The sequence below is a fragment of the Streptomyces sp. NPDC047022 genome (assembly GCF_040644155.1).
Taxonomy (GTDB): Bacteria; Actinomycetota; Actinomycetes; order Streptomycetales; family Streptomycetaceae; genus Streptomyces.
In genome coordinates, this window is record NZ_JBEYVV010000029.1 from 1 (window position 1) to 56,889 (window position 56,889).

The window sequence follows — 56,889 nt, forward strand, 5'->3', positions numbered from 1 at the left end:
GCAGCGTCGCCCCGATGTCCGACGTACGCGTCGTCGTCATCGACTGCACCGACACCGGCGCGTCCCCGCCGACCGCCACCGACCCGACCTGGATCCGCCGCGACACGCGTCGTGGCGCTATCGGCCGGGCCGGCACCCCGGGAACGCCCAAGGGAACGGCGGTCATGCCGTCACGCCTGCTTTCCGCTGGTCATGGTCTCGCGGGCGGCCCGCAGCGACTCCTTCAGGGAGCCCATGGTGGCGAGGACGGCGGTGGGCTCGTAGCCGCAGTGGGCCATGCAGTTGGCGCAGCGCGGATCCTTGCCCCGGCCGTACTGGTCCCAGTCGGTGTCCTCCACCAGCTCCCGGTACGTGGACACGTATCCGTCGCTCATGAGGTAGCACGGTCGCTGCCAGCCGAAGAGCGAGTAGCTGGGGATCGCCCACGCGGTGCACGGGAAGTCGACCTTGCCCTCGAGGAAGTCCAGGAAGAGGGGGCTCTGGTTGAGCCGCCACCGCCTGCGGTTGCCGCCCGAGAACGCCTTCTTGAACAGCTCCCGGGTCTGCTGCACGCCGAGGAAGTGCTCCTGGTCGGGGGCCTTCTCGTAGGCGTAGGCGGGCGAGAGCATCATCTCGTCCACCTGGAGGTCGTCGTTGAGGTAGTTCAGCACCTCCACGACGGTCTGCGGGGTGTCGGTGTTGAAGAAGGTCGAGTTGGTGGTGACCCGGAATCCGCGCCGCTTGGCCTCCTTGATGGCCTCCACCGCCTCGTCGAACGTGCCCTCCTTCGCCACGGAGGCGTCGTGCCGCTCGCGCAGCCCGTCGATGTGCACGGCCCATGCGAAGTACGGCGAGGGCGTGAACTTGTCCATCTTCTTCCGCATCAGCAGCGCGTTGGTGCACAGGAAGACGAACTTCTTCCTGGCGACCAGCTGCCGCACGATCTCGTCGATCTGCGGGTGCATCAGCGGCTCTCCGCCCGCGATGGACACCATCGGCGCCCCGGACTCGAGCACCGCTCCCACGGCCTGCGCGACGGGCATGCGCTGCTTGAGGACGCCTGCCGGATGCTGGATCTTGCCGCATCCCTCGCACTTGAGGTTGCAGGCGAAGAGGGGCTCCAGCTCGACCAGCAGCGCGAACTTGTCCCGCTTCCTGAGCTTCTGTTCAAACAGGTACGTAGCGACCTTGATGGACTGACGCAGCGGCATGGCCATCTGGCTCACCTCCGAGGGAGCAGCAAAGAACGGTGCCATTCGAAGAAAGCTGGGAGGACGGCACGTAGGACGCGGAAAGCCGATATTCCACCGCGCAAGGTGCCGATCCGGACGAGTTCATGTTCTGGAGCGTCCACGACCACCCGTACGGCCGCAACCGGGCGCGTACCCGCGCGCACGGCGCTGTGCAGTGTGGCGGCGGACTCCATGTCGACGGCGATGGCGCCCGTGGCGAACAGCCGCGAGCGCTCCTGGCCCCGGACGATGTGGTCCGAGCCGGTGACGGGGCCGGTGTGGACGGTATGCCCGGGAAGGGCGCGCGCCAGCTCCCTGACCAGCAGGTCGGTGCCCACGCAGGGGGTGCTGCCGTGCGGGTCCCTGGCCTCCTCGGCGACGACCAGGTCTCCGGGGTGCATGCCGGGGGCGAGCCCCGCGCAGAAGCCGGTGGCCAGGACGGCGGCCCCGGCCAGGGCGGGGTCTGCGAGCAACCGGGTGACCGACCGTTCGGCCGCACGGGGGCCCATACCCGTTCGGAGCAGCGTGACGGGCCCGTCGGCGCCGCTGCGGTCACCGCTGCGCAGGGCGAGGTGCTCGATGCCGAGCGCGCAGGCGATCAGCAGCGGTGCCGCTTCGGGCTTCTCGCTCATCGGCTCCCCTTGGCCTCGGCGAACGGCTCGCCGTTGACGTAGCGCCCGAGCGCGGTGAGGGGGAAGACCTGGCGGTAGAGGTGATAGTTGATGGAGAAGTCCCAGGGGAAGCCGGTCCCGGTGAAGTACGGCTCGTCCCAGGAGCCGTCCTCGTTCTGGGTGCGGGCGAGGAAGTCGATGCCGCGCTCCACGGCCTTGCTCTCGTGCTGCGAGGCGGCCAGCAGCGCGAGCAGCGCCCATGCCGTCTGGGAGGCGGTGGAGGCGCCCCGGCCGCTCCATTCCTGGGCGTACTTGTAGGAGCGCAGGTCCTCTCCCCAGCCGCCGTCGTCGTTCTGCACGCTCTCCAGCCAGGTGACGGCACGGCGGATCGCCGGGTGCGTGGCGGGGAGGCCGGCGGCGGTCAGGGCGGGGACCACCGAGCCGGTGCCGTATACGTAGTTGACGCCCCAGCGCCCGAACCATGAGCCGTCCGGCTCCTGTTCGGCCAGCAGCCATTCGATGCCCCGCCGGGTGCGCGGGTCGTGGGAGAGGCCCTCGATCGCGAGCATCTCCACGACATGGGCGGTGACATCGGCGGACGGGGGGTCGATCACCTCGCCGAAGTCGCAGAACGGCAGCCGGTTGGGGAACGGGCTGGTGTTGTCGACGTCGAAGGCGCCCCAGGCACCGTTCCTCGACTGCATGCCCAGGTTCCAGCGCACCCCGCGCCCGATCGCCTGCTCCATCCGCTCCGGGTCGTGGTGCTTGACCCGGCGCAGCGCGAGGACGACCTCGGCGGTGTCGTCGATGTCGGGGTAGTTGTCGTTGTGGAACTCGAACGCCCAGCCTCCCGGCGGGAGTTGAGGGCGCCTGATGGACCAGTCTCCCGGCCGGACGATCTGCTCGCCGAGCATCCAGTCGGCGGCCTTCACCAGCTGGGGGTGGTCGGCGGGCACGCCCGCGTCGGCGAGCGCGATGACGGCGAGACAGGTGTCCCACACCGGGGACTGGCATGCCTCGATCATCCGGGCGCCATCCTCGCGCCATACGGCGAAACGGTCCAGCGAGGCGATGCCCTCGCGCATCACGGGGTGCTGAAGGTCGTAGCCGAGGAGGTGCAGGGCGATGACCGAGTACACCGCGGGCGGCTGGATCCCGCCCCAGCAGCCGTCGTTCTCCTGCCGCTCGATGATCCAGCGGGCGGCGGTGTTCATGGCGGCCTTGCGCAGTCCGCGCGGGGCGACCTTGCGGAACCGGTGCAGGGCCTTGTCCAGCCGCTGGAAGACGCCGTCCCAGCTGGCCACCGGGGCGAGGTCCCGGGCCGGGTTCGGGTCGTGGGCGTCGGTGTGGAGCTCGTCGAGCGGGAAGGGGGCGGGACGCACCGGGCGCTCGGCCGAGACGATGGTGAGCGGCACGATGGTCTGGCGTGCCCAGCATCCGAAGTCGTAGATGTTCAGCGGCATCCACTGGGGGAACCAGATGAGTTCCGGCGGCAGCTCGGGCAGGTCCTCCCACTTCCACCAGCCGAACAGGGCCAGCCAGATCCGGGTGAAGACCCGGGCGGAGGCGATGCCGCCCTGCTCGCGGATCCACGCGGATGCCTTCGCCATGTAGGGCGCGTCCGGGGCGTCGCCGGCCAGGCGCAACGCGACGTACGCCTCGATGGTGGCGGAGAGTTCGCCGGGTCCGCCGTAGAAGGTGGCCCAGGTGCCGTCCTCGCGCTGCTCACCGCGGATGAACAGGGCGGCGGCCTGGGTGGTCCGTTCGTCGCGGATGCCCAGGAACTGGCGGAGCATCAGGTCCTCGGCGTCCATGGTGACGTTCGTCTCCAGGTCGCCCTTCCACCAGCCCTGGGCGTCCTGCCGTGTGAGCAGGAAGTCCCTGGCACGGCTCATGGCGCGCGCGGCGGCATCGTGAGCGCCGACCGTCCCGGCCGCCTCCGGGAGCGGTGCGTCTGTTTCGCTGGCCGAGGCGATCCGGGGCGGCAGGGCCCCGGTACTTCCGTCGGTCGTCGCTGTCATGGCTTCCCCTTCGTGCAGTCGTGCGAGTCGTGCTGCTGTGGGTCCGCCGTCGGCCGGTGCTCCCGCGCGCTGGGTGCTCCCGGCCCTTCGATCGGGGCGAGTGTGGGAGGGCACCGGCCGGCGACTACGCGAGGTGTATGCGACCGATAGTGATCATCTCTTTCGTACGACGACGAAGTCGGCGAGCGCGGTGAACTGCGCCCGTACTTCCTGGGGCATCCGGACCGACTCCAGGGCCTCGATGGCGATGGCGTGCTGGCGCCGGGCCTCCTGGGCGGTCCACTCGCGTCCGCCCGCCTCCTCGATGAGCGCCGCGCGCGCGGCGAACTCCTCCTCGGAGAAGTTCTCGAAGTCGCTGCTCTTGGCGTCCTCGGCAAGGAGCTGCCCGAGACGCTCGGAGGCCGCTCCGTCGGCCGCCAGCGCGGCCACCACCGGCAGGGACTTCTTGCGCTGGCGCAGATCGCTCCAGGTCTGCTTTCCGGTGGCCTCCGGGTCGCCCCAGATGCCGAGGAGGTCGTCGACGGCCTGGAAGGCCAGGCCGAGGTGGTAGCCGTACTTCTCCAGGGTGTCGGCCGTCGCGTCGTCGGCGCCGCCGAGGACGGCGCCGATGGACGAGGCGCAGGCGAGCAGGGCGCCGGTCTTGTTGCCCTCCATCTCCAGGCATTCGGCGACGCTGACGCGGTCGCGGTGCTCGTAGGAGATGTCCTGCGCCTGGCCGTCGATGAGGGCGCGGGTGGCGGTGGTCAGCCGCCGGGTCGCACGTCCGGCCTCGACGGTGCCGAGTTCCAGCAGGACCTCGCCGGCCAGTGCGAACAGGGCGTCGCCGACCAGGATGGCCTGGGCGGGGCCGTGCACCTTCCAGACGGTGTCACGGTGGCGGCGCTGCTCGTCGCCGTCCATCAGGTCGTCGTGCAGCAGAGAGAAGTTGTGCACCAGTTCCACCGCGACCGCGCCGGGCACGCCCACCTCGGGGTCCCTGCCCGCGGCCTGCGCGGAGAGCAGCGCGAGCGCGGGGCGCACCGCCTTGCCTCCGTCGCCGTCCGCGGGGTTGCCCTCGGCGTCGATCCAGCCGAAGTGGTAGGCGGCGACGGTGTCCATGGGCGGTGCCAGACGGTCCACTGCCGCCCGCAGCACCGGGGTCGCCAGCGTCCGGCCGCGCTCCAGGAGCGCGGACACGTCCACCGCGGTCTCTCGAGCGGCCGTCTCGGCCGGGGGCACAGTGGGCACAGTCTCTCCTCTTGTTGCGATGTCTGCGATCCCCGTGATGCCAGGGGTGCGGGGGTCTGCCCCGTGTGCGCCGGCGCTCATGCAGCCTCCTCGAAGAGGCCGGACAGATGCGCGCCGGAGCGGCCCAGGCCGCTCAGTGCGGCGCCCGCCGCACCGACCCCGCTGCGGACCGCGCTCTCCATGGTCGCGGGCCACCCGGTGGCGGTCCACGCTCCGGCCAGGTAGAGGCCGGGGGCCTTGGTGCGGGCCCCGGGCCGCAGCCGCCCGACACCGGGGGCGGGGGCGAAGGTCGCCGTGCGCTCCCGGGTCACGAAGAAGTCCTCCACCCCGGCGCCGCGGGCCGCGGGCAGGAGCCGCTCAAGTTCGGGCAGATAGCGCTCGCGCAGCGCCGACACGGGCTCGTCGATCTCGTCCTGTGCGGCGGACTGGGACAGCGCGAGGTACTGGCCCGCGCGCAGCCCCGAGGCCTCGGTGCGGTCGAACACCCACTGCACCGGGGAGCCGAGCGCGGCGAAGAACGGCCGGGTGAGCACCGTGCGGTCGTAGACGACATGGACGTTGAGGATCGGGGCGGTGCCGATGTCGAGCAGCCGCTCGGGGGCGTCGAGCGCTCCGGCGGGCAGCAGATCGTGGGCCTCGCGCTGCGGTACGGCGAGGACGACCGCGTCGGTCTCCAGGCTCTCGCCGGGAACCTGAACACTCCAGCGCCCGTTCCCGTCAAGGGAGATGGAGGTGACGCGTGTACGGACTTCGGTACGGACGCCCGCGGAGTCGAGCGCCTTGCGGGCCATCCGGTCGTGCAGTTCGCCCAGCGGGACGCGGGCCCATCCGATGTCGGCCGCGCCCGGGTCGGACAGCAGACCTGTCTTGAACACCATCGCGGCGAGTCCGAGCGAGGCATCGCCGGCCACCGCGTTGAGGGTGGCGACCCCGACCAGGTCCCACAGTGCCTCGATGGCGCGCGCCGACTGACCGTGGGCGCTCAGCCAGCTGCCGAAGTCCTGCGTGTCGAGCGCGGGATCCGAGAGGTCCAGTGCACGGAGCGCGAGTGCGGCGCGGCCGACTCTGGCGCGCTCGGAGAGGGAGAGATGGGGGTAGGTGGCAAGGCTGCGCCCGAGATGCAGCGGGACCGGCAGCGCGTCGCGCCGCAGTCTGCCGAGCCGACGTCCCCGGGGGCCCTCCGCGTCGAGAACGGGCACGTCGAGACGATCCTGCACGGGTGCGAGCGAGGCGGCGTCGATGCGGTCGAGGAACCAGCGGTACGCGGTGCAGCAGCGCAGATACACATGCTGGCCGTTGTCGACGGTCAGGTCTCCGCGCCGGAAGGAGAAGGCGAGACCTCCAAGGCGCGGGCGTCCCTCCAGCAGGGTGACCCTCACACCGGCGTCGGCGAGCGTCAGCGCGGCGGTGATCCCCGCCAGCCCTCCGCCGACCACCACGGCGGACGTGCCCGGGGCGGACGGCGCTCCGGGATGCCGTGCCGAGTCCGCGGCGGGCCCCTCGCGCCCTGTGCCGTCGCTCATCGTTCTGCCTCCCCTGCCGGTCCGCCGTCGTGGTGCTTGAACGATGCACGGCGGACAGTCGCAGTCAGGGACGCCGCGCCGCACCGGAGGGTTGCCTGCCGCTTTTCGGCGGTCGGGTCACCTTCGACGGGATTGTCCATCAGGCACGCCTCCTGAGGGTCCTGCGGGAGACGTTCCGCGCGTCCAGACCCGACAGGCCGCGTACGGCGACATACGCCTTCTCGCGCCCCGGAAGCGAGACCCGGCCGCGCAGTACGGCCTCGGGCTCCCGCTCGATGCGGTCCAGGAGGCGGCGATAGATCCCGGCCATGGCCGCGACGCAGGCGCCGCTGCGCCGGTCGAGCATGGGCAGGAGCTGATAGCCCTCGGCGAAGAGGGCGCGGGCCCGGCGCACCTCGAAGTGCACGAGGCCCTGGAAGTCGGAGCCCTCGGGCGGGGTCGGCCCGCGGAACCCGGCCGAGCAGCCGAACTTGGCGAGGTCGTCGGCGGGCAGGTACACGCGCCCGCCCTCGGCGTCCTCGCGGATGTCGCGCAGGATGTTGGTGAGCTGCAGCGCGAGCCCGAGGGTGTCCGCGTACTCCGGGGCTCGCTCGGCGCCGCGCGCCCCGGGCTCGGTGCCGAACACGCCGAGCGACAGCCTTCCGATGGCACCCGCGACGCAACGGCAGTACGCCTTGAGGTCGTCCCAGGTCTCGTAGGTCTCGCCGCGCACGTCCATGAGGACGCCGTCGATCAGCTCGTCCAGGCCGCCCAGCGGGATCGGGAAGTGCTCGGCTGCATGGGTGAGGGCGACCGCGACGGGGTCGGTGTCGTCCTCGGCCACCTCTTCGGCGCGGATCCTCTCCAGCAGCGCCCGGGTGTCCTCCAGCCGCTCGGCCTTGACGTCGTCCGGCAGCGCGCCGTCGCCGATGTCGTCGACCCGCCGCGAGAACGCGTAGAGCGCCGACATCGCTCGGCGTTTGGGCGCCGGCAGAAGTCTGATGCCGTACGCGAAGTTACGGGCCTGCTGCCCTGTGACGGCCTCGCAGTAGCTGTACGCGGCGAGTACCGGTGGGGACACGTGCTGTTCCGACTCCACGGTCCGGATCACCCCTCTCCTCGCAGAGTCACGCCCACCTCGCGCAGCAACCGGAGCTTGCCGGGCTTGGGGGGACCGGGAAGTACGTCGTATTCGGCGGCGGCGAGCGCGTGGATCGCCGCCCTCCCTCCCGCCACGAAGCCCGCGAGCAGCAGCCTGAGCCTGCCGTGGACGCTACCCACCAAAGGGGCGCCTTCATTCAGGAGATCGCGGGCGCGTTCCGCTTCGTACGCGACCAGTGCGCGCACCGGTGCGCCCGTTGTCTTCGTGGCGAGGTCCGTCTCCTGGACATGGAAGCGCTTCATGTCCTCGGCGGGGAGGTAGATGCGGTCGCGGCCGAGGTCCTCGGCGACGTCCTGGAGGTGCTCCACGATCTGCAGGGCCGTGCAGATCTCGTCGGAGCGGCGGATCCGCTCGGGGGTGGCGGTGCCGGTGACGGCCAGGACCAGCCGGCCGACCGGGTTCGCGGACAGTTCGCAGTACGCGACGAGGTCGGCATAGGTCTCGTAGCGGCGGACGAACTGGTCCTGGCGGTTGGCGGCGATCAGACCGAGGAACGGCTCAGGGGTGAGACCGGCGCGCCGGACCGTCGGCTGGAGTCGGCGCAGCAGGGGGTGACGGGGCGTCGCGTCGAAGACCCGGTGCAGGTCGGCTTCGAAGGCGTCCAGGAGAGCCAGGCGGTCCTCGGCCTCCTCGGGCGACACGCCGAGGAGGCGGGCGTCTGCGCCGCCGGGAGCGAGGTCGCCGTCACCGATGTCGTCCACGAGGCGGGCGTAGCCGTAGACGGCCATCAGGTCGGCGCGCCAGGCCCTGGGCAGGAAGAAGGGGGCCACGGGGAAGTTCTCGGCCGCGGCCTTGTCGAGGGTGCCGCGCTCCGGATCGCCGGTGCGGGCCGTCCCGGCTTGGGTCACCGCTCGCCGCCCCGCGCGGAGACGGCACATGCCTCGCGGAGCTGGAGATTTACCGTAACCATTGCCGTCACATCTCCCGTTCTACACTGCCGACCCAAAGCATCCTATTTCGGACACGCCGCCCGGCCGTTCGCGCAGCGCGGCAGGTGTGAGGGTGTAGGGCATTATCGCCCCAGTTGCCGCTAATCAGTACCGGTACAGCTTACGTTGTACAACGCAGCGAGGTTCCTCCGGGTGTCCCGCACATCACAACAACACACCTATTGACGTCAAGATTCCCAGGGGCAAAAAGAGTTGAGGATTCCCGCCCGGGCTCGAAGCCCTGACGGAACGTTCCGGCGGAGCTTGGGGCAAATGGGTTCATTTGCCGGTGAACTTCTCGTACTCCTTGAGGACCTCTTCGGGCGGGCCCTCCATGCGCACCTCACCGCGCTCCAGCCACAGCGCCCGCTCGCCGGTGTGCAGCCACTCGGCGATGACGGTGGGGACCCGTCCCGGCGCTCCGCTCAGCCGCGGCCGTACCGCTCCTCGGCCTTCCAGAAGTACACGAACCCGCCGGCGAAGACGGCGACGGCCCAGAACAGCGCGAAGGCCCAGATGTGCGGCGGAAGGTTGGCCGCCCCGTAGTTCTTGATGAGCGCGAAGCGCATGAGGTCCATGTAGACGGCGGCCGGGTTCACCTGGAGCACGCGCACCACCCACTCGGGCCGCCCGGCGAGCACGGTGTGGATGGAGAACATCACCCCGGACATGTACATCCAGGTACGCAGGATGAACGGCATCAGCTGGGCAAGGTCCGGTGTCCTGGCACCCATGCGCGCCAGGATCAGTGCGAGACCGGTGTTGAAGAGGAACTGCAGCACCAGTGCCGGGACGATCAGCAGCCAGGAGAGACCTGGATAGCTGCCGGAGCCCACCGCCACGGCGAACAGCACGATCATCGAGAAGAGCAGCTGCTGGAGCTGCTGGAGCGAGAAGGAGATGGGCAGGGAGGCACGCGGGAAGTGCAGGGCCCGTACCAGCCCCAGATTGCCGGAGATCGCGCGGACACCCGCCATGACCGAGTTCTGGGTGAAGGTGAACACGAACACACCGGTCACGAGGAAAGGGATGTACGTGCCGGGCGGCAGGCCGCGGCTGGCCTTCAGAAGCAGCCCGAAGATGAAGTAGTACACCAGCGCGTTCAGCAGCGGCGTGGCCACCTGCCACAGCTGGCCCAGCTTGGCCTCGCTGTACTGGGCGGTGAGCTTCGCCTGTGAGAAGGCGAGGATGAAGTGGCGGCGTCCCCACAGCCGGCGGACGTACGCGATGAGCCCGGGCCGGGCACCGCTGACCGAGAGTCCGTACTTGGCGGCCAGCTCTCGCGCGCTCAGCCCTTCATCGGGGGACGGCCGGCCGCCCACCGTGACACCGCCGTCATGCGTCGTTCCACTCACAGGTCGGCAAACTCTCCGTATCCGGTCCGCGCGGGCTGCCCGCACACGAGGGGGAGCCGGGATGTGGGTCCCACCCGCTGGTTCCGAGTACCGAGCTTGTCAGATCACCGGGGGACGGCCCAGTCGAGTCAGCCGCCAGACCGTACGCCACCTCATCGGGCGGCGGGGGCCGCACGGGGCCGTCCAGCCCTCCCGGAACCCTCCGAACCACGCTCTGAGCGCGGCCCGCGAGGGGCGGCGCAGCAGCGTCAGCAGCATCCAGACTCCCAGGTAGACCGGGACGAGGACGGCGGGCAGATTCCGGCGGGCGAGCCATACCCGGTTGCGGGCGACCATCCGGTGGTAGACGGCATGCCGTGAGGGCGCGGTCGTGGGGTGGTACAGCACCGTGTCCGACCGGTAGTCGATCATCCAGCCGGCGTCCAGGGCACGCCAGGCCAGGTCGGTCTCCTCATGGGCGTAGAAGAACTCGTCCGGGAGTCCGCCCACCTCGGCGAAGACCTTGGTACGAACGGCGTTGGCGCCGCCGAGGAAGGTGGTGACCCGGGAGGAGCGCATCGGGTCGGAGGCGCGCAGCCGCGGCACATGGCGGCGCTGGGTCTCGCCGGTGTCGGGGTCGGCGATGCGGAAGCTGATGATCCCGAGCCGGGTGTCCTCGGCGAACGCCTCTCGGCACAGCTCCGCGGTGTCGGTGCGGGCGAGCAGGCCGTCGTCGTCCAGGAAGAGCAGGACGTCGACGTCGCGGCCGCCCGGCCCGAACGCCTCGATGCCGACGTTACGGCCGCCGGGGATGCCGAGGTTCTCGGGCAGCTCGATCGTGCGCACGCCTTCGGGGACGTCCGGCACGGGCGAGCCGTTGCCGACCACGACCACCTCGACCGGGTCGCCGTCCTGCTTGGCGACCGAGTCGAGGAGCGCGCGCAGCTCGGCGGGGCGGTTGCCCATCGTGATGACGACCGCCCCGACCTTGACGGCCCCGTCGCCCTGTATGGCGCCGCTCACTTCAGCCTGCTGGAGGCGAGGACGGACACGAGGTGGAGCAGGGTCTGCAGCAGGGCGATACCGGCCAGTACGGCGACTCCGAGCCGCGAGAAGAACAGGTCGCCCCGGACCGCGTCCAGGATCGCCAGGACCAGGATCAGCAGGGACGCCTCGATACCGAGGACGAGCCGGTGGAACTTCAGCGCCGCGGCGGCCCTGCGGGCGAGCGCGAGGCCGGACGAGCGCGGCTGAGCCGCCGACTCCTGCACCGGAGGCAGCCCGCCCTGGTGCCGGGCGACGCCCACGAGGTCGGTCTCGGCCTTGATCAGGACGGCGCCGAGGGCGGCGAGGGTGCCGAGGAAGGCCCACAGCCAGTCGATACGCCCAGAACCCCACAGGTCGGCGGCGCGCAGCCCGAACCCGACCAGGACGGCCGCGTCGCAGAGATAGGCGCCCACCCGGTCCAGGTACACACCGCTGAGCGAGAACTGCTTCTTCCAGCGGGCGATCTCACCGTCGACACAGTCCAGCAGCAGATAGAGCTGAACCATCAGCACACCGAGCACGGCGCCCGCGACCCCCGGCACCAGCAGGGCCGGAGCGGCGAGGACGCCGAAGACGGTCATCAGGTAGGTCAGCTGGTTGGGCGTGACCCTGGTGTTCACCAGGTAGCGGTCCACCCGCAGCGAGATCTCCCGCATGTACAGGCGTCCCGCCCAGTGCTCACCGCTGCGCCGGTCCTTCACCCCGGCGGGGTGCACGACAGGACGGAGTTCAGCTACCGATGGCCTTGACATAGTCGGCGTACGCGTCCTTGATCTGTTCGGGTTTCAGGTCGAGGTGTTCGAGGATCGTGTAGCGGCCCGGCCGGGTCTCCGGAGCGAACTCCACGGCCCGGACGAACTCGTCCACCGTGAAGCCGATCTCCTCCGCCAGCACCGGCAGTCCGTGTCGGCGCAGCACCTGGGCCATGTACTTCGACTCCTCCCGCGCCCCTCGCAGATGCATCGCGAAGGCCGCTCCGAGGCCGCACTGCTCGCCGTGGGAGGCCGCGCGCTTGGGGAAGAGCAGGTCGAAGGCGTGGTTGATCTCGTGGCACGCGCCGGAGGACGGGCGCGAGTCGCCAGAGACCGACATGGCGATGCCGCTGAGGACCAGCGCCTCGGCCAGCACCTGCAGGAAGTCGTTGTCGCCGATGCCGCCGGGGTGGCGCAGCACCGCCTCACCGGCCTGCCGTGCCATCGCCGCGGCGAGGCCGTCGATCTTCTCGCCGTTGACGCGGTTGGACAGCTCCCAGTCCGCGATGGCGGAGATGTTCGAGATGGCGTCGCCGATGCCCGCGCGCACGAAGCGTACGGGGGCCTCGCGGATGACGTCGAGGTCGATGACGACCGCGATCGGGTTCGGCACACCGTAGGAGCCGCGGCCCGCGTCGTTGTCCAGCGTCGCCACGGGCGAGCACAGGCCGTCGTGCGCGAGATTGGTGGGCACGGCGACCAGCGGAAGGCCGACCCGCGCCGCGGCGAACTTGGCGCAGTCGATGATCTTGCCGCCGCCGAGGCCCACAAGGGCGTCGTAGCGGCCGGACTTCATCTCGCCCGCCAGCCGGACCGCGTCGTCCAGGGTGCCGCCGCCGACCTCGTACCAGTCGGCGCCCGGCAGGCTGGGGCTGAGCCGCTCGCGCAGCCGGGCCCCCGAGCCGTCACTCACCGCGACGGCCAGCCGGCCCGAGTGCGAGATGCGCTCGTCCGCGAGGACGCCCGCGAGGTCGTCGAGGGCCCCGGGACGGATGTCGACGACGACCGGCGAGGGGATGAGCCTCGTCAGTAGCGGCATGCGATCTCCCTGCCCCTGGCGAGGTCGTCGTGGTTGTCGATCTCGACCCACGGGACGTCGCCGATCGGCGCCACGTCGATCTTGAAGCCCCGGTTGACCAGCTCCTGGTAGCCGTCCTCGTAGTACAGCTGCGGGTCCCGCTCGAAGGTCGTCCTCAGCGCGTCCGCCAGCTCCTCGGCCGACCCGCCCTCGATGAGGGTGACGCCGATGTACTCGCCCGTCGCCTCGGACGGGTCCATCAGCTTGGTGATCTTCCGGACGCCCTCGGCGGGATCCACGACGACCTTCATCTCCTCGTCGGCGAGCTTCTTCACCGTGTCGAGGGCGAGGATGATCTTCCTGCCGTCGCCGCGGGCGGCGAGCAGCGTCCTCTCGACGGAGACCGGGTGCACCGTGTCGCCGTTGGCGAGGATCACGCCGTCCTTGAGGGCGTCACGGCCGCACCACAGGGAGTAGGCGTTGTTCCACTCCTCGGCCTTGTCGTTGTCGATGAGTGTCAGCTTCAGGCCGTACTTCGCCTCCAGGGCCGCCTGGCGCTCGTACACGGCCTCCTTGCGGTAGCCCACGATGATCGCGGCCTCGGTCAGGCCGACCTCGGCGAAGTTGCCCAGGGTCAGGTCCAGGACGGTGGGGCCGTCCGGCTCACCCGCGGGCCCCACCGGCACCAGCGCCTTGGGCAGGGTGTCGGTGTAGGGGCGCAGGCGCCGTCCGGCGCCGGCCGCCAGCACGAGGCCGATCATGCGGGTTCTCCTTCATCGTGTACGGCGGGTGCGCCGCTCTTGTGAGCGGTCACCCAGAAACGGATGCTCTCGGCGAGCACCACCAGGGCCACGTACCCGGCGAGGGCCGTGAGCGCGACCTTGAACTGTGCCGCGGTGAGCAGCGCGGCCAGGACGGTGACCAGCAGCGTCCGGCCTTCGTGCCCGCCGACCGCGCGCACCAGCCAGTGCGGCGGCGCGCCGGCGTCACCGCGGATGCGATAGACCGTGTCGTAGTGATGGTAGGCGACGGCCGCCACCAGCCCGAAAGCCGCCGGCAGCACTCCGTTCACCCCGGATTCGGCCGCGAGCACCAGGACGGTGCCGTATTCGGCGGCCCGGAAGACAGGCGGGACGAGCCAGTCCAGGGCGCCCTTGAGGGGGCGCGCGACGGCTATGGCGGATGTCACCGTGTAGGCGAGGGCGCACAGGACGGTCCCCCAGCCGGCGCCCCACACCAGGGCCGAGGCCACGACGAGGACACCGCCCGCGAGCGCGATCACGGCGGCCTGACCGCGGCGGGCGCCGCGAACGGCCCGCAGCAGCAGATCGACGAGAGGCCCGCTGTCCGCGAGGTCCGCCAGCGCCCTGGCCGCGCGGTCGGTGCGCCGGGCCTTGCGCGTCAGGGAGCGCAGCACGCGTCCGGCGGTGGTGTAGGTCGCGGCGAAGGCGCAGCCGATGAGCAGGGCGTAGAAGGTGATGCGTGGAGTGGTGGCCGCGGTGAGGACGGCGATCATGGCCCAGCGCTCGCCGATCGGCAGGACGATCATGCGGCGCGCCCAGACGGTCCACCCGACGCTGTCGAGGCGGTCGGAGAGGGCGGCGGTGGGGCTGGTGTTGGCGGTCGCGTCGTGGTTGGCCTCGTTGAAGGCGAAGTCCACCACGTGACGGCAGGTCTGCAGGACCATGGCGCCCAGCGCGAGGGCCCAGACGTCGTCGCCTCCCCGGGCCGCGCCGAGCGCGAGGCCCGCGTAGTAGGCGTACTCCTTGGCGCGGTCGAAGGTGGCGTCCAGCCATGCCCCGAGCGTCGAGTACTGGAGCGAGTAGCGGGCGAGCTGACCGTCGGTGCAGTCGAGGACGAAGGAGACGATCAGCAGGACGCCCGCGGCGACGAAGCCGGTGCGGGTGCCGGTGGCCGCGCAGCCGGCCGCGATCAGCGCGGTGACCAGCGAGGCGGTGGTGACCTGGTTGGGGGTGAGGCCTCGACGGGCGCACCAGCGGGCGATGTAGCGCGAGTACGGACTGATGAAGTGCGTCGTGAAGAAGCCGTCGCGGGCCTTGACCGCGCTGCGCAGCCGAACAGCCTCGTCGTCCACCGCCGAGACCGCCTGGCGGGCCTCGTTGCGGGCCTGGGGGTCGGACGGGACGGCGGCGACCAGCGCGCCGAGTTCCGGGCGGTGCACCGGGATGCCGTCGGCGTCCAGCGCCTCGGTCAGGCGCTCGGCGAGGCCGCCGGTGAGGGTCGGGACGCCCACGCCGCTGGTCCGGGCGGAGTGCTCACGCGCCAGGGCGCGGGTGAGGGCCTGCCGGGCTTCGGGCTGGGCCGTGACGGCGCCGGGCACGGCGGCGACCGGGAAGCGGGGGTCGGTCAGGCCGAGGCGCAGCGCGTGCGGGTGCCCGACGAAGCGGGCGTCCACGATCGCGACCCGCTGGCCCGCCGGCACCCCGGCGAGGAGCGTCTCGGCGTCACCGGCGTCGGTGGCGACCCGCACGTCGAAGCCGAGGGACCGCAGATCGCCCTCGAGCGGCGATCCGGGGACCGGCTGACCGGTGAGGATGGCGGTCGACAGACGAACTCACTCCCTGAGGCCCGACGCGTACGGGCGCCGGTCATGTGCGTGTGGTGTGGGACACCCGGGGCGGGGCCGGGCCGGGCGGCATGTCGGCAGAGGGTATCGGATGACCGGAAGCCGACGTTCACCGGCCGTTCATGGGCCGATCAATCCGCTCTGAAGCGGTGCCGCCGCGATCATCATGGGAGATCGGAGGGGCCTGCCACAAACCGTGGAGGCGAGGTCCCCACATTCACGACATCACGTTCACGCACCACGACCGCGGGGCGGGACGCATGGGAGCGTTGGTCATCATTGATACCGACAAGCACCCTTTGATCGTCATTGGTGCCGACAGGCACCCTTGCCCCCTCGGTGTTCACACCACCGTCCACGTGACCGCACGGACAGGGAGCATGTTCACCGCGCGGGCATAGGCTGAAGGGTCTTGTCGTGGTCGGCAGGGGGGCGAGGGCGACACGCTCAGGGTGTTACGGAGCGCCATGCGGGACATGCGCGGAGTGACGAAGTGCCGGGAGTGCCGGATTCGTACGGCAGACTTGGGGCTGGACAACCGATGCGAAGGATGGGTATGCCGATCACACCTGCCACCGCGACGTACCGTTCCCAGAACGGCAGCGCCGAGGTCATCTTGCTGGAGCTCGTCGACGAGAACGGGACCACGATCGGCACGGCGGAGAAGCTCGCCGCCCATCAACCGCCAGGGCAGCTGCACCGGGCGTTCTCGGTGTTCCTCTTCGACGAACGCGGGCGGCTGCTGCTCCAGCAGCGGGCGCTGGGCAAGTACCACTCCCCCGGTGTCTGGTCGAACACCTGCTGCGGGCACCCGTACCCGGGCGAGGCACCGTTCGCGGCGGCGGCCCGGCGCACGTACGAGGAGCTGGGGGTATCGCCGTCGCTGATGGCGGAGGCGGGCACCGTCCGCTACAACCACCCCGACCCGGCGTCCGGCCTCGTGGAGCAGGAGTACAACCACCTGTTCGTCGGGCTGGTGCAGACTCCCCTGCGGCCGGACCCGGCGGAGGTCGGGGCGACGGCCTTCGTGACCGCCGAGGAGCTGGCTCAGCGGCACGCGAAGGACACGTTCTCGTCGTGGTTCATGACGGTCCTGGACGCGGCGCGTCCGGCGATCAGGGAGCTGACCGGCGCGTCCGTGGGCTGGTGACCCGAAGGCCACCGAGCCTCACGCGAAGCCGCCTCACACGAAGCCGGGTTGTTTGAGCGGCAGGGCGGCCCAGATCACCTTGCCGCCGCTCGCGGTGTGCTCGACGTCGCACACCCCGCCCGCCTCCCGGGTGACCTCGCGGACCAGGAGCAGACCACGGCCGCCGGTGCGTCCGTGGTCGGTCTCCAGGGCGCTGGGGCGGTAGGGGTGCTCGTCCTCCACCGACAGACGCACCCACTCGGGACCGACGGCGACCTCCACGGCGAGCGTCGGCGACAGTACCGCCGCGTGCCTCACGGCGTTGGTGGCCAGTTCCGACACGATCAGCAGCAGTGCCTGCACGGTGTCGTCCGAGGCGGGCACGCCCTGGCGGGCGAGCAGGTCCCGGACGGCGTGCCGCGCCTGCGGCACCGAGGCGTCCACGGCGGCGGCTGTGAACCGCCACACCCCCTCATACGGCAGCGGTCCCGGGGCTCTGAGGCCCTCCGGTCCGGTCCCGTCACTCTCAGGGCGCGGGCCGGACCCCCGCCCTCGGTCGTCCATCGTCCGGTCGCCACCCTCGCGCTCGATTGTCACCACACGTCGAGTGTTGGGAATGCGCTGGTCCGTCCCGAATGACTGAACAGAAGTCAGCCGGTATCGACGGCTTCTGACCGCCCGCGCATGACATGGACGGGCGGATGACCGGACCTGCCGCACCTCGCGGCGACTTCGGAACTCTTCGGGTTGTACGGGTTCCGCGTCCGTCGCCCGGCCCGTCGCCCGGTCGGTCGCACGCCCGGCGTCGTGCCCTTCTTGATCGCAGGTCCGGGGGGTGCGGATAGCATCCACCATATGGAGCCGCAACTGCTGCACCGAGTCGAGGACGGGGTCGCCACCGCCGTCATCCATCATCCGCAGAAGCGGAACGCCATGACGGCCGCCATGTGGGAGGCGCTGCCGCCGCTGCTCGGCAGGCTGGCCACCGATCCGGCCGTCCGGGTGCTTGTGCTCAGGGGCGAGGGCAGGACCTTCTGCGCGGGCGCCGACATCTCAAGTCTGGTCGAGGCGCCGGAGAAGGCGCAGCATCTGGCGGTGCTGGCCGAGGAGGCGCTGGCGGCGTTCCCCAAGCCCACCCTGGCGGCGGTCCAAGGCCACTGCGTGGGAGGCGGGGTTCAGCTCGCGGCCGCCTGCGACCTGCGATTCGCCGAGGAGGGCGCGCTGTTCGGGGTGACGCCCGCCAAGCTGGGGATCGTCTACCCGGCGTCCTCCACCCGCCGGCTGGCGTCCCTGGTGGGCCCCGGAGCCGCCAAGTACCTGCTGTTCTCGGCCGAGTTGGTCGACGCAAACCGAGCGCTGCGGACCGGGCTGCTGGAGGAGGTGCTGCCCGAGGGCGGCCTCGACCAGCGCGTCGCCGAGTTCACGCACGTCCTGGCGTCCCGCTCGCGGCTCACCCAGGCAGCCGCCAAGGACTTCGCGAACGGCCGAGTGGACCGGGACGCCTACTGGACCGCGCACGCACGCGGCAGCGGCGACGTCGCGGAGGGCGTCAGCGCCTTCCTGGAACGCAGGAAGCCGCAATTCACATGGCCCGAGTCCTAAAAGCGGCTGTCCTCGCGGCACTTCTCCACGAGGTGGGCGGGCGCCTTGTGCGGGGACCCGGCGTCATAGGGCGGCCGCGGGTCGTACTCGGTCATCAGTTGCACGGTCCGGGCCTGCTCGTCACCCGCGATACGGCCGAGCAGCGTGAGTCCCATGTCGATGCCGGAGGAGACACCGGCGGCGGTGACGTACTTGCCGTCGAACACGACGCGCTCGCCGGTTGGTCGGGCGCCGAGGCGGCCGAGGACGTCCAGGGCCAGCCAGTGCGAGGTGGCCCGGCGCCCGTTCAGGAGTCCCGCGGCGGCCAGCAGCAGAGAGCCGGTGCACACGGAGGTCGTCCAGGTGCTCGTGGCGTCGGCCGCGCGCAGCCAGCCGAGGAGGGTCTCGTTCTCCATCTGCGCGCTCTGCCCGGGGCCGCCGGGTACGACCACCAGGTCGGGTCGTGCCACCTCGGCGAGGGTCTTGTCGGCGACCAGTGCGAGGGCCCCGGTGTCGGTGCGCACAGGCCCGGTCCGTTCGCCGATGAAGACGGTTTCCGCGCCGGGGAGGCGGCCGAGGGTCTCGTAGGGGCCCACGGCGTCGAGGGCGGTGAACCGGTCGTAGAGGACGATCGCGATCTGCATGGGGATTCCCTTCCCGCCATGGTTCCCGGCGTACCAACCAGTCGGTAACCTGACCGTCATGACCACTCCCCTGCCGGAGCGCGCCGGGCGGCGCTGCCACAACATGATCAACCCGCTGCACTCGACGCACTACTTCTCACCGGATCTGGCACGCGAACTGACCGCCGTGGGAATCACCGACCGGGAGGCCGCGTACTTCGCGGTGCGGTCCGCCCCGATGGGTCCGGTGGGCGCGGGCACGGTGACGGCCACGTTCTACAACTTCTCGCCCGAACGGGTGGCACGCCATGTGCCCGCCGTCTGGGAGGACGCCTCCCCCGGCACGGTGCTCGCGGCCCGCCTCCGCGCCGTGGACGCGACACTCAGGCGGCTGCTCGGCGAAGAGACCGTCGCGTCCAAGGAGATGGCCGAAGCGGCGGAGCTCGCGCTGCGCGCGGCCGAGGCGTGCACCGGGCACGCGCGCCCCCTGTATGCGGCGCACGCCGATCTACCCGTTCCCGAAGAGCCCCACCTCGCGTTCTGGCACGCGGCCACCCTGCTGCGCGAGCACCGCGGAGACGGCCATCTGGCGGTCCTGCTGGGCGTGGAACTCGGCCCGGTGGATGCCCTGGTGACACACACCGCCACGGGCAAGGGCATGGCTCCCAAGTGGGCTCTTGCCACGCGCGGCTGGAGCGTGCAGGACTGGGACGCGGCGTCCGGGCGGCTGCGCGAACGCGGGCTGCTCGACGCCGAAGGCGAGCTGACGGACACGGGCACCGCGCTGCGCCGGGAGATCGAGGCCGAAACGGACCGGCTGGACCGCGCACCGTACGAACACCTGGGCGCCGCGGGCGTCGAGCGGCTCACCGAACTGGCGGGCGGACTGCTGGCCAAGGCGCGCGCGGCCGGGGCCTTCCCGGAGAACATGATCGGCAAGGGCTGAGCTGACCGGGGCGCCGACCCTGTCCGGCACGCCGTACGGGTGATACGCGCTGCTCCTTGCGGTCCGTAAGTCGGCCATGTCCTCGCCCTGATCCCTTGTTGTCGGTGCGACCTGCCACAATTGCCGCGCAACCTCAGTGGAGAAGGCGGTACGGGATCGTGGCTACACCCCTCGTAGGGTCCATCGAAGGCAGGATCGCCGAGGAGCTCGGCGTACGGGAACGGCAGGTGAAGGCCGCGGTCGAGCTGCTCGACGGCGGCTCCACGGTGCCCTTCATCGCCCGCTACCGCAAGGAAGCGACCGAGATGCTCGACGACGCGCAGCTGCGCACGCTCGAGGAGCGGCTTCGCTATCTGCGGGAGCTGGAGGAGCGGCGCGCGGCGATCCTGGAGTCGGTGCGCGAGCAGGGCAAGCTGACCGGGGAACTGGAGGCCCGGATCCGGGGCGCGGAGACCAAGGCGCGCCTGGAGGACATCTACCTGCCGTTCAAGCCGAAGCGGCGCACGAAGGCGCAGATCGCACGCGAGGCCGGCCTTGAGCCCCTGGCCGAGGGACTGCTCGGCGACCCGTCGGTCGAGCCGCTCGCCGCGGCGGCCGCCTTCGTCGACGCCGACAAGGGGGTGGCCGACCCGGGGGCCGCGCTCGAGGGCGCTCGGGCGATCCTCACCGAGCGGTTCTCGGAGGACGCCGACCTGATCGGCGAGCTGCGCGAGCGGATGTGGGTGCGCGGACGCCTCGCCGCCAAGGTCCGTGAGGGCAAGGAGGAGGCGGGCGCCAAGTTCGCCGACTACTTCGACTTCGCCGAGCCGTTCACCGAGTTGCCCTCGCACCGCGTTCTCGCCATGCTGCGCGGCGAGAAGGAGGAGGTCCTCGACCTCGTCCTGGAGCCGGAGGAGGCGACGGAGGGCCCGTCTTCGTACGAGGGGATGGTGGCGCACCGCTTCCAGATCGCGGACCGCGGGCGCCCCGCCGACAAGTGGCTCGCCGACACGGTCCGCTGGGCCTGGCGCACCCGCATCCTGGTGCATCTCGGCATCGACCTCAGGCTCCGGCTGCGCACGGCCGCCGAGGACGAGGCGGTGTCGGTCTTCGCGGCGAACCTGCGCGACCTGCTGCTCGCCGCTCCGGCCGGCACGCGCGCGACGCTGGGCCTGGACCCCGGCTTCCGCACGGGTGTGAAGGTCGCGGTGGTGGACGCGACCGGCAAGGTGGTGGCCACGGACGTCATCTACCCGCACGTTCCGGCCAACAAGTGGGACGAGGCCATCGCCAAGCTGGCGCGCCTGGCCAAGGAACACGCGGTCGACCTGGTCGCGATCGGCAACGGCACGGCGTCGCGGGAGACCGACAAGCTCGCCGGTGAACTGATCACCAAGCACCCGGAGCTGAAGCTCACCAAGGTGATGGTGTCGGAAGCGGGTGCCTCGGTGTACTCGGCCTCCGCCTTCGCCTCGCAGGAGCTGCCGGACATGGACGTGTCGCTGCGCGGCGCGGTCTCCATCGCCCGCCGCCTGCAGGACCCGCTCGCCGAGCTGGTGAAGATCGACCCGAAGTCCATCGGTGTCGGCCAGTACCAGCACGACCTGTCCGAGGTGAAGCTGTCGCGTTCGCTGGACGCGGTGGTCGAGGACTGTGTGAACGGCGTGGGCGTGGACGTCAACACGGCGTCGGCCCCGCTGCTCGCCCGGGTCTCCGGAATCTCCTCGGGCCTCGCGGAGAACATCGTGGCGCACCGTGATGCCAACGGTCCGTTCACCTCGCGCTCGCAGCTGAAGGGCGTGGCACGGCTCGGCCCCAAGGCGTACGAGCAGTGCGCGGGCTTCCTGCGGATCCGGGGCGGCGACGATCCGCTGGACGCCTCCAGCGTGCACCCGGAGGCGTACCCCGTCGTGCGGCGCATGGTGAAGACCTCGGGCCAGGAGGTGGCCGCGCTGATCGGGAACACGTCGGTGCTGCGCTCGCTCAAGCCGACGGAGTTCGTGGACGAGACGTTCGGTCTGCCGACGGTGACCGACATCCTGAAGGAGCTGGAGAAGCCGGGGCGCGACCCGCGTCCCGCCTTCAAGACGGCCACGTTCAAGGAGGGCGTCGAGAAGCTCTCCGACCTGTCGTCCGGGATGATCCTTGAGGGCGTGGTGACGAACGTGGCGGCCTTCGGCGCGTTCGTGGACGTCGGCGTCCACCAGGACGGCCTGGTGCATGTCTCCGCGATGTCGAAGACGTTCGTCAAGGACCCGCGGGACGTGGTGAAGCCGGGCGACATCGTCAAGGTGAAGGTTCTGGACGTAGACATCCCGCGCAAGCGGATCTCTCTGACGCTGCGTCTGGAGGACGAGGCGGCTCCCCAGCAGGGCGGCGGCGGTCGCCAGCAGCGCGGGGGCCGTCCACCGCAGCAGCGGCAGAACCGCCAGGGCGGCGCTTCCCGCCAGGCGCCGCCCCCGGCGAACAGCGCGATGGCCGACGCCCTGCGCCGCGCAGGCCTCCTGAACTCGGACAAGGGCCGCCGCTGAGCCCGACGGGTTCTGCCCCCTGCCGCTGAGCGGCAGGGGGCAGAACCCGCGCATTCAGGGGCGCGGGGAACCCCGCGAACAACCACGACCGCCCGCGGGCGACAACTCACCCCGCCAAGGGGCGCGGGGAGCTGCGCAAAAGCCCGCCCCGCACCGGCGGGTTCGCGCGCTCAGTGTTCGGTCACCTTGCCGTCCGCCACCGCAAGGCGCCGCGTCACCCGTACCGCATCCAGCATCCGCCGGTCATGGGTGACCAGAAGCAACGTGCCCTCATAGGTGTCCAGCGCCGCTTCCAGCTGCTCGATGGCCGGGAGGTCAAGGTGGTTGGTCGGTTCGTCGAGCACCAGCAGATTGACACCCCTGCCCTGAAGCAGCGCCAGAGCGGCGCGCGTGCGCTCCCCCGGGGACAGCGTCGCCGCCGGTCGCAGCACATGATCGGACTTCAGGCCGAACTTGGCCAGCAGGGTGCGCACGTCGACCGGTTCCACGTCCGGGACCGCCGCGCAGAACGCGTCCAGCAGGGCCTGCGGGCCATGGAAGACCGCGCGGGCCTGGTCGACCTCCCCGACCAGGACACCCGAGCCCAGGGCGGCATGCCCCGCGTCCAGCGGGACACGGCCGAGCAGCGCGCCGAGCAGCGTCGACTTGCCCGCCCCGTTGGCGCCCGTCACCGCCACCCGGTCCGCCCAGTCGAGCTGCAGGGAGACCGGTCCGAACGTGAAGTCGCCGCGCCGCACCTCCGCGTCCCGGAGCGTGGCGACGACCGCGCCGGACCGCGGGGCCGCCGCGATCTCCATGCGCAGCTCCCACTCCTTGCGGGGCTCCTCGACGGCCTCCAGACGCTCGATCATGCGCTGGGTCTGCCGGGCCTTGGCGGCCTGCTTCTCGCTGGCGTCGCTGCGGAACTTGCGGCCGATCTTGTCGTTGTCGCTGCCCGCCTTGCGGCGCGCGTTCTTCACGCCCTTGTCCATCCAGGAGCGCTGCATCCGGGCCCGGTCCTGGAGGGCGGACTTCTTGTCGGCGAACTCCTCGTAGTCCTCCCGGGCGTGCCGCCGGGCGGTCTCCCGCTCCTCCAGGTACGCCTCGTATCCGCCGCCGTACAGGTTGATCTCCCGTTGGGCCAGGTCGAGTTCGAGGACCTTGGTGACCGTGCGGGTGAGGAACTCGCGGTCGTGGCTGACGACCACGGTCCCGGCGCGCAGGCCGCCGACGAAGCGTTCCAGGCGCTCCAGGCCGTCCAGATCGAGGTCGTTCGTCGGCTCGTCCAGAAGGAACACGTCGTAGCGGGACAGCAGCAGCGAGGCGAGGCCCGCGCGGGCCGCCTGGCCGCCCGAGAGGGAGGTCATGGGCTGGTCGAGGCCGACGCCAAGGCCGAGCGAGCCCGCGACGTCCTCGGCGCGCTCGTCGAGATCGGCGCCGCCGAGACCCAGCCAGCGCTCCAGGCTCGCGGCGTACGCGTCGTCGGCGCCCTCGGTCCCGTCGACCAGGCCCTGTGTCGCCTCGTCCATCAGGCGCTGCGCGTGCGCCACCCCCGTGCGGCGCGCCAGGAAGTCCCGTACCGACTCGCCCGGCCTGCGGTCCGGCTCCTGCGGCAGATGGCCGACGGTCGCGGCCGGCGGGGACAGCCGAAGTTCGCCCCGCTCCGCAGGGAGCAGTCCGGCGAGCAACCGCAGCAGTGTGGACTTGCCCGCCCCGTTGGCTCCGACGAGTCCGATCACATCCCCGGGTGCGACCACGAGGTCCAGCCCGGAGAAGAGGGAGCGGTCGCCGTGGCCGGCGGCGAGGTCCTTGGCGACAAGTGTGGCAGTCATCAGACCGACGATCCTAGTGCCCCGACAGGCAACGTTCGCCGCGCGCAATCGTTGTCCGCCGGGGCACTGGCGAGCGCTGAGCACTGGTTTTTCGCGGAGCACTGGTCTTTCGCGCACTGGTTTTTCGCGGAGCACTGGTCTTTCGCGCACTGGTCTTTCGCGGGGCACTGGTCTTTCGCGGAGCACTGGTCTTTCGCGCGAGGGAGCCGGCCGGTGCGCCCGGCTCCCTCGCGCGTCTGGGTGGGCCTACGGGACGCGCCGGGCCGTGTGCCGGAACCGTGCGCCCTCCCGGGCGTCGGTCCCGGGCACGGCCGACCGGGGTCCGGAGACGGCGCGGGCGAACGCGCCGGCCCCTCCGACCAGCGGCACGTGCGCCGACGTTCGGGACAGCTCGACGGTCAGCGTGGGAGTGCCGGCCGGCGGGTCGATCAGGTCCCTGTCGGTGCCCGCGACGATCAGGGCGAGGCGGTGGCCCTTCGGTACGACGTGGTCGGTGGCGCCCAGGTCGAGAGTGATGGTGTACGCCTTGCCCGGGGTGAGCGGGACGCCCTTGCGGTCAGAGGCGTAGTGGCCGAGGTCGGCCCAGCCGCGGCTGAAGACGGTGCGGTCGACACCGGTCGTGTCGGCCTGGGTGGCCTTGTAGCAGGCGCTGTCCCCGGCGGTGCTCGCACCCCAGCAGGTGCGGTTCGTGAGCGTGGTGATGCCCTCGCCGGAGCCGTTGTAGTCGCGGATCGTGTCCGGGCCGATGTCGGCCAGCACGGCGGAGAGACGGGCCGCGGAGGTGGTCGGCGTGACGGTGACGGTCACCGTGGAGGAGCCGGACACCCGCAGATCCTTCGACAGGGGCCCGGTGACGAAGCCGGCCTTGGCCGGGGTGGACTCGTCGATGTGCGCCGCCCAGTCGCTCTCGCTCAGCTTCGGGTCGTCGGTGAAGGTCTCGGTGCCCCTGCCGGACCGCTGTCCGAGCGTGCCCACGCCCGCCCGGGCGCCCTCTCCCGGACGCAGTACGGTCGCCGCCGTGCCCGCCGGCGGCCAGGTCCCGGAGGTGACCCACTGGTCGGGGTGGCGCTCGATGTCGGCCATGGGCTCACGGTCGATGCCGTTGTCGTAGCCGAGGAGTTCATGGTCGAACCAGCGGTGCAGGGTCTCCACCCAGTTCGTGCGCCGGTAGTCGAAGGGGTCGACATGACCGGTCTGGGAGAGCCAGATCTTGCGCTGGACTCCGTTCTTGGCGAGAGCCGTCCACCATTGGCCGAAGTTCTTGGTGCGCACGTTGAGGTCCTGCATGCCGTGTACGAGGAAGACGCTCGCCTTGACCTTGCCCGCGTCCTTCACGTAGTCGCGGTCGCTCCACAGTGGAGTCCAGTCGCCGGTGCGGGGCGCCCCGTCCACCAGCCGCTGCTGCTCGGCGGCGCACCGCGCGCGGGCGCCGGGGCTCTCGACATAGTGGGAGAGCCAGTCGGGCCCCGAGCCGTACAGGGGCGCGCCCTTGGCGAAGTAATAGTCGTACCAGGAGGAGATGGCGCTGATCGGCACGATGGTCCTCAGGCCCTCGACGCCGGTGGCGGCCACGCCGTTCGCGATGGTGCCGTCCCAGCTCTTGCCGATCATGCCGGTTCTGCCGTTGGTCCAGGACGCCTTGACCGAGGTGCCGCCGGTGCGGGAGGTGTAGCCCTTCGCCCGGCCGTTCAGCCAGTCGACCACGGCCTTGGCGGACTGGACGTCGGACCGGCCGCCGGCGTCGACGCAGCCGTCGGAGCGACTGGTTCCGGCCAGGTCGACACCCACGAAGGCGTAGCCGCGCGGCACGAAGTAGTTGTCGTAGAACAGCGGCATCCGGACGACATGGCCCCCGGCGTCGTACGTCTTGGTCTGGTTCTCGTTGCCGCGCCCGCAGCAGGAGTAGTACGGGCTGGCGTCCATGATCACGGGGACTTTGCGGCCCTGTGCGGCGGGCTCATGAGGCCTGACGATGTCGACGGCGACCCGGTCGGCCTTGCCGTCCGCGTCGCCGTCGAGGCCGGTGTCCACCCAGACGGACTCACGGATGGCGCTCTCGTACGAGTACACGGGCCGGCTCTCCGGCGGCGCACCGTGGGCGGTGGCCCGGGGAATGAGAAAGGCGGCCAGCAGGATCGCCGTGGCCGCCGTCACGAGCGTTCTCCAGATGGTCAAGCGCGTGCGTGTCGGCATGCGCGGGACGGTACAGGGGTCAACTCCCGCACAGAAGAGGACAACTGCCGACACGCGGGGCGGGCGGGAACAGATGGCCGGGAATGGCCGACGGGGCACGTGCGTCCATGACGGCCGGATGGCGATCGTGTGACGGCAGGCGCCATGGACACGTCCCGGGGTGGGAGGTCTGAATAGGGTCCGAACAGACCTGAGGCCCCTACGACTTGGAGCTCTAGTGCACCGCAGACTCATCGCCCCGGGCGCGCTGGCGGCGGCCTCCCTGCTGCTGGCGATCCCGGCGTCGGCGGCCGACTTCCAGCCCGGTGCTCCCGGTATCGGCGACCCCTACTACCCGGATTACGGCAACGGCGGATACGACGTCTCGCACTACGACCTGAGGCTCACCTACCAGCCGCGCACGGACGAACTCCAGGGCACGGCAACCGTCCTCGCCACCACCACGCAGGACCTGTCCCGCTTCGACCTGGACTTCCTGCTCGATGTGAGCGAGGTGCGGGTGAACGGCGCGAAGGCCGCGTTCACCACGTCGGGTCAGCACGAGCTGGTGATCACCCCGGCCGCTCCGCTGCCGAAGGGGACGCCGCTGACCGTCGTGGTCCGCTACAGCGGGGTGCCGTCCACGAAGAGCGCGTACGGCTTCACCGCGTGGCACCGCACCCCGGACGGCGCGGTCGCGGCGGACGAACCGGAGTCGGCGTGGTGGTGGTTCCCGAGCAATGACCACCCGCTCGACAAGGCGACGTTCGACGTCTCGGTGGCCGTCCCGGACGGCACCCAGGCGCTCTCGAACGGCACCCTCCAGTCGACGAGTCCGGCGCGCGGCTGGACCCGCTACAACTGGAGGTCCGCCAAGCCCCAGGCGACCTACCTCGCCACGCTGGCGATCGGGAAGTTCGACATCACGACCGGGAAGACGGCGGCCGGCGTCCCGGTGATCAACGCCTACAGCAAGGACCTGGGCGACAACGACGGGGCGGCGCGGGCGAGCGTGGAGCGGACCGGGGAGCTGGTCGACTGGCTGACCGGCTACTTCGGCCCTTACCCCTTCGACTCGGTGGGCGGGTACGTCCCGAACACGACCACCGGGTACGCGCTGGAGACCCAGACCCGCGTGTACTACAGCCCCAAGCAGTTCGCGAACGGCTCGAACACCTCGGTCGTCGTCCATGAGCTGGCGCACCAGTGGTACGGCGACGATGTGTCGCTCAAGGGCTGGAAGGACATCTGGATCAACGAGGGCTTCGCCCGGTACGCGCAGTGGCTGTGGTCCGAACACGAGGGCGAGGGCACGGCACAGCAGCTGGCGGACTACGTGTACGCCTCGCACACGGCAGGTGACGCGTTCTGGACCGTCAAGCCCGGCGACCCCGGCCCCGACGACCAGTTCGACGCCGCGGTCTACGACCGGGGCGCGCTCGCCATCCAGGCGCTGCGGAACACGGTCGGTGAGGACGCGTTCTTCGCCATCCTGAAGGGCTGGCCCAAGGAGCACGCGTACGGCAACGCCTCGGTCGCGGACTTCCAGACGTACGCGGAGAAGGTGTCCGGGAAGCCGCTGGCCTCGCTCTTCGACACCTGGCTGTTCCAGCCGTCCAAGCCGGCGGCGGCAGCGGCGCGCGGCGTGGCCGTCGCCAGGGCGGCCACCGGACCGGTCCGGCCCAGGTCGTGGGCGCGGATCGAGGCGACGAACGACGTCCACTCGGGTTGACCGGCCACGGGAAAACCCGGAGTCCGGACCGGTTCGTCCCGGTCCGGACTCCGCGCGACGACGAGGGGTCGACCGCTACTTCATGGGCTCGCTCACTTCGTGAGCTCGCTCAGCTCCTGGTCCGTGGCGTCCGCGATCCCGCGGCGCAGGGCGAACCAGCCGCCGACGAGCAGCACGCCGATCACCGGCACGAGCATCAGCGTCTTGCGGCCGACATCGGGGTCGTTCCACATCAGGCCGAGCACCGCCAGCAGGAAGGCGATGGTGACGATCTCCGTGACCGGGCTGCCGGGCAGCCGGAACGACGGCCGCGTCACCAGGCCGGCCTTGGCGCGGCGCACGAAGACCAGGTGGCAGACCATGATGATCACCCAGGTGCTGATGATGCCGAGGGACGCGACGTTCAGGACGATCTCGAAGGCCTGGTCCGGCATCAGGTAGTTCAGCACGACCCCGAGCACACACACCGCGCAGGTCAGCAGGATGCCGCCGTAGGGGACCTGGTTGCGGTTCATGCGCGCCGTGAACTTCGGCGCGGAGCCCGCCACGGCCATGGAGCGCAGGATGCGGCCGGTGGAGTACAGACCGGAGTTCAGCGATGACATGGCGGCGGTGAGGACGACCAGGTTCATCACATCGCCGGCGCCGTGGACACCGATCTTCGACAGCACGGTGACGAAGGGGCTCTCGTCGCCGGAGTACACCGAGCCCGGCAGCAGCAGGGCCAGCAGGACCACGGAGCCGACGTAGAACAGGCCCACGCGCCACATGATCGAGTTCACCGCGCGCGGGACGACCTTCTCCGGCTCGGCCGTCTCACCGGCGGCGACGCCGACCAGCTCCAGGGCCGCGTAGGCGAAGATCACGCCCTGCATCACCAGGACCACGGGCAGGACGCCGTGCGGCAGGACACCGCCATGGTCGGTGATCACGTTCAGACCGGGCTTGTGGCCGCCCACCTCGTGCTGGGTGGCCAGCAGGAAGATACCGATGAACATGAAGGCCACCAGCGTGGCGACCTTGATGATCGCGAACCAGAACTCCATCTCGCCGAAGATCTTCACCGAGATCAGGTTCACGGAGAGGACCACCGCGAGGGCCGCGAGGGCGAGCACCCACTGCGGGATGGAGGTGAAGAAACTCCAGTAGTGCGTGTAGAGCGCGATCGCCGTGATGTCGGCGATACCCGTGGTCGACCAGTTGAGGAAGTACATCCAGCCGGCGACGTACGCGCCCTTCTCGCCGAGGAACTCACGGGCGTAGGACACGAACGACCCGGACGACGGCCGGTACAGGACCAGCTCGCCCAGCGCGCGGACGACGAAGAAGGCGAAGACACCGCAGATCAGGTAGGCGATCGCCAGGGCGGGACCGGCGTTGTGCAGCCGGCCGCCGGCGCCGAGGAAGAGACCGGTGCCGATGGCTCCACCGATCGCGATCATGTTGACGTGGCGTGCCTTCAGGTCCTTGCTGTACCCGGCGTCGCCCGCGTCCGCGGGCATCGCGGCGGCATCCTGGTGCGATGCGACCGCAACCGTGTTCACGGCGTCCTTGCTCAAGAGTGGATCTACTCCCTGGTGCGCCCGGGCGCAGGGGTGTCGCACGGGTCTACGGAAAGGCTTTGGTCCTGCCCGCGCACTGACGCGGTACAGACCAAGGAGCCACCTTCCCTGAGAGATCACACGTACGCGGTGGCACACGTCACAGCGCGGCGCTTCTCACATGATCGACGCCTGATCATCGGCCGCCCGCCGCATGGCCGTCACCTGTTCTTCACTTTGCCGTGCGGCGTCCCGGCAGGTGTCACAGTGTTGGTGGGACAGCGATACTGCTGTACATGACGACGGAGACCGATGAGCCGACGCTCACCGTGGACGAGCTGGCCGCGCAAGCGGGCGTCACGGTCCGTACCGTGCGCTTCTACACCGCCAAGGGGCTGCTTCCGCCGCCCTCGATCGGTCCCCGGCGCGTGGGTCGCTACGGTGCTGGGCATCTGGCCCGGCTGGAGCTCATCGAGGAGCTTCAGCAGCAGGGCATGACCCTGGCGGCGATCGAACGCTATCTGCACCAGCTTCCGGCCGGTCTCAGCGCACGCGACCTGGCGATCCACCGAGCCGTCGTGGCGTCCTGGGCGCCGGACACGGTGGAGACGATGACCCAGGAGGACCTGGAGCGGCGCGCCGGCCGGGCGCTGGCCCCGGAGGACATGGCGCGGCTCGCGGCGATGAGTGTGGCCGTGGCGTCCGGCGACGGTGCGTACCGCGTGGATCCAGGTCTGCTGCGCCTCGGGGTCCGGCTTCTCGACGTGCCTCTCGGACTCGAGACGATCCTGGCCGCCCGCGGTGTCCTCGTGGAGCACTCGCGCGCGGTGGCGCAGGAGCTGTCCCGGATGTTTCGCGACGAGGTGGCGGAAAGGGACTCCACAGACGTGAAGTCCCTTTCCGCGCACATGCATCCACTGGTGGTCCAGGCGCTGCTCACCGCTTTCCAGCGCTCCCTGAAGGAGGAGCTGCGCACCTGGCTGCCGGACGCGGGACCCGCAGGGGACTCCTCCTGACCCTGGCGTGTCCCGCAGCAGCGTGGGCCCGCGTCAGCGGGCGTCGGTGAACCGCTCCCCCTTCTCCGCCTTCTCCACCAGCAGCGCGGGCGGCGTGAACCGCTCGCCGTAGCGCTCGGCGAGCTCGCGGGAGCGGGCTACGAAGCCGGGAAGGCCGCCCTCGTAGCCGTTGATGTACTGCAGGATGCCACCGGTCCAGCCGGGGAAACCGATGCCGAAGATCGAGCCGATGTTGGCGTCGGCCACGGACGTCAGCACGCCCTCCTCCAGGAGCCGGACGGTGTCCAGCGCCTCGGAGAACAGCATGCGCTCCTTCATGTCCTCGAACGGGACCGTGTGGCCGGGCTTGGTGAAGTGCTCACGCAGGCCGGGCCAGAGCTTGCCGCGCCTGCCGTCCTCGCCGTACTCGTAGAAGCCCGCTCCGCCGCTGCGGCCGGGGCGCCCGAACTCGTCCACCATCTTGTCGATGACGGCCTCGGCCGGGTGCGGCGTGTAGGTGCCGCCCGCCTCCTCGACGGCCCGCTTCGACTCGTTGCGGATCTTGCGCGGCAGGGTGAGCGTCAGCTCGTCCATCAGGGACAGCACCTTGGCCGGGTAGCCCGCCTGGGCCGCGGCCTGCTCGATGGAGGCGGGCTCGATGCCCTCGCCGACCATCGCGACGCCCTCGTTGATGAAGTGGCCGATGACTCGGGAGGTGAAGAAGCCGCGCGAGTCGTTGACCACGATCGGGGTCTTGTTGATCTGCCGGACCAGGTCGAAGGCGCGTGCCAGGGCCTCGTCACCGGTCCGCTCGCCCTTGATGATCTCGACCAGCGGCATCTTGTCGACGGGCGAGAAGAAGTGCAGTCCGATGAAGTCGGTCTGCCTCTCCACGCCCTCGGCGAGCACGGTGATCGGCAGGGTCGAGGTGTTGGAGCACAGCAGCGCGTCGGGCTCGACGACGTGCTGGATCTCCTGGAACACCTTGTGCTTGAGCGCCGGGTCCTCGAACACTGCCTCGATGACGGCGTCGCAGCCCGCGAGGTCGGCGGCCTCGGCGGTGGGCGTGATCCGGGCGAGCAGGGCGTCCGCCTTCTCCTGGGTCGTACGCCCCTTGGCGACCGCCTTGGCGCACAGCTTCTCGGAGTAGCCCTTGCCCTTGGCGGCGGCCTCCGCGGAGACGTCCTTGAGGACGACCTCGATGCCGGCGCGGGCGCACGAGTAGGCGATGCCCGCGCCCATCATCCCGGCGCCGAGGACGGCGACCTTGCGGACCTTGCGGGGCTCGATGCCCTGCGGGCGGTTGGCGCCGGAGTTGACGGCCTGGAGGTCGAAGAAGAACGCCTGGATCATGTTCTTCGAGGTCTGCCCGGCGGCCAGCTCGGTGAAGTAGCGGGTCTCGATGACCTGGGCGGTCTCGAAGTCGACCTGGGAGCCCTCGACGGCCGCCGCGAGGATGTTGCGCGGGGCCGGGTAGGGGGCGCCGTTCAGCTGCTTCTTGAGGCTGGCCGGGAACGCGGGCAGGTTGGCCGCGAACTTCGGGTTGGACGGCGTACCGCCCGGGATCTTGTAGCCCGGCTTGTCCCAGGGCTGCTGGGACTCGGGGTTGGCCTCGATGAAGGCGCGGGCCTTGGCCAGCATCTCCTCGGGAGTTGCCGCCACCTCGTGGACGAGGCCGTTCTCCTGGGCACGCCGCGCGTTGTACTGCGTGCCCTGCAGGAGGACCTTCAGCAGGGCGTCGGCGATGCCCAGCAGGCGCACGGTGCGCACGACTCCGCCGCCGCCGGGGAGCAGACCGAGGGTGACCTCGGGGCAGCCGATCTTGGTGCCGGAGGTGTCGAGGGCGACGCGGTGGTGACAGGCGAGCGCGAGCTCGAAGCCGCCGCCGAGGGCGGCGCCGTTGATGGCCGCGACGACCGGCTTGCCGAGGGTCTCGATGCGGCGCAGGTTGCGCTTGATGGCAAGGCCGCCGTCGAACATGTCCTGGGCGGTCTCGGGGGTGACCTGGATGAGGTCACGCAGGTCGCCGCCCGCGAAGAAGGTCTTCTTGGCGGAGGTGAAGATGACGCCCCGGATCGAGTCCTTCTCGGCTTCGAGCCGGTCGGCGACGGCGGCGAGGGACTCGCGGAACGCCGCGTTCATGGTGTTCGCGGACTGGTTGGGGTCGTCCAGGACGAGGGTGACGATCCCGGTGTCGTCCTGCTCCCAGCGGATGGTGGTGGATTCAGTGCTCATCAGGGGTGCTCCGTATGATCCGTTCGATCCGTCGGGGGAGGTCAGACGCGCTCGATGACGGTGGCGATGCCCATGCCGCCGCCCACGCACAGCGTGGCCAGCCCGTACCGCTTGTCCTGCCGCTCCAGTTCGTCGATGAGCGTGCCGAGGATCATCGCCCCGGTCGCGCCCAGCGGGTGGCCGAGCGCGATGGCGCCGCCGTTGACGTTGACCTTGTCGAGCGAGAGGCCCATGTCCTTGAGGAAGCGGAGCACGACGGCGGCGAACGCCTCGTTGATCTCGACCAGGTCGATGTCGTCGATCGACAGGCCCGCCTTGGCGAGCGCCTTGCGGGTGGCCGGGGCCGGCCCGGTCAGCATGATCGTGGGCTCCGAGCCGGACACCGCGGCCGAGACGATCCGGGCCCTCGGCCGCAGACCGTACCGCTCGCCTACCTCCTTGGAGCCGATGGCGACGAGCGAGGCGCCGTCCACGATGCCGGAGGAGTTGCCCGCGTGGTGGACGTGGTCGATCTGCTCGATCCAGTGGTACTTCTGCAGCGCGACCGCGTCGAATCCGCCGAGCTCGCCGATGTCGGCGAACGACGGCTTCAGCTTGGCGAGCGAGTCGGCGGTCGTGCCCGGGCGGATGAACTCGTCGTGGTCGAGGACGACGAGTCCGCTGCGGTCCATCACCGGGACCACGGAATTCTCGAAGCGGCCGTCCTTGACGGCGGCGGCGGCACGCTCCTGGGACAGCGCGGCGTACTCGTCGACGTCCCGCCGTGAGAAGCCCTCGATGGTGGCGATGAGGTCGGCGCCGATGCCCTGCGGGACGAAGTTCGTCTCCATGTTGGTCATCGGGTCGGCGAACCAGGCGCCGCCGTCCGAGGCCATGGGCACCCGGGACATCGACTCCACGCCGCCCGCGAGCACCAGGTCCTCCCAGCCGGAGCGCACCTTTGCGGCGGCCATGTTGACGGCCTCCAGACCGGACGCGCAGAACCGGTTCTCCTGGACGCCGGCCACGGTGTCCGGGAGCCCGGCGGCGATGGCGGCGATGCGGGCGATGTCCGAGCCCTGGTCGCCGACCGGCCCCACGACACCGAGCACGATGTCGTCGATCGCGGCCGGGTCGAGGTCCGGGAACCGCCGCTGGACCTCATGGATGAGCCCGACCACCAGGTCGATGGGCTTGGTGCCGTGGAGGGAGCCACTGGCCTTGCCGCGACCTCGCGGGGTGCGGATCGCGTCGTACACGTACGCTTCGGTGCTCACGGTTAAGCCTTTCGGGGAGGGTCAGCCGAGCAGGGAGCGACCGATGATCTCCTTCATGATCTCGGTGGTCCCGCCGTAGATGGTCTGGATGCGGCCGTCGGTGAAGGCCCTGGCGACACGGTTCTCGGTCATATAGCCGTAGCCACCGTGTAGTTGCAGACAGCGGTCCGCCACCCGCTTCTGCAGTTCGGTCGCCCACCACTTGGCCATGGAGGCGTGCACGGCGTCGAGTGCGCCGTCCGCATGGTCGGCGATACAGCGGTCGAGGAAGGCGCGGGTGACGGCGCACTCGGTGGCCATCTCGGCTATCTCGAAGCGTATGTGCTGGAGCCTGGCGAGGGGACGTCCGAACGCCTCGCGTTCCTTGACGTACTCCGTCGTGATCTCCAGCAGGTGCTCGGCCGCGGTGATCCCGGCGACCGCGATGTTCAGCCGCTCCTGCGCGAGGTTCGTCATCAGGTGCCCGAAGGCGCCATTCAGCTCGCCGAGGAGGTTCTCCTTCGGCACGCGCACATCGTTGAAGAACAGCTCGGCCGTGTCCTGCGCCTTCTGGCCGATCTTGTCGAGGTTCTTGCCGCGCTCGAAGCCCGCCATGCCGCGTTCCACCACGAACAGCGAGAGTCCGTGCGCCCCGCCCTCCGGGGTCGTACGGGCCACGACGATCACCAGGTCGGCGAGGATGCCGTTGGAGATGAAGGTCTTGGAGCCGTTGAGCAGCCAGTGGTCGCCCTTGTCCTCGGCGCGGGTCCTGATGCCCTGGAGGTCGGACCCGGCGCCGGGCTCGGTCATCGCGATGGCGGTGATCAGCGAGCCGTCGCAGAACCCGGGCAGCCAGCGCCGCTTCTGCTCCTGGGTGCCGAGGCCCGTCAGATACGGCCCGATGATGTCGTTGTGCAGCCCGATCGCGAGCCCGGAGGCCCCGGCGCGCGTGAACTCCTCTACGAGTACGGCGCTGTAGCGGAAGTCAGGCGTCCCACCGCCCCCGTACTCCTCGGGTACGGCGAGCCCGAGGAGTCCCTGCCTGCCCGCGGCCGGCCACGCGTCGCGGGAGACGATGCCGTCCTTCTCCCACTGCTCGTAGTGGGGCAGCACCTCCTTGGCCAGGAAGGCGCGCACGGTCCCGCGGAACGCCTCGTGGTCGTCGGTGTAGATCTGCCGTTTCATGGGGTCTGTCCCCTCCTCGCAGCCGGCTTCCGGCCATCCCGGGCTGCCGCTTGGGCTCCGGTCCGGCCGGAGCGGATCGGGAGCTGCATCAGTCACCCTCCCAATCCCGCGTCAGCCGGGGTACGTCCCAGTCGCGCGCCACGTCCTCGGTGTCGGCGCCGGGCCGCGCGGGTCCGCTGCGCACGGACGCGGGGGTGGCCGAGAAGCGGGGTGCGGGCGCCGGCTGGGTGATTCCGCCGTGGTCGGTGAAGGTGCCCCGGGCGGCGAGATGGGGGTGCGCGGGGGCTTCGCGCAGCGACAGGACAGGGGCGACGCAGGCGTCGGAGTCCTCGAAGACCGCGGTCCACTCGTCGCGCGTACGGGTCTTGAAGCGGGCAGCGACCGCCTCGCGCAGCTCGTCCCAGCGGGCGGCGTCCGCGCGGGCCGGGATCTGCTCCGTGACACCGAGGCCGAGCAGGTCCACGAACTCGTCGTAGAACTGCTCTTCGAGGGCTCCCACCGCCATGTACTGCCCGTCGGCCGTCTCATAGGTGCCGTAGAACGGGCAGCCGCCGTCGAGGAGGTTGGCGCGGCGCCGGTCCTGCCAGCTGCCGGCCGCGAGCATGCCGTAGATCATGGATGTCAGATGTGCCGTGCCGTCGACGATGGCCGCGTCCACGACCTGACCCTCGCCGGTCGCGCGCGCGTGGTGCAGCGCGGCGAGGACACCGGTGACCAGGTACAGCGAGCCTCCCGCGTAGTCGCCGAGGAGGTTGGCGGGGACCGCGGGCGGGGCGTCCGCGTCGCCGATCATGCCGAGCGCGCCGGTGACCGCGATATAGGCGATGTCGTGCCCGGCGCGCGGGGCGAGCGGCCCGTCCTGGCCCCAGCCGGTCATCCGCCCGTAGACGAGTTCCGGGTTGCGGGCGCGGCAGGCGTCGGGGCCGACGCCGAGACGTTCGGCCACGCCGGGGCGGTACCCCTCGATGAGGATGTCGGCACGTTCGGCCAGGTCCAGGACACGGGCCCGGCCGTCGTCGGACTTCAGGTCGACGATCACCGAGCGCTTGTTGCGGTTCGTGATGTCGTACGCCGGATCGATCCCCAGTCCCCCGCCGCCAGGGCGGTCCACGCGGACGACATCCGCGCCCAGGTCGGCGAGGAGCATGGCCGCGAACGGGCCCGGCCCGATGCCCGCGAGTTCGACGACGCGCACGCCGGCGAGGGGGCCGTGCCCCGGCGTCTTCCCTGCCACTGCCATCCGGCCCCCAGCCTCAGCTTCATGACACAACCGATGTGACACTGACGATGTTAAGAACGTGTTGCAGTCTCGGCAATAGGTAAACGAGCAAGCGCTTACTCAAATTCCCGGGCACCTGTGTGGCCGACCTCCCGGAACCACGCCGACACTGCCGGGACCCCGCCGCCCACGGACCTCGCCGTCACGCCGTCCACGGCTCACGCTAGCCTCGGCCACCGGCAACGGCGCGGGTTGAGAGTCGGGGCGCGCCCTGGGCGGCCGTGAAGCTGAGAGCTGAGAGGTGTCATGAGCAGGCTTAAGTCGGATCGCGCGTACGACATCGTGTTGTTCGGAGCCACCGGTTTCGTGGGTGAGCTCACCGCGGAGTACCTCGACGCGCACGCGCCCGACGGGCTGCGCTGGGCGATCGCGGGCCGCAGCACCGCCAAGCTCGAGCGCCTGCGGGACCGCCTCACGGGCAAGAACGGGCCCGAGGTGCTGCGCGCGGACGTGTCGAATCCTGGCTCGCTGCTCGAGCTCGCCCGCGGCACACGCGTGCTCGCGACCACGGTCGGTCCCTATCTCGAGTACGGCGAGGAACTGGTGGCGGCCTGCGCCGACGCGGGCACCGACTATCTCGACCTGTGCGGCGAGACGGAGTTCGTGGACCTCATGTACGTGCGGCACGACGCACGCGCGCGGGAGACCGGCGCGCGGCTCGTGCACTCCGCCGCGTTCGACTCCGTTCCGCACGACCTGGGCGCGTACTTCACCGTGCGGCAGCTCCCGGAAGGGGTGCCGCTGACGGTCGACGGATTCGTCCGCACGGAGGCACGCGTCTCGGGCGGAACACTCGCATCCGCGCTCGGCCAGGCCGCGCGCGGGCCGCAGATGCTGGCCGCGGCCCGGGACCGCGCGCGCCACGAGCCGCGCCTGCCGGGGCGGCGGGTGCAGGCCCCGCTGGGCGTGCCCCGGTTCGCGAAGGAGGTCGGGGCCTGGGCTCTGCCCCTGCCCACCATCGACGCGCAGGTGGTGCGGCGGTCGGCGCGGGCGCTGGAGTGCTACGGGCCCGACTTCCGCTACCGGCACTACGCGGCGGTCGAGACCCTGCCCTTCGCTCTGGGCGGTGTCGCCGCCGTGACCGCGCTGGTGGCGGCGGCCCAGGTGCCGCCCGCGCGGCGCTGGCTGTCGGACCGGTACCGGCCCGGTCAGGGCCCGAGTCCCGAGCGGCGGGCCAAGAGCTGGTTCTCGGTGCGGTTCGTGGGCGAGGGCGGCGGGCAGCGCGTGTTCACGGAGGTCGCGGGCGGTGACCCGGGGTACGACGAGACGGCGAAGATGTTCGCCGAGGCGGCGCTGAGTCTTGCGTTCGACGACCTGCCGGGGACGTCCGGTCAGGTGACGACCGCGCAGGCGATGGGCGACGCCCTCATCGACCGCCTCCGCGCCGCGGGCATCACGTTCCGTACGGCGGCACGGCGGTAGCCGTCCCGTCCGGTGCCGGACGGGAGTCCGACGGCATTCCGACGGCATTCCGACGGCAGCTGTCCGGCACCGACCGGTCGGCGGCAAGCTCCGGGCGCCGGCCGGGCGCAGGCAGCGTCCGGCCGGGCGGTCCGAGCCCCCGTCGGTCCGAAGTGCCGGTGCTTGCGGGCGCTCGCGCCGACGAGGTCGAGTCCCCCGGACGAACCGCCGGGGCATGCCCCGGCGCCGCTCCACTCAGGCATCCGCCCCGGGACAACGGCCTCAGGAAACCGCGTCCCTGAGGGCCTGGCGGCACAGGGCGTCCGCGCGGCGGGTGGATTCGGGGAGGCGGTACTCCGGGGTGAGCGCGAGCGTATGGGCGCAGGCACCTTCGAGGCTCACACGGTGTCCCACCGAGACGAAGACCGGCTTGACGCCCGTCCGGGTGCGCAGGGCCCGCCCGACGTCGTCGGCGCCCGCGAGCAAGGGGGTCGCGCTGCCGCGCTCGGCGGCCGGTTCCGCGTAGGTGAAGATGAAGGGGTTCTTGGCCACTCCGATGGTGGGCAGCCCGGTGAGGACGCCGAGGTGGCTCGCCAGACCGAAGCGGCGCGGGTGGGCGAGGCCGTATCCGTCGCAGACGACCAGTCCCGGTTCGCGGTGCAGCGCTTCGAGGGCGGCCAGGACCGTGGGGATCTCGCGGAACGCGAGCAGGCCGGGGACGTAGGGGAAGGACACCTCCCCGACGGCGGTGGCCTCGGCGACCACGGCGAGCGTGGCTGCGTCCAGGACGACGGCCGCCGCCGCGACCACGCCGCGCTCGTCGTCGTAGGCGACGTCGACCCCCGTCACCAGGCCGGTGCCCGGCGGCGGCCCGGGCTCGTCGAGGATCACCCGGCCGCGCAACTCGTCCTGCGCGGCGCGGGCTTCGTCTTCGGTCGCGGGCCAGCCCGCGGGTACGCGTACGGTCGTCATGGTGGTGCCGAGCCTACGGCCCCGCCGGCCGGGGGTCGCGGACGGCGTCAGGGCTCCAAGCGGGCCACCCGCCCCTTCTCGCCCGAGGCCCAGCAGCCCATGTCCGGGGCGCAGTCCACGGTGTCGTACGAGCCGGTGTCGACGGTCCTCCAGGTACGGCCGCCGTCCGTGGTCAGGTCGGTGCCGGTCGGCCCCACGGCCAGCGCGGCCCCGCGGCTGTGCGGGAGCCAGGCGGCACCGGAGCGGTAGGCGGGCGGCGGCTCGGCCGAGGTCGTCCACGTACGGCCCCCGTCCGCGGACACGGCCGCCGCCTGCGGTGACGACTGGTCGGCACGGTAGTCGCCCCCGACCGCGATACCGTGCGCGCGGTCGCGGAAGGCGAGCGCGAAGACACCACGTGCCGGATCGCCCGCCGGCAGGGGCGTGTCCGCGGCCGTCCAGTGCAGTCCGCGGTCGCCGGAGTGCAGCACGCGCGCGTGAGCGCCGCCTCCCGTGGCCAGCAAGGCATCGCGCGGCCCCGACGTGACCAGGCACTGGCCGCTCGCCGCGAACCCGGCCTCCGAGGCCTGGGCTTCGGGCATCCCCGCGGCCGGCAGGACCGTCCAGGACCGGCCGCCGTCGCTGGTGGAGAGGATGCGGAACCTCCCGTCGACCGGGTCGCTCACGGCCAGCCCGTGGCGGCGGTCGAAGAAGGCGAGGCAGTCGTAGAACGCGGCGGGGTCGGTGTTGCGGAAGGTCTCGGTCCAGGTCGCGCCGCCGTCATCGGTGCGCAGCACCCGGGACGCCTCGCCCTCCCCGATGGCCAGAACCACGGCGTGCCGCGCGTCGAACGCCTCCACGTCGCGGAATTCCAGATCCGCTGCTCCCGGTGGCGATACGTTCCGCCAGTGCGCGCCGCCGTCGGTGGTGCGCAGCACGGTTCCCTTGGCTCCGGCCAGCCACGCGGTGTCCCGGCCGACCGCGGACAGTCCCCGGAAGCGCACGTCCGTGCCGCTGTCCTTGAGCTGCCAGTGCGGCGCCGGCCGCGGGGCTTCGTGCGCCCGCGCGGGTGCCACCGACAGTGCGGCGAGGGCCGCCGCGCACAGTCCCACGGCCACCGCTCTGCCCGTACGTCTCGTGTTCCCCATGCCCGTCATGGCGGGCGAAGCTAGTGCACTCCCCCTGAGTCGTCCAGATGGCCTCTGTCCGGGAACCGCGCGCCCCCGCCGGGTGTCTTCCCGGATGTCCGTTCCACCGCCGTCCGACGCCACCGGGGGCTCGTGGTCGCCACATCACATGAATCCGGTGACAGAGGTCACTCGCAATTCATATGCACGCATCGGCCGATTCCATCGTCTCTTCACGTGCCGTGCCTCAACCGCCCGTAGTCCGTTCAGCCGTCACAAGGGAGCAAGGCGTTGTCCACCCTCATCGAGCAGCCCGTGGAGGCCCGTCTCGTCGCCGCAGCTCCGCGGATGCCGAGCATTCCGGCCACGCTCCACTACGACCGGCGCGATCCGTTCGCGGTCCGTATGACCTTCCCCGCACCGGCCACGCTGGAGGGCGTCGAGGTCTGCTGGACCTTCGCCCGCGAGCTTCTCTCGGCGGGTCTCGAGGGCCCGGAGGGCCACGGTGACGTCCGCGTGCGCCCGTACGGCTACGACCGCACCGTCCTGGAGTTCCACGCCCCGGAGGGCACCGCCGTGGTGCATATCCACTCGAGCGATGTGCGGCGGTTCCTCCAGCGCAGCACCGAGCTGGTGCCCCTGGGCTTCGAGCATCTTCAGGTGAACCTGGACGAGGACCTCGCGGAGCTGATGCGCGACGCGCGCTGAACGCTCCGCTCCCGGGCCCGGCACGGGGCCCGCGATAATTCCGTTGACCGTCCTCGCACGTGTCCCTACGGTGGTCGACGGTCCTGTTGCCGTCGATTGGAGAAGGACGTTGCTCGTCTGAGGTCTTGGAGACACCGGCACACGACGCCTTGAGCGTCCGTGTGTGTCGCGTGCGACCTCGGCGTACGAGCCGTCCGCCCTCCGGCACGGGCATTCCCCTGCTCGCGGGCCCTCGCCCTCGCGGTGTCTCACACATGTCGCCCCCGACCGCCTCGAGCGAACGCGAGACACGCATGTCACAGACCCCTTTCATCACCTGTACGTCCCTGTCCTTCGCCTGGCCCGACGGAACCGCCGTCTTCGACGGCCTCCAGGTCGCCTTCGGCACCGGCCGGACCGGGCTCGTCGGCGTCAACGGATCAGGAAAGTCAACCCTCCTGAAGCTGATCGCCGGTGAGCTCTCCCCCTCCGGCGGCTCCGTACGCGTGGGCGGCGAGGTCGGCCGGCTCCCGCAGAACGTCACGCTCGACACCTCCGGGAGGGTCGACGAGGCGCTCGGCATCGCCGGGACCAGGGCCGCGCTGCACGCCATCGAGGCGGGCGACGCGGGCGAGGAGCACTTCGCCGCCGTCGGCGACGACTGGGACGTGGAGGAGCGCGCCGAGGCCATGCTCGGCGAACTCGGCCTCGGCCGTATCGGACTCGACCGCACCCTCGGCGAGGTATCCGGCGGCGAGTCCGTCCTGCTGCGGCTGGCCGCGCTGCTGCTGCGCCGCCCGGATGTGCTGCTCCTGGACGAGCCCACCAACAATCTCGACCTGTACGCCCGCCGCCGCCTGTACGCGGCGGTCGAGAAGTGGCCCGGGGTCCTGGTCGTGGTCAGCCATGACCGGGAACTCCTCGACCTGGTGGACCAGATCGCGGATCTGCGCTCCGGGGAGGTGACCTGGCACGGCGGCAACCTGTCCTCGTACGAGAAGGCGCTGGCCGTGGAACAGGAGGCCGCGGAACGCATGGTGCGGGTGGCCGAGGCCGACCTCCGCAAGCAGAAGCGCGAACTGGCCGACGCCCAGGTCAAGCTGGCCCGCCGCAAGCGCTACGGCCAGAAGATGTGGGAGGAGAGGCGCGAACCGAAGATCGTCATGGGCGCCCGCAAGCGTGCTGCGCAGGTGTCCGCGGGCAAGCACCGCATCATGCACGAGGAGCGGCTCGCCGAGGCCAGGGAACGGCTCGATGTGGCGGCGGAAGCGGTACGGGACGACGACGAGATCCGCGTCGACCTGCCGTACACGGCGGTGCCGCCGGGTCGTTCGGTCCTGACGCTGCGCGATCTGCGGCTGGTGCACGGGGCGCGTGTGGACGGCGTCCTCGAGCTGCGCGGTCCCGAGCGGATCGCGCTGCTCGGCCGCAACGGCACGGGCAAGACGACCCTGCTGCGCACCATCGCGGGCGAACTGGAACCGGTCGAGGGCGAGGCGAGGGCACATGTGCCGCTGCGGTTCCTGCCGCAGCGTCTTGACGTGCTCGACGACCGGCTGACGGTCGCGCAGAACGTGGCACGGTTCGCACCGGACGCCACCGGCAACCGGATCCGGGCGCGCCTGGCCCGCTTCCTCTTCCGCGGCGCACGGGCCGACCAGCCGGCCGGCACCCTGTCGGGCGGCGAACGCTTCCGGGCCGCACTCGCCGCGCTGATGCTCGCCGAACCCGCACCGCAACTGCTGCTGCTCGACGAGCCGACCAACAACCTCGACATGGCGAGCGTACGCCGGCTGACCACGGCCCTGGAGTCGTACGAGGGCGCCCTGATCGTGGCCGGCCACGACCTGCCGTTCCTCCGGTCCATCGGCATCACCCGCTGGCTGCTGCTCGACGGCGGACTCAGCGAGACGTCACCGGAGGCTCTGGAGGATGCCGTCTGAGTCCGGGCACCCAGGACTCCGCCCGGCGTCGTCCGTAGGCCCGCCGGGCACGGCCGGGTCCCCGGGGCTTTGTCCCCGGGGACCCGGCCTGCATCATGGCGGGCGAGACCAGAAGCCGAGACGGAGTTCCCACGTGTCATCAAGCAAGAAGGCCCTCATCCGCCGACCCGGCCCGCGCCTCGCCGAGGGACTGGTGACGCATATCGAGCGGGAGGAGGTCGACGTCGAGCGCGCGCTCGAGCAGTGGGAGGCGTACGGGGAGACGCTGCGAACGCATGGCTGGGAGACCGTCGAGGTGGACCCGGCCGACGACTGTCCCGACTCGGTGTTCGTCGAGGACGCGGTGGTGATGTACAAGAACGTCGCCCTCATCACCCGGCCCGGCGCCGAGTCCCGGCGTGAGGAGACCGAGGGGGTCGAGGAGGCCGTGGCCCGGCTCGGCTGCTCGGTGAACTGGGTCTGGGAGCCGGGCACCCTGGACGGCGGTGACGTCCTGAAGATCGGCGACACGATCTATGTGGGCCGCAGCGCGCGTACGAACGCCGCAGGTGTCCAGCAACTGCGCGCGGCCTTCGAACCGCTGGGCGCTCGTGTGGTCGCGGTGCCGGTCACCCGGGTCCTGCACCTGAAGTCGGCGGTAACCGCCCTGCCCGACGGCACGGTCATCGGCCATGTGCCGCTCGTGGACAAACCGGCGCTCTTCCCCCGCTTTCTTCCGGTTCCGGAGGAGTCGGGCGCCCATGTCGTGCTGCTCGGCGGCGGCAAACTGCTCATGGCGTCCAGCGCACCCAAGACGGCGGAGCTGCTGGCCGACCTCGGGCACGAGACGGTCATCGTGGACATCAGCGAATTCGAGAAGCTCGAGGGCTGTGTGACATGCCTCTCGGTGCGCATGCGGGGGCTGTACGCGTAGCGGGGCATTCCGGCTTTACAGCGCGCTTAGCCTACGGCTTCGTAACCTACAGGCTCGTAACCTACGGCTCCGTAGCCTACGATCCCGTAAGTTCCGGCACCGCTCGCCGGTTTGCTCAGCGTCCCCCTGGAGTTCCCCGTGACGATCACCTCCCCCCATCTCGGCAGCCCCGCCGTCTGGACCGACGCCCGGCTGCTGTACGCACTGGAGGAAGTGGTCGAAACCGAGCTGAACCGGCATCTGAAGGTCGCCAAGGACTGGATGCCGCACGAGTATGTGCCCTGGACCCAAGGCCGCAACTTCCCTGGCTACTTCGAGGACGGCGTGGCCTGGGAGAAGGAGCAGTCCAAGGTCACGGAGGTCGGCCGTATCGCGCTGGTGGTGAACCTGCTGACGGAGGACAACCTCCCGAGCTACCACCACGAGATCGCCACGCTCTTCGGCCGGGACGGCGCCTGGGGCACCTGGGTGCACCGCTGGACCGCCGAGGAGGGGCGGCACGGCATCGTGATGCGGGACTATCTGCTCGCCTCCCGGGCGGTCGACCCCGACAAGCTCGAGCAGTTCCGCATGGCGCACATGAGTGAGGGCTTCGAGTCCGACAACCGCCACTCGATGCTGCACTCCGTCGCGTACGTGGCCTTCCAGGAGCTGGCCACCCGTGTCTCGCACCGCAACACCGGACACCAGTCCGGGGACCCGGTCTGCGACCGGATGCTCTCCCGCATCGCGACCGACGAGAACCTGCACATGGTCTTCTACCGGAACCTGCTGAAGGCCGCGTTCGAGCTCGCGCCCGATCTGACGATGCAGGCGGTCCGGGACGTGGTCGTGAACTTCCGCATGCCCGGCCATGGAATCCCCGGATTCGAGCGCGCCGCAGCGCAGATGGCGATCGGAGAGGTCTACAACCTGCGCATCCACCATGACGACGTGCTCCAGCCGGTGCTGCGCCACCTGAAGGTGCTGCAGATCGACGGTCTCGGTCCCGAGGGCCTCCAGGCCCAGGAGGAACTGGGCCTGTTCATGGGCGGCCTGGACACCGAGGCCGCCCGCTTCGACGAGAAGCTCGCGGCCCGCAAGGCACGCATGGCGGCCCGGGGCGCGTAGCGTCCGTGCGCGGACTCCGCGGACCACCCGAACCCCGCGGACTCCCGTCGACGGGCCGAATATTCCGGCAGAACGTTCGAGCAATCATTCGGCAGAACGTTTCGGCATGGACGCCGGGTCGCATCGGCGGTAAACGCCAGGTCGCGCCACCCTTTCCGCGGGCAGAAATATCTACCAGCATAAATATGCCGGGTGGGTGTTTCACGGGACTACCCGCCCGGTGTCCCTGTCGGAAGCCTGGCCGCCGGGTGGTGGCGGCCCTGGAGCGGGTCATGATGAATGCGATGTGGATGCGGGACGCGGAGTGGTCGGCCGCCGCTGCCTCGGACCTGCGGGATTGCGGGCGGCGGTGGGACGACGGCGACGGCACGGTGCTGCTGGAAGCCGGACGCCACTGGGACGTGGTGAGCGTCCCCCGTCAACTCGGCCTGCTCATTCTGGACATCCTGTGGTACGACCCGTTGCACACACCCGGGCCGACGCTGGTGGACTCGGCGGCCCGCCGGGTGGGCTTCTTCGTGCCGCCGGATCCGAGCGCGCACTGGGCCGGGTCCGGAATTCGCCATGCGACCAAGGGGTCATGGGTCGCCGTGCCCTCGCCGTACCAGCGGGGGCAGCGTGTGGAGTGGATCGTCCCGCCCGACGGAAGCGGGACGCTGCACTCACCGCTCCTGCTGGAGCCGGCGCTGCGGCAGGCCCGTACCACCCTCGCCGTGCTGGCACCGGTCAGCGCGGACTGAGCGCCTGGCGCGCCATGCGGCACATCACCGGGCCGGGTCCGGGGCCAGGTGGTGAGTGCAACCGTCTCGGGCACATCCCTCACCGGCGCCGCGCGGCCCCGTGCCGCGCCGCTCCCAGACCCTAGATGGCCTCGTAGTGGTGCGCGTCCGCGCCGCGCCACTTCACCCACGACGGATCGTCGAGCAGATCCTCGGCGTCCGGCAGCCCCGCGCGGCCGAGAAACTCGATCACGTCCTCGTCCGAGAACGCCATCCCCAGGTTCTCCCCGCGCGTGGTGACCCGACGGCCGCCGGTGCCCGACGGCGGATGAATGATGACAGGAGCCCGTCCGGACATGTTTCCAGCATCGTCCCAGGCCCCGCACCGCGCATCCGGACGGTGCGGGCGATCCTCGCGACCGGGTCAGCCGAGACCGTCCGTGCGCCGCAGTTGCATCCGCTCCTTCTCCGAGAGGCCTCCCCAGACGCCGAACCGCTCGTCATTGGCGAGGGCGTAGTCCAGACAGGCGGAGCGGCTCTCGCACAGTCCGCAGATCCGTTTCGCCTCCCGCACCGAGCTTCCGGGCTCGGGGAAGAAGAATTCGGCACCCGTCTGCGCACACATCGCCTGCTCCTGCCAAGCGGTGTCGGACACGGTGATCGTCGCTTCGATGTGCATGACGAGATCGTGTCGCGCGGCGAAAAACGTCCGATCAACGCCGGATCAACGGGCCACCCGGCGGCGTCACAGGACGCTCGATGATGTCCCACCCACCACGACGGCGCACGGCGGCGCGCGGGTGAACGGGCGTGTCGCGTCCGTTCGGGGGCCAGTGTCAGTGGGCGGTGCAAGACTCTGGAGCGCACAGGCAACGGGACCCCTCGAAGGAGGGCACTCATGCTCACCACCCGTTTCGTCAATGGCGCCCCGAACTGGCTGGATGTCGGCACCCCCGACATCGACGGGGCCATCTCCTTCTACAGCGGTGTCTTCGGCTGGGACTTCCAGTCGGCAGGCCCCGAGGCCGGGGGCTACGGCTTCTTCCAGCTCTCCGGCAAGACCGCCGCCGGCGGTATGCAGACCACTCCCGAGCAGGGTCCGCCGTCCTGGACCGTCTATTTCCAGAGCGCCGACGCCCAGTCCACCGCGAAGACCGCCGAGCAGGCCGGCGGCGGCGTGCTCCTCCAGCCCATGGACGTGATGGGAGAGGGGCACATGGCCGTCCTCGCCGACGCGGCGGGCGTGCCCTTCGGCATCTGGCAGCCTGGACGGACGAAGGGCGTCGGGGTCGCCGGCGACCCTGGCTCGCTGTGCTGGCTCGAGCTGTACACCCCGGACATCGCGCGCGCCGCCGCGTTCTACAACCGGGTGCTGGGCTGGGAGACCGAGGGCGTGCCCTTCCCCGGCGGCACGTACACCTGCGTCAACCCCGAAGAGGGAGGCGCGGACGCCATGTTCGGCGGGATGGTTCCGCTGGCCGACGATCCCACGGAGGCGGAGTCGGGCGCGTACTGGCTGCCCTACTTCGAAGTGACGGACACGGACGCCACGGTGAGCAAGGTCCTCGAACTCGGCGGAACCGTCCGGATGCCTCCGACGGACCTCGAGGGTGTGGGCCGCATGGCCAAACTGACTGATCCGTACGGTGCGCGGTTCGCGGTCATCAAGAGCGCGCCGCGCGATCCCGGGCAGGGCTGAGGCCGACGGAGCCCCACAGGGAGCGCCCAGCGGGGCGCCGGACCGGGAAGTTCCACCCTCCTGGTCCGGCGCCCCGAAGCCACTAATGGTGGTACGGCATGTACTTGGGAATCGTCCCGTTCGCGTTCTTGACGATGAAAAGCCCGGCCATCCCCTGGTCGGCGTGGTGCTGGACGTGGCAGTGGTACATCCAGGCGCCCGGCCCGACCCCCTCACCCGCGAGTACCTGGAAGCCGAAGGAGTCCCCCGGGCCCACGATCTGGTTGTCGACCACCCGGCTCAGGTCGTCGGGTCCGGTGATGAGCCCCGTGCGGTTGCGCGCCCAGCGGTGACCGTGCAGATGGAACGTGTGATACAGATCGCCATGGGTGATCATCACGAACTCGACGCGTTCCCCGACGACCGCCTCGAAGTCCGGGCCGCCGTGCTTGCTCTGATTGATCATCGTCTCGTTGAACACGATCGTGCAGGTCTTGTCCGGGAGGATGTCGCCCTGGCGTCGCACGATCAACGGCCCGTAAAGGCCCTTGTGGATGCCACCCGTTCCGTGCTCCGTGCCCATGACATGGTCGTGGTAGTGCCAGTAGCCCGCGCTGCCCTCCCGGTAGGTGCCGTCCGGGCGGAGGCCGGGGGTGTGGGTGTGCCAGACGTAGGTGCGCGTCTCGCCCGGCTGCACAAAGCTCATCGTCATTCTGGTGCCGTCGTTGTTGATCGAATAGTCCAGTCCGTGCATATGCAGACTCGCGGACACGTCGCAGGTGTTGTGCAACTCGACCTGCAGCGTGTCGCCCTCGACCAGTTCGATGAGCGGCCCCGGGATCGTCGCCCTCCCCCCGGCGATGCCGTATCCCACGCGCCCGTCGTCGAGCCTCTCCGTGAACATCTTGATCCGTTTGACCTGGCCGCCTTTGCGCGCGGCCTTCACAGCCCTTGCGGGCCTCGCCCGGCCGTGGCCGGAACCGCCATCGGCAGTCATGGCCGGCGCGGGCTCGTGGGCGCCGACGGCTTCCGGGCCCATAGATACAGATGTCGCAAAGGCCGCACCTCCCAGCAGCATCCGCCGGTTGAAGTAGCGTCTGTCCATGCCGGATTCCCCATCCTTTACGGAACTCATGAAGATGAGCCGCCGGGTGGATCGAGAGGCACGATAGCGGCACCAGAAACCTTATGCTTATGAATGCCTAAATGACCGGTATTGCGGTTACGTTCACTGCCCGGCGATCCCTCATTCGGGCCATCCGTCCGTCGGGAGCCTCCGCCGCACGGCCCTCGAGGGCCTGGAACGTCAGGCCTCGGGCCCGGGCGGCTGCCCGCCCTCGGGCGCGTCACCGAAGCTGCCGGACTGCTTCCGGTCTTTCCCCTCCCCGCGGGCCCGGCTCGGCTGCACCCGCTTGGGCTCGCCCGGCATCTTCGGGTACTCCGGCGGATAGGGAAGGTCGGCGAGACCGTGGTCGTGCTCGTCACGGCGGGCGAGTTCGAGGAGCGCCTCGAGCGAGAACGCGTGCTCGTCCATGTCCGCGTGGACATCACCGAGTTCGGCGAAGCGGCGGGGCATGGTCGCCAGGTCGAAGTCCTCGGGCGCAGCGTCGTCGAGCTCCTGCCAGCGCAGCGGCGCCGAGACCGGCGCGTGGGGGCGGGGACGCACGGAGTACGCCGAGGCGATCGTGCGGTCCCGTGCCGTCTGGTTGTAGTCGACGAAGATCTTCTCGCCCCGCTCCTCCTTCCACCAGGCGATGGTCACCCTCTCGGGCATGCGGCGTTCCAGCTCGCGCCCGACGGCGATGGCGGCGCGGCGGACCTGTGTGAACGTCCAGCGCGGCTCGATGGGGACGAAGACATGCAGCCCCCGGCCGCCGGACGTCTTGGGCCAGCCCCGCAGCCCTCCGAACTGCTCCAGGACGGCGCGCAGTTCATGGGCGGCCCGTACCGCGTCCGCGAAGTCGGTGCCGGGCTGCGGATCGAGGTCGATACGGAGTTCGTCGGGACGGTCGACGTCTTCGCGGCGCACCGGCCATGGGTGGAAGGTGAGGGTCCCGTACTGCGCGGCCCACACGACTGCGGCGGATTCGGTGGGACACATCTCGTCGGCGCTGCGGCCACTGGGAAAGGTGATGTGCGCGGTCGGGATCCAGTCGGGCAGGTGCTTGGGGGCCCGCTTCTGGAAGAAGGACTCACCGGTGACGCCGTCCGGGTAGCGCTCCAGGGTGGTGGGCCGATCGCGCAGGGCGCGCAGGATGCCGGGGCCGACGGCCACGTAGTAGCGGGCGAGGTCCAGCTTGGTGAAGCCGCGCTCCGGGAAGAAGACCTTGTCAGGGCTGGACAGCCGTACCGTCCTGCCTCCGGCCTCCAGTTCCACCGCGTCACCCATGCGAGCCACGGTAAGCGCAGGAACCACGCCCCGCACACCGGGCGGACCGCTCGGCATGGCCGCAGAATCGAGGGCATGGACCTCCCGGTGATGCCCCCTGTGAAGCCGATGCTCGCCAAGTCGGTGGCGCGCATCCCGCCCGATATGCAGTACGAGGCGAAGTGGGACGGGTTCCGGGCGATCGTCTTCCGCGACGGTCCCGAGGTCGAGCTGGGCAGCCGCACCGGAAAGCCCCTGACGAGGTATTTCCCCGAGCTGGTCACGGCGCTGCGGGACCGGCTGCCGGAGCGGTGCGTGCTGGACGGCGAGATCGTGATCGCACGGGAGGGGCATCTGGACTTCGACGCCCTGACGGAGCGGATCCATCCGGCAGCCTCACGGGTGCGGACGCTGTCGGAGCGGACCCCGGCGTCGTTCGTGGCGTTCGATCTGCTGGCGCTCGGCGACGCGTCGCTGCTCGATGTCCCGCTCGGCGACCGGCGCGCCGAGTTGGAGGGGGCGCTGTCGGGGGTGACGCCGCCCGTGCACCTCGCCCCGGCGACGACGGACCGCGCGGTGGCGGAGCTGTGGTTCGAGCAGTACGAAGGGGCGGGGCTCGACGGAGTGATCGCCAAGCCGCTGTCCCTGCCGTACCGGCCGGACGAACGGGTGATGTTCAAGATCAAGCACGAGCGCACGGCGGACGTCGTGGTCGCGGGCTACCGCTTCCACAAGAGCGGCCCGGTGGTGGGCTCCCTCCTGCTCGGCCTCTACGACGACCGGGGCGCCCTCCAGCATGTGGGGGTGTCGGCCGCGTTCCCCATGAAGCGGCGCGCGGAACTGGTGGAAGAGCTGGAGCCGCTGCGCATGGACGATGCCGCGGGCCATCCATGGGCCGCCTGGTCCGACGAGGAGGCTCACCAGACCGCCCGGCTCCCCGGCGCGCCGAGCCGCTGGTCGGGGAAGAAGGACCTGTCCTGGGTGCCGCTGCGGCCCGAGCGGGTGGCGGAGGTGGCGTACGACCATATGGAGAACGGGGCGCGCTTCCGGCACACCGCGCGCTTCCGCCGCTGGCGCCCGGACCGTACTCCCGAGAGCTGCACCTACACCCAGCTGGAGGAGCCGGTGCGCTACGACTTGGCGGAGATCCTCGGCTCCCCTGAGTGAGCCCCCGGGGCCCCTGTACCCCCGCACAGACACGGGAGACACACCCGGCCAGAACCGAACAGGTATGGCCGGTGGCGAATCCAGGGGCTCACAATGGGTGACACGGGTCGGCGGGACGGTGGCGATGCGACGAATGGCGCGAAGGCGACACGGCGTGACGACGGCAGTGCTGCTGACCGTCGCCCTGGCCGGCTCTCTGGTGGCGGGCTGCGACTCGGGCGGCAACGGGCACAGCACTCCGCGGGCGCGGCAGAGCGACGGCGGCCGTACGGCCTCCCCCGCGTCCGGTCCGGTCCTCGCGGTGAAGGTGGACAATGTGGCCGCTGCCCGGCCCCAGGCCGGCCTCGACCAGGCGGACCTCGTCTATGCCGAGCAGGTCGAGGGCGGGCTCAGCCGGCTGATGGCGGTGTTCGCCACCAGGCTTCCGGCCGTGGTCGGCCCGGTGCGCAGTGCGCGCGAGTCGGATCTGGAACTGCTGCGCCAGTTCGACCGGCCGACGCTCGCGTTCTCGGGAGCGCAGCACAAACTCCTGCCCCTCATCGACAAGGCACCGCTCACCCCCGTACCGCCGGACAAGAACCCCGGCGCCTACTTCAGGGACGACGACGGCAGGACGGCACCGGACGACCTCTTCCTGAGACCGCAGCGGCTGATGAAAGGGGCTCCCGGCTCCGCCGCGCTGACAACCGGGTTCCGGTTCGGCGCCGCGCCGGCGGGCGGGACTCCGGAGGCCGAGCGCACGGTCCGCTTCCCCTCGACGGCCTTCACCTTCACCTGGTCCGCGCCACGGCATCGCTGGCTCCTGGCGATGGACGGCACCGCCACGGTGACGACCGACGGCGCCCGGGTGGCCCCGGCGACGGTGGTGGTGCAGTACGTCCATGTGCGCGCGTCCCAGTTCCACGACGTCCTCGGCAACAACTCGCCGTACTCGGAGACCGTGGGCACGGGAAAGGCCCAAGTGCTACGCGACGGGCGGGTGTTCGACGTCACCTGGCAGCGCCCCGCCGCGGCGGACGGCACCCGTTTCACGACGGCGGACGGCGCACCCATGAGTTTCGCGCGCGGACAGGTGTGGGTCGTGCTCGCGGCGGCGTGAGCCAGTGCCGCGGCAGGCAACGCTTACGCGACGGGGCGAACGTTGCCTGCCGCGGGACCAGGGTGCTTCTGATGGCTCTTGGTCGGGCGCCGAGCGATCGATCCGTCCAACGCGGGGCGCCTCGTGAGGCGCCGATCGCCCCGCCAGGCCCAGTCGCTCCAGCGTGAGGGCGACTTCAAGATTCGTCAGAAGCGCCCTAGTGGTGCCGACGTCCCATTCGGCGGCCGATCGCCACGCTCGCGTCCTGTCGGGCCGCGGCGAGCGACCGGCGGGCGTCCTCGGCCGAGTCGAAGTGCAACGCCGCCGCGATCGCCTCCCAGGCGACGCCTTGCTCCTGCAGCGCCTCCACGGCGGCGCCGACGGCGACCTCCGTCTGGTGCCGGGCCCGGTCGAGTTCGGCGAGCGTACGCAACAGGTCCGGCACCGTCGCGGCGTTCGCGAGTCCCCCCTGCGCCGCGTGCCGCGCCCGATCGGCGGTGACCCACCAGTCGGCGGGGGTGTACGGAGAACGGGTGACGACGCTGCGGTCCACGGTGGTGCCGCCTTCCTGCCAGGGAGCGCATAGGGACATATGGGGCATCGAGGAGACCGTCAGTCTATGCCGGTGATCCATGCGGTGTAGTCCCCGGTCCGCTGAACGGACCATGCCCCGCGCTTCTGGCCATGCCCGTCAGCGCAGTCCCCTCCCGTGGTCCAGGACGGTCTGGGCCCGGGTCACCAGACCGTCGGCACCGCACGAACGGGCCAGCGTCAGGCCGCGGTTGAGCTCCGCCCTCGACTTGGCGGCGATGCCGTAGTCGACCCGTGCCGCGGCATGCTCGTAGGCGCAGGGCGATGCCTCCAGATAGGTCACGGCCTGGGCGTACAGCGTGACCGCCCGCTGGCCCGTCTCCAGTGCGGCCGCCACACGCAGGGCTTCGCCGATCGCCGTGTCCGTACCGAACAGTTCGGCCTGGCGGCGGCCGGTGGTGGCCAACTCGGCGGCACGGCGCGGATCGTCGTTGGCCAGCGCACGGGCGAGGTCTCCCGACCACGGTGCCAGGACCGTGTTGTGACCGCGTCCGACGGACGCCTTCTCGGCGGCTTCCAGTTCGTTGACGCCCTCCTCGGTCCGGCCGATCGCGATCAGGAGCCGCCCTCGCACCGAGTGGATGTCGGGGAGCACGATCGTGGACGGATACGGCGGTGCGAAGCCGTAGCGCTCGGCGAGGGACCATGCCTCCTCGACGTGCCCGCGCGCCAGCAGGGTGTCGACGAGTCCGCAGGTCGCGGACCAGTACAGGGGCAGTCCGCGGCCGACGCGCTCGGCGATGCGCAGCGACTCGCGCAAGACGGTCTCCGCCTCACGCAGGCGGCCCCGCCTGCGGTGCCCGAGCCCCAGATAGGCGTTGGCCAGGGCGAGATGGCCGCCACTCCATCCGGCGCTCTCGTAGGCACGCAGGGCCTCGGTGAACAGGCTCTCGGCGCGGTCGAGCCGGTCCGTGTAGGCATATGCGCTGCCCAGCATCAGCAGCAGTTCGATGCCCCACTCGCCGTCGGTCCAGCCGAGCCCCGGGGCGAGGCGGCCGTTGACGAGCGCGCGGTCGCACAGTTCCACGACCACCTCGGCGTTCTCGCCGTGGGTCATCGCGTCGAAGCCGCGCAGGATCAGCAGCGCCCGTTCGGAGTTGTCCCTTCCGGTGCAGGTGGCGGCCAGTTTCGCCAGCTCCCGCGAGCGGGCCGGGGAGTCGCCTTCGGCCGCGTGGATGCCCTCCCACATGTAGTGCGCGGCCTGCAGACGCATCCGTGAGGGGCCTGGTTCGAGCCGGGTGGCCTCGTCGTCGATGGTGCGGATGGCCTCGTCCAACTGGTCGTTGTGCACGAGGGCCTGGGAGAGCCGGTACACCGCGCTGACCCGGTCGCCGCCCTCCAGGCTCGGCATCGCGAGCGCCGCCTGGAGATAGTCGATGGTGGTGACGGGCGAGGTCAGCAGGGTGGCGCAGCCCAGTTCGTACAGCACGTACGGATGGATCTCGGGCAGCGGCGGCTCCAGCAGCGCCCGCTCGAGACAGCGGCGGGCGGCATCGGGCGCACCGACGGCGAGGTGTTCCCGGGCGGCCTCGCGCATCTGCTCGACCAGTGCCTCGTCGTCGTCCGGATGGACCTCCAGGAGATGGCGGGAGGCGGCCGCCGCGCCGCGCCCTGAGTCGCTGACGACCTGTGCGGCGATGCCGTGCATCGCGGTGCGCAGCCCGTCCGGGATCGAGCGGTAGACGGCGCTGGCGATCAGCGGGTGCACGAATTCCAGCTCGCCGCCCTCGACCGGGCCGTAGCCGGGGTCCACCGGGGTGAGGATCCGGGCGGCACAGAGCAGTTCGGCGCAGCGGAGCGCCTCGTCCTGGCTCATGGTGGCGAGACGTGCCACCAGCTCCACGGTGACCCCGGTGCCGAGGATCGCCGTCGCCCAGGCGAACCGGGTGGCCTCGACGCCGAGGCCCTCCAGCCGGGCGACCAGGCCGTGACCGCGTGCGGACTTGTTCAGGGGCCGCAGTTCGCCGGCGGACGCCTCGACCGGATCGAGCTGGCTGTCCTGCACCTTGGCGAGGAGTTCGACGGTGTCGTACGGGTTGCCGCCGGTCACGGCCCACACCTCGCGGCAGAACGGGGCGTCCGCGTGCGCGCCGACGACGGCGCGGGTGAGTCCCGCGACGGCGTCGGGCGTGAGAGTGCTCAGGGTGTTGATGGGACGCCGGGCGGACGCGGTGATCGTGTCCAGGTGCTGTGCGCTCACACCCGTTGCCTCGCCGGGCCGCAGGGCGACCACGACGAGCACGTGCAGATCGTCGAGCCGTTCGCAGAAGGCGGCAAGCCAGTGGAGAGTCTCCTGGTCGGCCCAGTGCGCGTCGTCGATGAGCAGGAGCAGCGGCCACTCGCGCTTCGCGAGCCGGGAGACGGCCGCGACCAGTCCGTCGCACACGCCCTGCGGGTCGGCCTGCCGCTCGCCGGGTTCGGCTATCCCGAGTGCGGGGCCCGCGACCTCGTACCAGTCGCCGAGGTATTCGCGCGCCTCTTCCGGCATCAGCGACAGCAGCGCCGGCTGGAGCAACTGCCGTACGACATTGAAGGGGACGGACGTGACGGTCTCACCGCCGCGTGCCGACCAGACCGTGCAGCTGCGCGCCTCCGCGATACGGCGTGTCTCGGCGAGGAGCGCGGTCTTGCCGATGCCCGCCTCCCCGTCGAACACCAGCAGACTCCCCGACTGCGTACGCGAGGTGTCGGCGCACAGGGCGTCGACCGCCTCGGTGATGACGGCGAGTTCCGCGTCGCGTTCCCACAGGGAATCCGAGGCGGCCGTGCCGGGCCGTGCCTCCGTCATCCCGGTACCTCCCCAGGTCGCCCAAACGACGTACAGGCATGGAGCGTAGCCGCCCCGGCCCTCCGGTGGAGGCAGGTCCGGGCACCTGTTGCCGTGATGGGTGAAGTGCGGTGTGCCAGGGCGACGCGACGGGTCCCCGACCAGCCAAGCTGAAAGATGGCTTTCGGCGGATCCGGCGGATCCGGCACGCTCTCATCCGTCTTTCACCCATGCCTCATACGGTGGTCCCATGACGCAGGTGACTCCTCCCGGCTGGTACCCCGATCCCGGGCAGACAAGTGACGGTCCCGCCACCGAGCGCTGGTGGGACGGCAAGGCGTGGACGGACAGGACCCGGCCCGCCGATCCGGCCGCCGCATGGGGTCCCCCGACGCAGGCGCCTGCCTTCGGCGCCCCCGTCCACCAGCACCCGTACGTCACCGCGCCGTACCCCGCCTTTCGGCCCGCCCCCGCGCGGCGAGGGGCCCGCGCCGCGGCGGCCGTCGCCGCGGCGGTCCTGGTCCTCGCGGGGATAGGGGGCGGTGTCTACGCGCTCACGGTGCACGACGGCGGCAGCGCCAGTTCCGCGGGCTCCCGGGGGCCGGGCGGCCCCGGCGGTTCCGGCGGCCGGGAAGGCCAAGGGGGTCAGGGAGGCCAGGGCGGACAGGGCGGACAGGGCGGACCCTTCGGGGGCCAAGGCGGGCCGGGCGGTTCCGGGGGCTCCGGCGGTTCCGGGGGCTCCGGCGGTTCCGGGGGCTCGGGCTCCATACCCGGCCAGCCGCGCGGCGAGGCCGGATACGCCGGCGATCCCTTCAATGGCATCAGCATCCCGGTGCCGGACGGCTGGAGCGGCGGCACCATCGACGGCGGCGCGCAGGTCACGTCCCAGGACTCCTACAAATGCCCCGGTGACACCTCGAAGACCTGCAGCGCCGGCGGGGCCTACTCGGCGAGCGCCAAGCAGCAGGGGCTGACCGCCACCACCGCGGAGGCGGCTGCCGAGCAGGACATAGCCAAGAACGCCGACGAATCGTACGGCGGCACGTCCTACGGCGGCATCACCTCGCACCAGGTGCTGGCGTCCAAGGCGGTGACCGTGGCCGGTGAGCAGGGCTATATGGTCCGCTGGAAGGCGGTCACCAGCAAGGGCGCGGACGGGTACGTCGAGTCGCTGGTCTTCCCGTCGCCCGCCGACTCGCGGCAGCTCGTCGTCGTCCGCTTCGGCGTGGACGCCGGGGCCAAGGGGTCCGGTCTGCCGGTCCTCGACCGGATCACCAAGGGCATCAAGGCATCCGCGGCGGGCGGCGACGGACAGACCGTCTGAACCGGCGTCCGGACGTACTGCGGCCGGACGGGGCTCCCCTCCGCTCAAGAGGAGCACCCGCCCGGCCGGGGGGCGCGCCGCCCCCGTCCCCACGGTGCGGCGCGAACAGGCCGAGGTCCGGTCATGCCACGGACCTCGGCCTGAGCCTTATGTCAGTCCGAGCCCAGGGATGATCACGGCGTCGACGAAGCGTGAGAGGTACTCCTCGTCCGCGTCCCGCCCCTCGAGCACCGGACGCAGGCGCAGCAGTCCCAGCAGCTGTGCGGGGATGTACTCGAGCGCCGGATGGCCGGCGGCCACCTCTCCGCGCTCCACACCCCGCTGGAAGATCTCCTGGAGCGCCCTGACCTCGGGCTCGATGAGGGTCTCGCGCAGGGCCTTGGCGAGTTCCCGGTCCTGCATCACCACGGGCACGAGGGCCTGGAACAGCGTGGTGTCACGATCGGACCACTCGGCCGCCGCACGGGCGACGGCGCGCAGGTCTCCGGCGAGCGAGCCGGTGTCGATGCCCGCGAAGCGCACGCAGCGGGTGGCCCTGAGGGCGGCGGCCACGAACTGGGGCTTCGTCTTCCACTGCCGGTACAGCGTCGACTTGCTGCACCGGGTGGAGGCGGCGACCCCCTCCATGGTGACGGCCTCATAACCGCACTCGCGGATCTGTTCGAGCACGGCGTCGAAGAACTGCTGCTC

At 70.9% G+C, this 56,889-nt stretch carries 49 protein-coding genes and 1 pseudogene (1 of these 50 only partly in view); 16 read left to right on the forward strand and 34 right to left on the reverse strand.

From position 1 onward, the window contains the following. The 16 genes and pseudogenes from ABZ845_RS24860 to ABZ845_RS24935 form a co-directional block, all read right to left on the reverse strand. A partial coding sequence (locus ABZ845_RS24860) for a flavodoxin-dependent (E)-4-hydroxy-3-methylbut-2-enyl-diphosphate synthase (protein ID WP_360983383.1) occupies window positions 1-166 on the reverse strand: 166 nt, incomplete at its 3' end. Between the two features lie 4 nt (window positions 167-170). Next, window positions 171-1,196, reverse strand: coding sequence for an adenosyl-hopene transferase HpnH (gene hpnH / locus ABZ845_RS24865; RefSeq protein WP_360983256.1), 1,026 nt, complete (start codon window positions 1,194-1,196; stop codon window positions 171-173). Between the two features lie 5 nt (window positions 1,197-1,201). After that, window positions 1,202-1,843 (reverse strand): 1-hydroxy-2-methyl-2-butenyl 4-diphosphate reductase, encoded by a 642-nt coding sequence (locus tag ABZ845_RS24870; RefSeq protein WP_360983258.1) that lies wholly within the window; start codon window positions 1,841-1,843, stop codon window positions 1,202-1,204. Then, the gene (gene shc / locus ABZ845_RS24875) at window positions 1,840-3,843 is read right to left on the reverse strand and encodes a squalene--hopene cyclase (protein ID WP_360983260.1); all 2,004 of its coding nucleotides are present in this window, start codon (window positions 3,841-3,843) and stop codon (window positions 1,840-1,842) included. Before shc ends, ABZ845_RS24870 begins: the two co-directional genes overlap by 4 nt. Before the next feature lie 153 nt (window positions 3,844-3,996). Beyond that, on the reverse strand, window positions 3,997-5,151 hold the full coding sequence (locus ABZ845_RS24880) for a polyprenyl synthetase family protein (protein WP_360983262.1): 1,155 nt from the start codon (window positions 5,149-5,151) through the stop codon (window positions 3,997-3,999). After that, the gene (gene hpnE / locus ABZ845_RS24885) at window positions 5,148-6,593 is read right to left on the reverse strand and encodes a hydroxysqualene dehydroxylase HpnE (RefSeq protein WP_360983264.1); all 1,446 of its coding nucleotides are present in this window, start codon (window positions 6,591-6,593) and stop codon (window positions 5,148-5,150) included. The genes ABZ845_RS24880 and hpnE overlap by 4 nt, the downstream gene beginning before the upstream one ends. Continuing rightward, a complete protein-coding gene (locus ABZ845_RS24890; protein WP_360983266.1) occupies window positions 6,590-6,733 on the reverse strand; it encodes a DUF6380 family protein in 144 nt (47 codons plus the stop codon). Before ABZ845_RS24890 ends, hpnE begins: the two co-directional genes overlap by 4 nt. Then, a complete protein-coding gene (hpnD, locus tag ABZ845_RS24895) occupies window positions 6,733-7,683 on the reverse strand; it encodes a presqualene diphosphate synthase HpnD (protein ID WP_360983268.1) in 951 nt (316 codons plus the stop codon). Before hpnD ends, ABZ845_RS24890 begins: the two co-directional genes overlap by 1 nt. Continuing rightward, window positions 7,680-8,582 (reverse strand): squalene synthase HpnC, encoded by a 903-nt coding sequence (hpnC, locus tag ABZ845_RS24900; RefSeq protein WP_360983270.1) that lies wholly within the window; start codon window positions 8,580-8,582, stop codon window positions 7,680-7,682. The genes hpnD and hpnC overlap by 4 nt, the downstream gene beginning before the upstream one ends. 360 nt (window positions 8,583-8,942) lie before the next feature. Beyond that, window positions 8,943-9,032 (reverse strand): annotated as a pseudogene (locus ABZ845_RS24905) (ABC transporter ATP-binding protein); the annotation flags it as partial. Between the two features lie 56 nt (window positions 9,033-9,088). Further along, entirely contained in the window at window positions 9,089-10,018 is a 930-nt protein-coding gene (locus tag ABZ845_RS24910) for an ABC transporter permease (protein ID WP_360983272.1), read from the reverse strand. Between the two features lie 99 nt (window positions 10,019-10,117). Next, complete coding sequence (locus tag ABZ845_RS24915) at window positions 10,118-10,963, reverse strand: glycosyltransferase (protein ID WP_360983385.1); 846 nt, start codon at window positions 10,961-10,963, stop codon at window positions 10,118-10,120. 53 nt (window positions 10,964-11,016) lie between these two features. Beyond that, the gene (locus ABZ845_RS24920) at window positions 11,017-11,796 is read right to left on the reverse strand and encodes a CDP-alcohol phosphatidyltransferase family protein (protein ID WP_360983274.1); all 780 of its coding nucleotides are present in this window, start codon (window positions 11,794-11,796) and stop codon (window positions 11,017-11,019) included. Next, on the reverse strand, window positions 11,774-12,835 hold the full coding sequence (locus ABZ845_RS24925) for an iron-containing alcohol dehydrogenase family protein (protein ID WP_360983276.1): 1,062 nt from the start codon (window positions 12,833-12,835) through the stop codon (window positions 11,774-11,776). The genes ABZ845_RS24920 and ABZ845_RS24925 overlap by 23 nt, the downstream gene beginning before the upstream one ends. Next, on the reverse strand, window positions 12,823-13,575 hold the full coding sequence (locus ABZ845_RS24930) for a phosphocholine cytidylyltransferase family protein (protein WP_360983278.1): 753 nt from the start codon (window positions 13,573-13,575) through the stop codon (window positions 12,823-12,825). Before ABZ845_RS24930 ends, ABZ845_RS24925 begins: the two co-directional genes overlap by 13 nt. Beyond that, window positions 13,572-15,383 carry a DUF5941 domain-containing protein gene (locus tag ABZ845_RS24935; protein ID WP_360983387.1) on the reverse strand — a complete coding sequence of 604 codons (1,812 nt, stop codon included), beginning with the start codon at window positions 15,381-15,383 and terminating at the stop codon, window positions 13,572-13,574. The genes ABZ845_RS24930 and ABZ845_RS24935 overlap by 4 nt, the downstream gene beginning before the upstream one ends. Window positions 15,384-15,957: 574 nt before the next feature. Between ABZ845_RS24935 and idi the strand changes: the two genes are divergently transcribed. Then, complete coding sequence (idi, locus tag ABZ845_RS24940) at window positions 15,958-16,551, forward strand: isopentenyl-diphosphate Delta-isomerase (protein WP_360983280.1); 594 nt, start codon at window positions 15,958-15,960, stop codon at window positions 16,549-16,551. A 33-nt stretch (window positions 16,552-16,584) separates the two neighbouring features. Here the strand turns inward: idi and ABZ845_RS24945 are convergent, their stop codons facing one another. Then, window positions 16,585-17,094: an ATP-binding protein gene (locus ABZ845_RS24945; protein WP_360983389.1), complete on the reverse strand. Its 510-nt coding sequence runs from the start codon at window positions 17,092-17,094 to the stop codon at window positions 16,585-16,587. 291 nt (window positions 17,095-17,385) lie between these two features. Here ABZ845_RS24945 and ABZ845_RS24950 point away from each other — a divergent pair, with 291 nt between their 5' ends. Next, window positions 17,386-18,132 (forward strand): enoyl-CoA hydratase/isomerase family protein, encoded by a 747-nt coding sequence (locus ABZ845_RS24950; protein WP_360983282.1) that lies wholly within the window; start codon window positions 17,386-17,388, stop codon window positions 18,130-18,132. Here ABZ845_RS24950 and ABZ845_RS24955 read toward each other — a convergent pair. Further along, entirely contained in the window at window positions 18,129-18,755 is a 627-nt protein-coding gene (locus ABZ845_RS24955; protein ID WP_360983284.1) for a DJ-1/PfpI family protein, read from the reverse strand. The genes ABZ845_RS24950 and ABZ845_RS24955 overlap by 4 nt on opposite strands. Window positions 18,756-18,813: 58 nt before the next feature. Here ABZ845_RS24955 and ABZ845_RS24960 point away from each other — a divergent pair, with 58 nt between their 5' ends. Next, window positions 18,814-19,680, forward strand: a complete 867-nt coding sequence (locus tag ABZ845_RS24960) for a hypothetical protein (protein WP_360983286.1) — start codon at window positions 18,814-18,816, stop codon at window positions 19,678-19,680. 158 nt (window positions 19,681-19,838) lie between these two features. Then, window positions 19,839-22,190, forward strand: a complete 2,352-nt coding sequence (locus ABZ845_RS24965; protein ID WP_360983288.1) for a Tex family protein — start codon at window positions 19,839-19,841, stop codon at window positions 22,188-22,190. Window positions 22,191-22,360: 170 nt separating this feature from the next. On the opposite strand, the gene ABZ845_RS24970 is transcribed toward ABZ845_RS24965, so the two are convergent. Both ABZ845_RS24970 and ABZ845_RS24975 read right to left on the reverse strand, forming a co-directional pair. After that, complete coding sequence (locus tag ABZ845_RS24970) at window positions 22,361-24,001, reverse strand: ABC-F family ATP-binding cassette domain-containing protein (RefSeq protein WP_360983290.1); 1,641 nt, start codon at window positions 23,999-24,001, stop codon at window positions 22,361-22,363. A 246-nt stretch (window positions 24,002-24,247) separates the two neighbouring features. Beyond that, window positions 24,248-26,194 (reverse strand): Xaa-Pro dipeptidyl-peptidase, encoded by a 1,947-nt coding sequence (locus tag ABZ845_RS24975; RefSeq protein WP_360983291.1) that lies wholly within the window; start codon window positions 26,192-26,194, stop codon window positions 24,248-24,250. 217 nt (window positions 26,195-26,411) lie between these two features. Here ABZ845_RS24975 and ABZ845_RS24980 point away from each other — a divergent pair, with 217 nt between their 5' ends. Next, complete coding sequence (locus ABZ845_RS24980; RefSeq protein ID WP_360983293.1) at window positions 26,412-27,905, forward strand: M1 family metallopeptidase; 1,494 nt, start codon at window positions 26,412-26,414, stop codon at window positions 27,903-27,905. A gap of 92 nt (window positions 27,906-27,997) precedes the next feature. Here the strand turns inward: ABZ845_RS24980 and ABZ845_RS24985 are convergent, their stop codons facing one another. Next, entirely contained in the window at window positions 27,998-29,464 is a 1,467-nt protein-coding gene (locus ABZ845_RS24985) for an amino acid permease (RefSeq protein WP_360983295.1), read from the reverse strand. A 278-nt stretch (window positions 29,465-29,742) separates the two neighbouring features. Between ABZ845_RS24985 and ABZ845_RS24990 the strand changes: the two genes are divergently transcribed. After that, entirely contained in the window at window positions 29,743-30,462 is a 720-nt protein-coding gene (locus ABZ845_RS24990; protein ID WP_360983297.1) for a MerR family transcriptional regulator, read from the forward strand. Between the two features lie 33 nt (window positions 30,463-30,495). On the opposite strand, the gene ABZ845_RS24995 is transcribed toward ABZ845_RS24990, so the two are convergent. From ABZ845_RS24995 to ABZ845_RS25010, 4 genes are all read right to left on the reverse strand, one after another. Then, entirely contained in the window at window positions 30,496-32,676 is a 2,181-nt protein-coding gene (locus ABZ845_RS24995) for a 3-hydroxyacyl-CoA dehydrogenase NAD-binding domain-containing protein (protein WP_360983299.1), read from the reverse strand. A 41-nt stretch (window positions 32,677-32,717) separates the two neighbouring features. Then, window positions 32,718-33,932 (reverse strand): acetyl-CoA C-acetyltransferase, encoded by a 1,215-nt coding sequence (locus ABZ845_RS25000; protein ID WP_360983301.1) that lies wholly within the window; start codon window positions 33,930-33,932, stop codon window positions 32,718-32,720. A gap of 21 nt (window positions 33,933-33,953) precedes the next feature. Then, on the reverse strand, window positions 33,954-35,096 hold the full coding sequence (locus tag ABZ845_RS25005; protein WP_360983303.1) for an acyl-CoA dehydrogenase family protein: 1,143 nt from the start codon (window positions 35,094-35,096) through the stop codon (window positions 33,954-33,956). A gap of 88 nt (window positions 35,097-35,184) precedes the next feature. Next, window positions 35,185-36,336: a CaiB/BaiF CoA-transferase family protein gene (locus ABZ845_RS25010; RefSeq protein ID WP_360983305.1), complete on the reverse strand. Its 1,152-nt coding sequence runs from the start codon at window positions 36,334-36,336 to the stop codon at window positions 35,185-35,187. A gap of 285 nt (window positions 36,337-36,621) precedes the next feature. On the opposite strand from ABZ845_RS25010, the gene ABZ845_RS25015 reads away from it, so the two are divergent. After that, complete coding sequence (locus ABZ845_RS25015) at window positions 36,622-37,797, forward strand: saccharopine dehydrogenase NADP-binding domain-containing protein (protein WP_360983307.1); 1,176 nt, start codon at window positions 36,622-36,624, stop codon at window positions 37,795-37,797. Between the two features lie 261 nt (window positions 37,798-38,058). Here the strand turns inward: ABZ845_RS25015 and ABZ845_RS25020 are convergent, their stop codons facing one another. Together ABZ845_RS25020 and ABZ845_RS25025 are read right to left on the reverse strand one after the other, a co-directional pair. After that, the gene (locus ABZ845_RS25020; RefSeq protein WP_360983309.1) at window positions 38,059-38,748 is read right to left on the reverse strand and encodes an endonuclease V; all 690 of its coding nucleotides are present in this window, start codon (window positions 38,746-38,748) and stop codon (window positions 38,059-38,061) included. 47 nt (window positions 38,749-38,795) lie between these two features. Further along, on the reverse strand, window positions 38,796-39,875 hold the full coding sequence (locus tag ABZ845_RS25025; protein ID WP_360983311.1) for an oxidoreductase: 1,080 nt from the start codon (window positions 39,873-39,875) through the stop codon (window positions 38,796-38,798). Window positions 39,876-40,145: 270 nt separating this feature from the next. Here ABZ845_RS25025 and ABZ845_RS25030 point away from each other — a divergent pair, with 270 nt between their 5' ends. From ABZ845_RS25030 to ABZ845_RS25050, 5 genes are all read left to right on the forward strand, one after another. Next, window positions 40,146-40,562, forward strand: coding sequence for an SsgA family sporulation/cell division regulator (locus ABZ845_RS25030; RefSeq protein WP_360983312.1), 417 nt, complete (start codon window positions 40,146-40,148; stop codon window positions 40,560-40,562). Window positions 40,563-40,855: 293 nt separating this feature from the next. Continuing rightward, window positions 40,856-42,484, forward strand: coding sequence for an ATP-binding cassette domain-containing protein (locus ABZ845_RS25035; protein ID WP_360983314.1), 1,629 nt, complete (start codon window positions 40,856-40,858; stop codon window positions 42,482-42,484). Window positions 42,485-42,617: 133 nt separating this feature from the next. Then, a complete protein-coding gene (ddaH, locus tag ABZ845_RS25040) occupies window positions 42,618-43,397 on the forward strand; it encodes a dimethylargininase (protein ID WP_360983316.1) in 780 nt (259 codons plus the stop codon). Window positions 43,398-43,535: 138 nt separating this feature from the next. Then, a complete protein-coding gene (locus ABZ845_RS25045) occupies window positions 43,536-44,507 on the forward strand; it encodes an acyl-ACP desaturase (protein WP_360983318.1) in 972 nt (323 codons plus the stop codon). 272 nt (window positions 44,508-44,779) lie between these two features. After that, window positions 44,780-45,247, forward strand: coding sequence for a hypothetical protein (locus ABZ845_RS25050; RefSeq protein WP_360983320.1), 468 nt, complete (start codon window positions 44,780-44,782; stop codon window positions 45,245-45,247). Between the two features lie 121 nt (window positions 45,248-45,368). Here ABZ845_RS25050 and ABZ845_RS25055 read toward each other — a convergent pair whose 3' ends face one another. Beyond that, on the reverse strand, window positions 45,369-45,584 hold the full coding sequence (locus ABZ845_RS25055; protein WP_360983322.1) for a hypothetical protein: 216 nt from the start codon (window positions 45,582-45,584) through the stop codon (window positions 45,369-45,371). Window positions 45,585-45,650: 66 nt separating this feature from the next. After that, the gene (locus ABZ845_RS25060; protein WP_360983323.1) at window positions 45,651-45,905 is read right to left on the reverse strand and encodes a WhiB family transcriptional regulator; all 255 of its coding nucleotides are present in this window, start codon (window positions 45,903-45,905) and stop codon (window positions 45,651-45,653) included. A 219-nt stretch (window positions 45,906-46,124) separates the two neighbouring features. Between ABZ845_RS25060 and ABZ845_RS25065 the strand changes: the two genes are divergently transcribed. After that, window positions 46,125-46,925: a VOC family protein gene (locus ABZ845_RS25065; protein WP_360983325.1), complete on the forward strand. Its 801-nt coding sequence runs from the start codon at window positions 46,125-46,127 to the stop codon at window positions 46,923-46,925. A gap of 82 nt (window positions 46,926-47,007) precedes the next feature. On the opposite strand, the gene ABZ845_RS25070 is transcribed toward ABZ845_RS25065, so the two are convergent. Next, window positions 47,008-48,009: a multicopper oxidase domain-containing protein gene (locus ABZ845_RS25070; RefSeq protein WP_360983327.1), complete on the reverse strand. Its 1,002-nt coding sequence runs from the start codon at window positions 48,007-48,009 to the stop codon at window positions 47,008-47,010. A 201-nt stretch (window positions 48,010-48,210) separates the two neighbouring features. Beyond that, a complete protein-coding gene (gene ligD / locus ABZ845_RS25075) occupies window positions 48,211-49,293 on the reverse strand; it encodes a non-homologous end-joining DNA ligase (protein ID WP_360983329.1) in 1,083 nt (360 codons plus the stop codon). A gap of 75 nt (window positions 49,294-49,368) precedes the next feature. On the opposite strand from ligD, the gene ABZ845_RS25080 reads away from it, so the two are divergent. Beyond that, entirely contained in the window at window positions 49,369-50,439 is a 1,071-nt protein-coding gene (locus tag ABZ845_RS25080; RefSeq protein WP_360983331.1) for an ATP-dependent DNA ligase, read from the forward strand. A gap of 133 nt (window positions 50,440-50,572) precedes the next feature. Next, entirely contained in the window at window positions 50,573-51,538 is a 966-nt protein-coding gene (locus tag ABZ845_RS25085; protein WP_360983333.1) for a DUF3048 domain-containing protein, read from the forward strand. Window positions 51,539-51,734: 196 nt separating this feature from the next. Here the strand turns inward: ABZ845_RS25085 and ABZ845_RS25090 are convergent, their stop codons facing one another. Both ABZ845_RS25090 and ABZ845_RS25095 read right to left on the reverse strand, forming a co-directional pair. Beyond that, window positions 51,735-52,151, reverse strand: coding sequence for a hypothetical protein (locus ABZ845_RS25090; RefSeq protein WP_360983335.1), 417 nt, complete (start codon window positions 52,149-52,151; stop codon window positions 51,735-51,737). A gap of 57 nt (window positions 52,152-52,208) precedes the next feature. Continuing rightward, window positions 52,209-54,896, reverse strand: coding sequence for an AAA family ATPase (locus ABZ845_RS25095; protein WP_360983337.1), 2,688 nt, complete (start codon window positions 54,894-54,896; stop codon window positions 52,209-52,211). Window positions 54,897-55,125: 229 nt separating this feature from the next. Here ABZ845_RS25095 and ABZ845_RS25100 point away from each other — a divergent pair, with 229 nt between their 5' ends. Further along, the gene (locus tag ABZ845_RS25100) at window positions 55,126-56,199 is read left to right on the forward strand and encodes a DUF2510 domain-containing protein (RefSeq protein ID WP_360983339.1); all 1,074 of its coding nucleotides are present in this window, start codon (window positions 55,126-55,128) and stop codon (window positions 56,197-56,199) included. A gap of 147 nt (window positions 56,200-56,346) precedes the next feature. On the opposite strand, the gene ABZ845_RS25105 is transcribed toward ABZ845_RS25100, so the two are convergent. Next, window positions 56,347-56,889, reverse strand: the 3' portion of a protein-coding gene (locus ABZ845_RS25105) for a TetR/AcrR family transcriptional regulator (RefSeq protein ID WP_360983341.1). 72 nt of this gene lie beyond the right edge of the window; the window shows 543 of its 615 coding nt (coding positions 73-615); the start codon falls outside the window, past its right edge; it ends in the stop codon at window positions 56,347-56,349.

Excerpts from the sequence above, each read along its gene's own strand:
- ABZ845_RS25070 (WP_360983327.1), bottom strand. The coding sequence starts at position 48,009 with ATGGACAGACGCTACTTCAACCGGCGGATGCTGCTGGGAGGTGCGGCC.
- ABZ845_RS24990 (WP_360983297.1), top strand. The coding sequence starts at position 29,743 with ATGACGACGGAGACCGATGAGCCGACGCTCACCGTGGACGAGCTGGCC.
- ABZ845_RS25020 (WP_360983309.1), bottom strand. The coding sequence starts at position 38,748 with ATGACGACCGTACGCGTACCCGCGGGCTGGCCCGCGACCGAAGACGAA.
- ABZ845_RS24880 (WP_360983262.1), bottom strand. The coding sequence starts at position 5,151 with ATGAGCGCCGGCGCACACGGGGCAGACCCCCGCACCCCTGGCATCACG.
- ABZ845_RS25055 (WP_360983322.1), bottom strand. The coding sequence starts at position 45,584 with ATGTCCGGACGGGCTCCTGTCATCATTCATCCGCCGTCGGGCACCGGC.
- ABZ845_RS24960 (WP_360983286.1), top strand. The coding sequence starts at position 18,814 with ATGACCACTCCCCTGCCGGAGCGCGCCGGGCGGCGCTGCCACAACATG.
- ABZ845_RS25065 (WP_360983325.1), top strand. The coding sequence starts at position 46,125 with ATGCTCACCACCCGTTTCGTCAATGGCGCCCCGAACTGGCTGGATGTC.
- ABZ845_RS24970 (WP_360983290.1), bottom strand. The coding sequence starts at position 24,001 with ATGACTGCCACACTTGTCGCCAAGGACCTCGCCGCCGGCCACGGCGAC.
- shc (WP_360983260.1), bottom strand. The coding sequence starts at position 3,843 with ATGACAGCGACGACCGACGGAAGTACCGGGGCCCTGCCGCCCCGGATC.
- ABZ845_RS24975 (WP_360983291.1), bottom strand. The coding sequence starts at position 26,194 with ATGCCGACACGCACGCGCTTGACCATCTGGAGAACGCTCGTGACGGCG.
- ABZ845_RS24955 (WP_360983284.1), bottom strand. The coding sequence starts at position 18,755 with ATGCAGATCGCGATCGTCCTCTACGACCGGTTCACCGCCCTCGACGCC.
- ABZ845_RS24950 (WP_360983282.1), top strand. The coding sequence starts at position 17,386 with ATGGAGCCGCAACTGCTGCACCGAGTCGAGGACGGGGTCGCCACCGCC.
- ABZ845_RS24915 (WP_360983385.1), bottom strand. The coding sequence starts at position 10,963 with ATGGGCAACCGCCCCGCCGAGCTGCGCGCGCTCCTCGACTCGGTCGCC.
- ABZ845_RS25015 (WP_360983307.1), top strand. The coding sequence starts at position 36,622 with ATGAGCAGGCTTAAGTCGGATCGCGCGTACGACATCGTGTTGTTCGGA.
- ABZ845_RS24870 (WP_360983258.1), bottom strand. The coding sequence starts at position 1,843 with ATGAGCGAGAAGCCCGAAGCGGCACCGCTGCTGATCGCCTGCGCGCTC.
- ABZ845_RS24995 (WP_360983299.1), bottom strand. The coding sequence starts at position 32,676 with ATGAGCACTGAATCCACCACCATCCGCTGGGAGCAGGACGACACCGGG.
- hpnH (WP_360983256.1), bottom strand. The coding sequence starts at position 1,196 with ATGGCCATGCCGCTGCGTCAGTCCATCAAGGTCGCTACGTACCTGTTT.
- ABZ845_RS24920 (WP_360983274.1), bottom strand. The coding sequence starts at position 11,796 with ATGTCAAGGCCATCGGTAGCTGAACTCCGTCCTGTCGTGCACCCCGCC.
- ligD (WP_360983329.1), bottom strand. The coding sequence starts at position 49,293 with ATGGGTGACGCGGTGGAACTGGAGGCCGGAGGCAGGACGGTACGGCTG.
- ABZ845_RS25100 (WP_360983339.1), top strand. The coding sequence starts at position 55,126 with ATGACGCAGGTGACTCCTCCCGGCTGGTACCCCGATCCCGGGCAGACA.
- ABZ845_RS25010 (WP_360983305.1), bottom strand. The coding sequence starts at position 36,336 with ATGGCAGTGGCAGGGAAGACGCCGGGGCACGGCCCCCTCGCCGGCGTG.
- ABZ845_RS25035 (WP_360983314.1), top strand. The coding sequence starts at position 40,856 with ATGTCACAGACCCCTTTCATCACCTGTACGTCCCTGTCCTTCGCCTGG.
- ABZ845_RS25060 (WP_360983323.1), bottom strand. The coding sequence starts at position 45,905 with ATGCACATCGAAGCGACGATCACCGTGTCCGACACCGCTTGGCAGGAG.
- ABZ845_RS25005 (WP_360983303.1), bottom strand. The coding sequence starts at position 35,096 with ATGAAACGGCAGATCTACACCGACGACCACGAGGCGTTCCGCGGGACC.
- ABZ845_RS25085 (WP_360983333.1), top strand. The coding sequence starts at position 50,573 with ATGGCGCGAAGGCGACACGGCGTGACGACGGCAGTGCTGCTGACCGTC.
- hpnE (WP_360983264.1), bottom strand. The coding sequence starts at position 6,593 with ATGAGCGACGGCACAGGGCGCGAGGGGCCCGCCGCGGACTCGGCACGG.
- ABZ845_RS25080 (WP_360983331.1), top strand. The coding sequence starts at position 49,369 with ATGGACCTCCCGGTGATGCCCCCTGTGAAGCCGATGCTCGCCAAGTCG.
- ABZ845_RS24930 (WP_360983278.1), bottom strand. The coding sequence starts at position 13,575 with ATGATCGGCCTCGTGCTGGCGGCCGGCGCCGGACGGCGCCTGCGCCCC.
- ABZ845_RS25025 (WP_360983311.1), bottom strand. The coding sequence starts at position 39,875 with ATGGGGAACACGAGACGTACGGGCAGAGCGGTGGCCGTGGGACTGTGC.
- ABZ845_RS24945 (WP_360983389.1), bottom strand. The coding sequence starts at position 17,094 with ATGGACGACCGAGGGCGGGGGTCCGGCCCGCGCCCTGAGAGTGACGGG.
- ABZ845_RS25050 (WP_360983320.1), top strand. The coding sequence starts at position 44,780 with ATGATGAATGCGATGTGGATGCGGGACGCGGAGTGGTCGGCCGCCGCT.
- idi (WP_360983280.1), top strand. The coding sequence starts at position 15,958 with ATGCCGATCACACCTGCCACCGCGACGTACCGTTCCCAGAACGGCAGC.
- ABZ845_RS25095 (WP_360983337.1), bottom strand. The coding sequence starts at position 54,896 with ATGACGGAGGCACGGCCCGGCACGGCCGCCTCGGATTCCCTGTGGGAA.
- ABZ845_RS25090 (WP_360983335.1), bottom strand. The coding sequence starts at position 52,151 with ATGGATCACCGGCATAGACTGACGGTCTCCTCGATGCCCCATATGTCC.
- ABZ845_RS24890 (WP_360983266.1), bottom strand. The coding sequence starts at position 6,733 with ATGGACAATCCCGTCGAAGGTGACCCGACCGCCGAAAAGCGGCAGGCA.
- ABZ845_RS24925 (WP_360983276.1), bottom strand. The coding sequence starts at position 12,835 with ATGCCGCTACTGACGAGGCTCATCCCCTCGCCGGTCGTCGTCGACATC.